At 39.7% G+C, this 57671-nt stretch carries 49 protein-coding genes; 7 read left to right on the forward strand and 42 right to left on the reverse strand.

From position 1 onward, the window contains the following. The 12 genes from BM097_RS04815 to BM097_RS17030 form a co-directional block, all read right to left on the reverse strand. On the reverse strand, positions 1-671 hold a 671-nt coding region (locus BM097_RS04815; RefSeq protein ID WP_143084956.1), incomplete at its 3' end, for a dTDP-glucose 4,6-dehydratase. 246 nt (positions 672-917) lie between these two features. After that, a complete protein-coding gene (gene rfbD / locus BM097_RS04820) occupies positions 918-1778 on the reverse strand; it encodes a dTDP-4-dehydrorhamnose reductase (protein WP_090546459.1) in 861 nt (286 codons plus the stop codon). A gap of 15 nt (positions 1779-1793) precedes the next feature. Next, a complete protein-coding gene (gene leuA / locus BM097_RS04825) occupies positions 1794-3482 on the reverse strand; it encodes a 2-isopropylmalate synthase (RefSeq protein ID WP_090546461.1) in 1689 nt (562 codons plus the stop codon). A gap of 234 nt (positions 3483-3716) precedes the next feature. Continuing rightward, positions 3717-3983: an HPr family phosphocarrier protein gene (locus tag BM097_RS04830; RefSeq protein WP_090546463.1), complete on the reverse strand. Its 267-nt coding sequence runs from the start codon at positions 3981-3983 to the stop codon at positions 3717-3719. 109 nt (positions 3984-4092) lie between these two features. Next, positions 4093-5442 carry a phosphoglucosamine mutase gene (glmM, locus tag BM097_RS04835; RefSeq protein ID WP_090546466.1) on the reverse strand — a complete coding sequence of 450 codons (1350 nt, stop codon included), beginning with the start codon at positions 5440-5442 and terminating at the stop codon, positions 4093-4095. A gap of 1 nt (position 5443) precedes the next feature. Beyond that, on the reverse strand, positions 5444-6709 hold the full coding sequence (locus BM097_RS04840; protein ID WP_090546468.1) for a CdaR family protein: 1266 nt from the start codon (positions 6707-6709) through the stop codon (positions 5444-5446). Position 6710: 1 nt separating this feature from the next. Next, positions 6711-7577, reverse strand: a complete 867-nt coding sequence (gene cdaA, locus BM097_RS04845) for a diadenylate cyclase CdaA (RefSeq protein ID WP_242944659.1) — start codon at positions 7575-7577, stop codon at positions 6711-6713. Positions 7578-7608: 31 nt separating this feature from the next. Beyond that, positions 7609-8520, reverse strand: a complete 912-nt coding sequence (locus BM097_RS04850) for a hypothetical protein (protein WP_090546469.1) — start codon at positions 8518-8520, stop codon at positions 7609-7611. Positions 8521-8523: 3 nt separating this feature from the next. Continuing rightward, positions 8524-8967, reverse strand: a complete 444-nt coding sequence (locus tag BM097_RS04855) for a hypothetical protein (RefSeq protein WP_090546471.1) — start codon at positions 8965-8967, stop codon at positions 8524-8526. Between the two features lie 147 nt (positions 8968-9114). Then, complete coding sequence (locus BM097_RS04860; RefSeq protein ID WP_090546473.1) at positions 9115-9528, reverse strand: flagellar protein; 414 nt, start codon at positions 9526-9528, stop codon at positions 9115-9117. A 23-nt stretch (positions 9529-9551) separates the two neighbouring features. After that, positions 9552-10103, reverse strand: coding sequence for a ComF family protein (locus tag BM097_RS04865; RefSeq protein WP_090546475.1), 552 nt, complete (start codon positions 10101-10103; stop codon positions 9552-9554). 9 nt (positions 10104-10112) lie between these two features. Further along, on the reverse strand, positions 10113-10280 hold the full coding sequence (locus tag BM097_RS17030) for a double zinc ribbon domain-containing protein (RefSeq protein WP_443197882.1): 168 nt from the start codon (positions 10278-10280) through the stop codon (positions 10113-10115). Between the two features lie 73 nt (positions 10281-10353). Between BM097_RS17030 and BM097_RS04870 the strand changes: the two genes are divergently transcribed. The 3 genes from BM097_RS04870 to BM097_RS04880 all read left to right on the forward strand — a co-directional run bounded on the left by BM097_RS04870 (position 10354) and on the right by BM097_RS04880 (position 13714). Next, positions 10354-11709 (forward strand): ABC transporter substrate-binding protein, encoded by a 1356-nt coding sequence (locus BM097_RS04870; RefSeq protein ID WP_090546477.1) that lies wholly within the window; start codon positions 10354-10356, stop codon positions 11707-11709. 2 nt (positions 11710-11711) lie between these two features. Further along, the gene (locus BM097_RS16840; protein WP_090546479.1) at positions 11712-12242 is read left to right on the forward strand and encodes a serine O-acetyltransferase; all 531 of its coding nucleotides are present in this window, start codon (positions 11712-11714) and stop codon (positions 12240-12242) included. A 194-nt stretch (positions 12243-12436) separates the two neighbouring features. Further along, positions 12437-13714, forward strand: coding sequence for a hypothetical protein (locus BM097_RS04880; protein WP_090546481.1), 1278 nt, complete (start codon positions 12437-12439; stop codon positions 13712-13714). A gap of 151 nt (positions 13715-13865) precedes the next feature. On the opposite strand, the gene BM097_RS04885 is transcribed toward BM097_RS04880, so the two are convergent. The 15 genes from BM097_RS04885 to flgM all read right to left on the reverse strand — a co-directional run bounded on the left by BM097_RS04885 (position 13866) and on the right by flgM (position 30805). Further along, entirely contained in the window at positions 13866-15026 is a 1161-nt protein-coding gene (locus BM097_RS04885) for a glycosyltransferase family protein (protein ID WP_090546483.1), read from the reverse strand. A 22-nt stretch (positions 15027-15048) separates the two neighbouring features. Then, positions 15049-16914 (reverse strand): glycosyltransferase, encoded by a 1866-nt coding sequence (locus BM097_RS04890; RefSeq protein ID WP_090546485.1) that lies wholly within the window; start codon positions 16912-16914, stop codon positions 15049-15051. A gap of 64 nt (positions 16915-16978) precedes the next feature. Then, the gene (locus BM097_RS04895) at positions 16979-17476 is read right to left on the reverse strand and encodes a hypothetical protein (protein ID WP_090546487.1); all 498 of its coding nucleotides are present in this window, start codon (positions 17474-17476) and stop codon (positions 16979-16981) included. A gap of 194 nt (positions 17477-17670) precedes the next feature. Beyond that, a complete protein-coding gene (locus tag BM097_RS04900) occupies positions 17671-19263 on the reverse strand; it encodes a flagellin N-terminal helical domain-containing protein (protein ID WP_090546489.1) in 1593 nt (530 codons plus the stop codon). A 338-nt stretch (positions 19264-19601) separates the two neighbouring features. After that, positions 19602-20084 (reverse strand): hypothetical protein, encoded by a 483-nt coding sequence (locus BM097_RS04905; protein ID WP_090546491.1) that lies wholly within the window; start codon positions 20082-20084, stop codon positions 19602-19604. 288 nt (positions 20085-20372) lie between these two features. Beyond that, entirely contained in the window at positions 20373-20783 is a 411-nt protein-coding gene (fliS, locus tag BM097_RS04910; protein ID WP_090546493.1) for a flagellar export chaperone FliS, read from the reverse strand. Between the two features lie 52 nt (positions 20784-20835). Next, on the reverse strand, positions 20836-22974 hold the full coding sequence (fliD, locus tag BM097_RS04915; RefSeq protein ID WP_090546495.1) for a flagellar filament capping protein FliD: 2139 nt from the start codon (positions 22972-22974) through the stop codon (positions 20836-20838). A gap of 10 nt (positions 22975-22984) precedes the next feature. Further along, a complete protein-coding gene (locus BM097_RS04920; protein WP_090546497.1) occupies positions 22985-23404 on the reverse strand; it encodes a flagellar protein FlaG in 420 nt (139 codons plus the stop codon). A 491-nt stretch (positions 23405-23895) separates the two neighbouring features. After that, entirely contained in the window at positions 23896-24117 is a 222-nt protein-coding gene (gene csrA / locus BM097_RS04925; protein WP_028242366.1) for a carbon storage regulator CsrA, read from the reverse strand. Between the two features lie 2 nt (positions 24118-24119). After that, positions 24120-24572 carry a flagellar assembly protein FliW gene (gene fliW, locus BM097_RS04930; protein WP_090546499.1) on the reverse strand — a complete coding sequence of 151 codons (453 nt, stop codon included), beginning with the start codon at positions 24570-24572 and terminating at the stop codon, positions 24120-24122. 58 nt (positions 24573-24630) lie between these two features. Continuing rightward, positions 24631-26205 carry a flagellin N-terminal helical domain-containing protein gene (locus tag BM097_RS04935; protein WP_090546501.1) on the reverse strand — a complete coding sequence of 525 codons (1575 nt, stop codon included), beginning with the start codon at positions 26203-26205 and terminating at the stop codon, positions 24631-24633. Positions 26206-26224: 19 nt separating this feature from the next. Then, a complete protein-coding gene (flgK, locus tag BM097_RS04940; RefSeq protein WP_090546503.1) occupies positions 26225-28096 on the reverse strand; it encodes a flagellar hook-associated protein FlgK in 1872 nt (623 codons plus the stop codon). Between the two features lie 23 nt (positions 28097-28119). Further along, positions 28120-29946 (reverse strand): flagellar hook-associated protein FlgK, encoded by a 1827-nt coding sequence (locus BM097_RS04945; protein ID WP_090546505.1) that lies wholly within the window; start codon positions 29944-29946, stop codon positions 28120-28122. Positions 29947-29993: 47 nt separating this feature from the next. After that, positions 29994-30506 (reverse strand): flagellar protein FlgN, encoded by a 513-nt coding sequence (locus BM097_RS04950; RefSeq protein ID WP_090546508.1) that lies wholly within the window; start codon positions 30504-30506, stop codon positions 29994-29996. 17 nt (positions 30507-30523) lie between these two features. Further along, positions 30524-30805, reverse strand: coding sequence for a flagellar biosynthesis anti-sigma factor FlgM (gene flgM / locus BM097_RS04955; RefSeq protein WP_090546510.1), 282 nt, complete (start codon positions 30803-30805; stop codon positions 30524-30526). Between the two features lie 224 nt (positions 30806-31029). Between flgM and BM097_RS04960 the strand changes: the two genes are divergently transcribed. From BM097_RS04960 to BM097_RS04970, 3 genes are read left to right on the forward strand one after another with little or no spacing between them, the layout of a single operon-like run. Beyond that, entirely contained in the window at positions 31030-31416 is a 387-nt protein-coding gene (locus tag BM097_RS04960; RefSeq protein ID WP_090546512.1) for a GntR family transcriptional regulator, read from the forward strand. Next, entirely contained in the window at positions 31400-32299 is a 900-nt protein-coding gene (locus BM097_RS04965) for an ABC transporter ATP-binding protein (protein ID WP_090546514.1), read from the forward strand. Before BM097_RS04960 ends, BM097_RS04965 begins: the two co-directional genes overlap by 17 nt. Next, complete coding sequence (locus tag BM097_RS04970; RefSeq protein WP_090546516.1) at positions 32274-34256, forward strand: hypothetical protein; 1983 nt, start codon at positions 32274-32276, stop codon at positions 34254-34256. The genes BM097_RS04965 and BM097_RS04970 overlap by 26 nt, the downstream gene beginning before the upstream one ends. A gap of 121 nt (positions 34257-34377) precedes the next feature. Here the strand turns inward: BM097_RS04970 and BM097_RS04975 are convergent, their stop codons facing one another. The 4 genes from BM097_RS04975 to BM097_RS04990 form a co-directional block, all read right to left on the reverse strand. Next, positions 34378-35214: a PRD domain-containing protein gene (locus tag BM097_RS04975; RefSeq protein ID WP_090546517.1), complete on the reverse strand. Its 837-nt coding sequence runs from the start codon at positions 35212-35214 to the stop codon at positions 34378-34380. Positions 35215-35233: 19 nt separating this feature from the next. Beyond that, entirely contained in the window at positions 35234-37369 is a 2136-nt protein-coding gene (locus BM097_RS04980; RefSeq protein ID WP_090546519.1) for a PTS sugar transporter subunit IIABC, read from the reverse strand. 244 nt (positions 37370-37613) lie between these two features. After that, entirely contained in the window at positions 37614-38804 is a 1191-nt protein-coding gene (coaBC, locus tag BM097_RS04985; protein WP_090546521.1) for a bifunctional phosphopantothenoylcysteine decarboxylase/phosphopantothenate--cysteine ligase CoaBC, read from the reverse strand. A 71-nt stretch (positions 38805-38875) separates the two neighbouring features. Continuing rightward, a complete protein-coding gene (locus BM097_RS04990; RefSeq protein ID WP_090546523.1) occupies positions 38876-39793 on the reverse strand; it encodes an ECF transporter S component in 918 nt (305 codons plus the stop codon). A 253-nt stretch (positions 39794-40046) separates the two neighbouring features. Here BM097_RS04990 and BM097_RS04995 point away from each other — a divergent pair, with 253 nt between their 5' ends. Continuing rightward, positions 40047-40751: a zinc metallopeptidase gene (locus BM097_RS04995; RefSeq protein WP_090546525.1), complete on the forward strand. Its 705-nt coding sequence runs from the start codon at positions 40047-40049 to the stop codon at positions 40749-40751. Here BM097_RS04995 and BM097_RS05000 read toward each other — a convergent pair. From BM097_RS05000 to BM097_RS05050, 11 genes are all read right to left on the reverse strand, one after another. After that, positions 40713-41684 carry a tRNA dihydrouridine synthase gene (locus BM097_RS05000; protein ID WP_090546527.1) on the reverse strand — a complete coding sequence of 324 codons (972 nt, stop codon included), beginning with the start codon at positions 41682-41684 and terminating at the stop codon, positions 40713-40715. The genes BM097_RS04995 and BM097_RS05000 overlap by 39 nt on opposite strands. A gap of 110 nt (positions 41685-41794) precedes the next feature. After that, positions 41795-43498 carry a phosphoenolpyruvate--protein phosphotransferase gene (gene ptsP, locus BM097_RS05005; protein WP_090546528.1) on the reverse strand — a complete coding sequence of 568 codons (1704 nt, stop codon included), beginning with the start codon at positions 43496-43498 and terminating at the stop codon, positions 41795-41797. Between the two features lie 14 nt (positions 43499-43512). Further along, a complete protein-coding gene (locus BM097_RS05010; protein ID WP_090546530.1) occupies positions 43513-43776 on the reverse strand; it encodes an HPr family phosphocarrier protein in 264 nt (87 codons plus the stop codon). A gap of 206 nt (positions 43777-43982) precedes the next feature. Next, positions 43983-45890, reverse strand: coding sequence for a PTS fructose transporter subunit IIABC (locus BM097_RS05015; RefSeq protein WP_090546532.1), 1908 nt, complete (start codon positions 45888-45890; stop codon positions 43983-43985). An 11-nt stretch (positions 45891-45901) separates the two neighbouring features. Then, positions 45902-46807 carry a 1-phosphofructokinase gene (gene pfkB / locus BM097_RS05020; protein WP_090546534.1) on the reverse strand — a complete coding sequence of 302 codons (906 nt, stop codon included), beginning with the start codon at positions 46805-46807 and terminating at the stop codon, positions 45902-45904. Positions 46808-46825: 18 nt separating this feature from the next. Then, on the reverse strand, positions 46826-47578 hold the full coding sequence (locus BM097_RS05025) for a DeoR/GlpR family DNA-binding transcription regulator (protein WP_090546537.1): 753 nt from the start codon (positions 47576-47578) through the stop codon (positions 46826-46828). A gap of 156 nt (positions 47579-47734) precedes the next feature. Further along, positions 47735-50776 (reverse strand): EAL domain-containing protein, encoded by a 3042-nt coding sequence (locus tag BM097_RS05030; protein WP_090546539.1) that lies wholly within the window; start codon positions 50774-50776, stop codon positions 47735-47737. A 102-nt stretch (positions 50777-50878) separates the two neighbouring features. Next, on the reverse strand, positions 50879-52072 hold the full coding sequence (locus BM097_RS05035) for a pyridoxal phosphate-dependent aminotransferase (RefSeq protein ID WP_090546541.1): 1194 nt from the start codon (positions 52070-52072) through the stop codon (positions 50879-50881). Between the two features lie 286 nt (positions 52073-52358). Next, on the reverse strand, positions 52359-53840 hold the full coding sequence (locus tag BM097_RS05040) for a methyl-accepting chemotaxis protein (protein ID WP_090546543.1): 1482 nt from the start codon (positions 53838-53840) through the stop codon (positions 52359-52361). A gap of 50 nt (positions 53841-53890) precedes the next feature. Then, complete coding sequence (yjeM, locus tag BM097_RS05045) at positions 53891-55417, reverse strand: glutamate/gamma-aminobutyrate family transporter YjeM (protein ID WP_090546544.1); 1527 nt, start codon at positions 55415-55417, stop codon at positions 53891-53893. A gap of 151 nt (positions 55418-55568) precedes the next feature. Continuing rightward, entirely contained in the window at positions 55569-57650 is a 2082-nt protein-coding gene (locus tag BM097_RS05050; protein ID WP_242944660.1) for a flavocytochrome c, read from the reverse strand. Between the last annotated feature and the right edge of the window lie 21 nt (positions 57651-57671).

The raw sequence follows: 57671 nt of genomic DNA on the forward strand, positions 1-57671 counted from the left end.
TTACCATCACCGTAAACAGGAAGATCCTTGCCCTGAAGTGCGTTATTGATGATAAGTGGAATAAGCTTCTCAGGGAACTGGTAAGGGCCATAGTTGTTAGAGCAGTTTGTAATGTTTGCAGGGAACTTGTATGTATCCATGTAAGCCTTTACAAGCATGTCTGAACTAGCCTTTGAAGCTGAGTATGGTGAATGTGGATCGTATGGTGTTGTCTCATAGAAGAATGCGTTGTCATCGTCTGGAAGAGAACCGTAAACTTCGTCTGTAGATACATGAAGGAACTTCTTGCCTTCCTTGAATGTACCATCTGGAAGCTCCCATGCTTCCTTTGCACAGTTAAGCATTACAGCTGTACCAAGTACGTTTGTCTGAACGAAAACCTCTGGATTCTTGATTGAACGGTCTACGTGTGACTCAGCAGCGAAATGTACAACTCTATCGATATCGTTCTCAGCAAATACCTTTCGGATTGCTTCCTTATCGCAGATATCTGCCTTTACAAATGTATAGTTATCGCGGTTCTCGATATCCTTAAGGTTCTCGAGATTTCCAGCGTATGTAAGCTTATCTACGTTGATAATTCTGATTTCGTTATCGTACTTCTTAAACATGTAGTGAATATAGTTACTTCCGATGAAGCCTGCTCCACCAGTTACTAAATATGTTCTCATATTTTTCTCCTTTATGCTGGGCTTTTCCAATTTACTTTTTCTCCCGGTTGTTACGCTCTCAAGCCTAAGTATTGCTTTCGTCGACTGGATGTCTCCTTCAGCAATTCTTATGCTTGATAGCTACAACCTATCTGTAGCTAATCTAGGAAAAGCCCATGTAATTAATATAAACTATTTATTCAATAATAATTCTTAAGAATTATTAAAGTTAACGATGTAATTGTTTAAGACACGGCTTGACGTTATTTACGCGAGGTACTCGCGGAGGGCGTCGTGCCAGTCTGCCATGCGGTAATCTGTTGTGAGACGTAGCATGTAGTTATCAAGGATGCTGTAATGTGGTCTGTCAGCGCTAGCAGGATTCATCTTTTTGTATTCCTCACTAGTAACGTGATTAACCTTTACATTGATTCCCTTGATTCGGAAGATTTCCTCTGTGAAATCCGCCCAGTTTGTATCACCTTCACAGGTACCGTGGAAGATTCCATAGTTGTCTGTAGGCTCAAGATGATGAATCATTCTAGCAAGTTCTGCTGCTGATGTAGGTGAACCAAGCTGGTCACATACTACTGAAAGCTCGTCATGTGTCTCTGCAAGACTAAGCATTGTCTTAACAAAGTTCTTTCCATCGCCGTAAAGCCATGCTGTACGAACGATAAACCACTTATCAGCAAACTGCTGAACGAATTTCTCGCCTTCGTATTTTGTTTTGCCGTAAGCACTGATTGGCGCTGGCTGGTCAAATTCTGTGATAGGCTTTGTTGCATTGCCAGGGAAAACATAATCTGTGCTAACATGAACAAGCTTGGCACCAACCTTTGTAGCCGCAATAGCCAGGTTTCTAGGGCCAAGTGCATTAAGCTTATATGCAAAATCCCAGTCCTTTTCACAACCATCTACGTTTGTAGCTGCTGCGCAGTTGATGATTACATCAGGCTTTTTATCCTGAACAAAATTTAGAACCTCGTCCAAATCCATAATGTTAAGAGGAGAAATCTTCTCGCCCTCAACAACGTCTGTTAGAATAAATTCTACCTCATTGCCATATTCTTTCTGGATGGCTCGTCCAAGCTGACCGTTACAGCCTGTTACCAAAATTTTTCTCATCTTTAATACTTCCTTCTATACATAATCCTTTGCCTTAGCAATTAGGCGATTATACGCGCTAAACATACCGCGAATTGATGCACGAGTGATATTTGAGCTTACACCAACACCAAAGGTTGTGTTGCCATGACGCTCATCACGCATCTCAATATATGCAGCCGCCTTTGCTCCAGAACCCTGGCTCTGAGCAAGTGTGTGCTCACTATAATCAATAAGTGTGAAATCAAGAGTTGGAACACACTGCTTGATAGCAAGCTTAACCGCATCGATAGGTCCATTACCTTCTGCCTCTGAATGGAAGTGCTCTCCATTGTATGAGAAATCAAGGAATGCAACTGTATCATCAGTCTCCTTATCATCCTTGATAACCACATATTCAAGTGTAAGTGGCTGCTTATTCTCAAGATATGCATTTTTGAAGGCTTCCATAATGCGCTGAGGTGTAACCTCTCCACCATCTCTTTCAGAGATACGCTGAATAATATCAGCAAATTCACGCTGCATCTTCTTTGGAAGCTTGTATCCATAAACAGTATCCATAACAAATGCAACGCCACCTTTTCCAGACTGGCTGTTGATACGAACCACTGGCTCGTACTTTCTACCAATATCTGCAGGGTCGATTGGAAGATATGGAACCTCCCAATACATATTCTGGCGCTCCTTCATAGCCGCAACGCCCTTATTTATAGCATCCTGGTGTGAGCCAGAGAATGCAGTAAACACAAGCTCACCTGCATAAGGGTGTCTTGCGTCTGTTGGCATTTTAGTAACTCGCTCACAAATCTCTACGATTTCCTTGATGTCCTCAAGATTAAGCTCTGGGTTAACACCCTGTGAGAACATATTGTAAGCAATTGTAAGTATATCTACATTACCTGTACGCTCGCCGTTTCCAAGAAGTGTTCCTTCCACACGGTCTGCGCCTGCAAGAAGACCAAGCTCCGTAATAGCTACGCCTGTTCCTCTATCATTATGTGGATGAATTGAAAGGACGATGTTTTCTCTATCCTTAAAATGTGTGCTCATCCATTCTATCTGATCAGCGTAAACATTAGGTGTATTCATTTCAACAGTTGCTGGCAAATTGAAAATAATTGGCGCATCTGTTGCATGGTCCCAGGTATCCTGCACCGCTGTACAAATATCAAGGGCAAACTCCACCTCAGTACCAGTAAAAGATTCTGGGGAATACTCAAGCTGAAGATTGCCATCGTATCTATCAAGTCTATCCTTCACCATCTGTGTACCAGCTTTGGCGATTTCGATTATTTCGTCCTTGTCAGAATTAAATACTACATCACGCTGCAAGGTAGATGTTGAATTGTAAATATGGAAAATAACATTTGGAATTCCCTGAATTGCTTCAAAGGTACGGTCGATTAATTCCTCGCGGCACTGTGAAAGTACCTGTACCTTTACATCTGAAGGAATCTTATTTTCCTTAACAAGTTGTCTTAAAAAGTCATACTCAATTTGGCTCGCTGCAGGAAAGCCAATTTCAATCTCTTTAAAGCCTAGTTTTAGTAGGAGGTCAAATAGTTCCATTTTTTCGTCGACATTCATAGGTTCGACGAGGGCTTGATTACCATCACGTAGGTCTACAGAACACCACAATGGAGCTTTGGTGATTGTCTTATTAGGCCATGTACGCTCTGGAAACTGTAACACTGGGTTCGCTTTGTAACGCTTGTAGTTCAACATTATTCTTCCTCCTAGTCTTGTATCTCGCATGCTTTCTACACTTTCTCTCGCTTGTTACGCTCTCAAGCCTGATTTTTGCTTTCGTCGACGGGGATGTCTCCTACAGCAAAACTCATGCTTGATAGCTACAAGCTATTTTTACCTTTTTTAGCATGCTACTTTTTGTCTATATATGAATTTGTGGAACAATACCGTGATTGGATTGTCACAAAAACATTAACTGATTGGTAACAACTATTCTCCGAGTCCTCCCTCGATTGAAGAAACGATATCTTCCAAGGCTTCCTCTTCGTCTTCACCTTCACAGGTGATGACTATTTCTTCACCAGACTTTACACATGCGCCGAGGACGCTTAGAACTGATTTTGCGTTGGCTTCGTAGTGATTGTCTGTGTTAAAGCAAATCTTACTTTTATATTTCATGGCAGTCTCGCACAAGACCCCTGCTGGTCTTAGATGCAAGCCTGTTGCATTAGCTATTTTAACTTTCTTTGAAACCATATCTTATCCTAGTCTGAAACAAATCCTACGTTCACAATCGATTTTTTCTTTCAGTCACTAGATGTTCCTTACAGAACAAAAAAGATTGTTAACTGGATTTGAATATGCTTTATAAAATTGTCTTAGTAATCAAATCAGCGAGTGCGTGAGCGTCGGCCTCGATTTCCTCCTGGTTCTTGCCTTCAATCATTACACGTACAAGTGGTTCTGTACCTGATGGGCGAATGAGTACACGGCCTTCACCAGCAAACTTTGCCTCAAGAGCTTCGATTGCCTTTGCAATCTCTGGATATTCCATGTAGCTCTCCTTCTTATGATTTGGAACCTTGGCATTTACAAGAGCCTGTGGTAATACTTCCATGATAGATGCAAGGTCTGAAAGTGACTTGCCAGTCTCTACCATTACGCGAAGAAGGTGAAGTGCTGATAAAAGTCCATCACCTGTTGTGTTATCGTCTAAGAAGATAACGTGTCCACTCTGCTCGCCACCGATGTTGTAGCCATTTGCAAGCATATTCTCTAATACATATCTATCGCCTACTTTTGTAGCTTCAACGTTGATTCCCTGTTCCTTAGCCATTAGTGTGAAGCCAAGGTTTGTCATTACAGTAACAACGCATGTATTCTTCTTAAGTGTTCCTTTATCCTTCATGTGCTTTGAGCAGATAGCCATTACCTGGTCACCATCAACAAGGTGTCCCTTTTCATCTACTGCAAGCATTCTGTCGGCATCGCCATCAAAAGCTAAACCAACCTGAGCGTTCTCGGCAACAACTCTTGCCTTAAGCTCGTCCATGTGTGTACTTCCACAGTTTGAATTGATATTTGTTCCATCAGGATTGTTGTGGATAGTGATAAGCTCTGCGCCCATCTCTGAAAGGCATGCAACGCTAGTTCTGTAAGAAGCGCCCTCTGCACAGTCGATAACAATCTTAAGTCCTGATAAATCCATAGGTACTGTGTTCTTTAAGAAATCAACATACTCTCTACCAAGGTCAAATCTGTAATCTATCTTACCAATTTCTGCACCTGTAGGAAGGTTTACACCTGCCATGTTGTTTTCGATAAGAGCCTGAATCTCGTCCTCTAATGCATCTGAAAGCTTGAAGCCTTCGCCATTGAAGAACTTAATTCCGTTGAATTCCATAGGATTGTGGCTAGCTGAAATAACAACTCCAGCGTCAACCTTGTGCTTACGTGTAAGATAAGCGATAGCTGGTGTAGGAAGTACTCCTACATATACTGCATTTGCACCAACTGAGCAGATACCGCTCATAAGTGCTGATGCAAGCATTGTTCCTGAGATTCTAGTATCGCAACCTACGATAATTGTAGGCTGATGACTTGCTTCCTTTGTAAGTACATAAGCGCCTGCCTGTCCTAACTGCTTAGCAAGCTCGATTGTAAGTTCTGAGCCAGCTACTCCTCTGACTCCGTCTGTTCCAAATAATCTTCCCATATTACTCCTTTGTATCTTCTGCAGATGAATCATTCTCTGCAACATTTACCGTCACCGATGTGTTTTGAATGGTGACTCCTTCAATATTTTCAAACTGTAAAACAGCATTTTGCGATTCTCCAACAGTAAGTCCAGAACAATCTACATAGCCTTTGACATTCTTAGCATTCAAATCCGAAAGCACTGATTCGGTACCGAATACATTTACCTTAATATCATTACTATTAAGCTTTACAGATAATCCGTCAGGAATATTCCTTAATTCGATATTATCTGAAATAACATTTACAGTAGATGATGTCTCTCCTGCCATTAAAACTGTTATTGTAACCTTTGAGCTTGAGCTATCTGCCAAAGTTACTCCAGCAGGAAGATATGAACTGATATCTACCGTGGTGATGAAAGAACCTGTCAAATCTGAAAGGTTGATTACCGACTCTGGTATGGTGATACTTGTGACATCGTTAAGAGCACTTGCTTCACCAATAATCATTACTGATGATGGATCAGTCTTTATAGAATCAAGTGATAAACCTTCTGGAAGTGTTCCGCTGGTTTTTACCACTACATCTACGGCCTTTGTATTAGAGAAAACTACGCTTACGCTTACAGTAGATACAGATAATGAAAGCTCTCTTGCATCTACCTCGTCTCCGCGTTCTGTATAAAACTTAGGAATAACACTCTCTGTAAAATTGGTACTTACTCCTGAGATATTAGCTGTAGCAACAACAGAATTAATGGTTGAAACCACTGCCTCTGGACCAGTAACTGTAAGTACAGTTGGACTGCATGTAACTGAGTCTACCGCCAAGCCTTCTTCTATCTTACCTGTGGTCTGAGCGCTGATAACAAATCTTTCTGTTTTTTCATCCTCCAGCACTACGTATAAATAGTTCTGTTTGCTGGAAATAGTGATGTAATTAGCGTAGGATTTTGCGGCAATAGTTACAGGAATTCTTTCCTCGTTTTCCAGATTGTTCATATCTGCTACAGCAGAAAAATCTGAAGGTGAAAGCTTTTCTATGATAGAACGCTTTGCTGTAACTCTAAAGCTTACCGTGTTAATTCCATCCTTTATTTCATATAGCTTGCCCGAGCTCTTAAGAACATCCGCATTGGTAACTGTAACAACAGAAGTGAAGGTTCTAGTCTGAGTTGGGTCATCAATATTGACCACTACAAGCCATAATAAAAAAGCAAAAATAAATGCTAATATTTTTAATCCGACGTCCTTGGTGAGGGCTTTGATAATGTTCTGCTTCATGCTACCCCTCCTTTTCCGTCATACCATTGCCAGCTTCATCTTCTGTATCCGGATTTTGAATCTTCTTAAGCTCAGCGATAAGCTCATCTTCTTTTACATCTCTAACAATTCGTCCCTCTCTTGCGTAGGAAACCTTTCCTGTTTCCTCAGAAACAACGATTGTTAGTGAATCAGACACCTCACTGATACCAACAGCAGCTCTGTGTCTTGTTCCAAGATCCTTAGATAAAGCCATGTTATCTGAAAGAGGTAAATAACAGGTAGCGGAAACCACTCTGTCTCCTCTAACGATAACAGCACCATCATGCAATGGTGTATTCTTTTCAAATATATTTATAAGAAGCTGTCTGGTTACAAGAGCATCAAGGCTGATACCTGTTCTCTCGAATTCAGTCAGCTGCATATCATTTTCAACAACAATAAGTGCACCAGTTTTAACTGCACCCATTTCATAACAGGCAGTTACCATTCCGGTAATTGTAGAATCATCGAACTTCTTAGCACCAGTCTTTAGTAGGTTCCAAGAAAACATTGATGTGATTTTTCTACGACCGATTTGCTCTAGGGCTCTTCGAAGCTCTGGCTGGAACACTACGATGAGTACTGTTACCGCAACCGAGATAAATCTCTCACCCAACCACAAAATGGTGTTCATCTGGAATATGGCTGCAATCACAAAAAACAGCATGATAATAAGGACACCTCTGATAAGCATCCAAACCCTGCTGTTTTTCACCCATATTAAAAGGTGATACATAAAATATGTAATTATGACAATCTCAATAACATCTGTGATGGAAACATCTGGAATATTTACATTGAAATAATCATCGATGAAGGCATCTACAGCATTCACGAAATCAACCACAGATTCACTTCCTTACTACCCTTTTTGGGAACTATATTTTTTTAATTTCTTTTTCTTCTTCTGCAATTCTAATCTTTGGAACAGCAGTTACATAATAGTAATAATCATCATCTTCGAACTGAACCTTTTCGATTCTTGAATAATCCAAGTCCAGAATGAAATAGTTCAAAAGAACACCAACGATAATTACTATTAGATTTCCCAGCATAAGTCCTGGTACTTCTGTCTTTTGGCTGGTGAGGAGATAGCCTGTAAGCATAATAATAAATTCAACAGCAACACCAGCTAAGTTTGCCACTATCCAAGACATATTAATCTTGGACTGACGCAACATATAAACTATCAAAAACATTGATGTCATTGCTGCAAGGAAGAAATAGAACATTCTTCCCTTAAGCATCTGCTCGTTTAAGAGAGAAATAACAGATACATCTGATGTTTCATCTATAATAGCAGCTGCATTATCTTTTACAATATGAAGATAATAAGCTGTTACAGAGCCGCAAATAACACTACAAAGCTCGTTAATGCTAGAAAGCAAGCCTGCTCCCAAGGCGATAACGAATGGCGAATGGAAGGAATAGCAGATTGGAACTACTACTGTATTATAGGTATTCTTGCTTCGGAAATAAGCGCACACTAAGTAGGATGCTACTATTAAAGCAAGAGCAACTACAGCAGCTTCTGTGCTAAGCTCAAGCAAATCAAGTAGTAGCACGATTGTTAATACTACAGATACACCTTGAATCGGGAAAAATGCGCATAATAACGCAATAACTATAAGAAGCCATGTCTGGCTAACAGTTTTGTTGTAACCAAAATTAACCTTTATACATATCAGTCCAACAAAAGCAACGATTGCGCTCCATATTTTTATGAATAACATCTCCCTGGAGAGTATAAATTTACGTATGTCATCTCTTAATCTAATAAATGCATTCATTAATTAATCCTCAAGTAAATCTCCATTGTTTCTAGCAAGTAAAGGTCTTGTCTGCTGAACCTCATCCTCATACATCATGTTCAGCTTTGAATATTTAAGGCCAAGTTCTTTTATAAGTCTTTGGCCTCTTCGATAATGCTTGGCAGCTCTTCTTCTAGTGTTGTGTACATGAACAATAATGTACAGAGAATAAGCTAAAAGCCCTAGCAATATCATAAGTAGTATATACATTGTAGTGATATTTTCAAGCACATTGCCAGCTACATATAAAACAACTGCTACATATATAATTCCAAAGAATATGGTGCCTGCCAAAAATCCACCCCAGCCCTGAAGAGCTACATACTCTTTCTTGGAATAGCGAAGCATTGGCTGATAATCTGAGCCATATTCTTTTTCAAATATAGCCATTGATGTCATGTGCTTTACACGTTCTTCATTAATCATTGATTAACCTCTTATAATAGGTAATTGGGTATAATTAGAGCAATTATTTAAACTCTACCTAATCATACAGAATGAGTATAGCATAAATCATGCGTAAAAAGAAATACCTACTAGCTTTTGCTAGCAGGTATTTGAATAAGTACATTTTTATTTTTCCAAGAAATGCATTTTGTTCTTGCTATCCGGTTTCTTCTTTGGTTGTTCAAGTGCTGGCTTTGGCTTCTCGATAGCTTCGCTTAAGCTATTAGCCATACTGTTTTTACAGTTATCGCAGAATCTACCTGTTTTAATGGAAGCACCACAATTCTCACATTCGATTCCAATGTCGGAATCATCTGTAAACTGCAATCGTTCTTCACGAATCCACTGACGAAGTTGATTTGTAGAAACCTCGTTATCATCCGCAATTTGCTGAATTGAAGCCTTAGGATTCTCTCTAATATACTCCTTTACCTTTTGGAACTTCTTTTCAACTTCCTCACGGCAGGCAGGACACATATTAGCCGGCCCTCCAATATAGTTAAATAATCTGCCACAAGTTCTACAATTACGTACATCCATAGGTAATACCTCCTATTTAGCTATTATAGCTGCCCTGCACAAATGCAAAGACCATAAACTTCCTTTACTCCCCCATCCTTAAGAACTCTGGCCACTTCGTCTAAAGTTGAACCAGTTGTGTAAATATCATCAACTATAAGCACTTTTCTAAATTGTACATCATTTTTAATGATTGTAAATGCTTTTAACAGATTTTTCTTTCTTTTTAGGCGATTTAACTGTTTCATTGCCACGGTATCCGTGTTACGTCTAATAAATCCGCTTTCAACAGGTATCCCTGCTATCTTACTTAGGCTATTGGCGAATACCTCGGCCTGATTATAACCACGTCTCTTTTTCTTCTTATCATACATCGGTACAGGAATGATGACATCGATTTGCTTTTCTTTAATCCAGTTGCCATAATTTTTTATAGCGTGATTTGCAAATTTATCACCATAGCATCTTCGATTTCCATACTTGAATCTATACATGGCATTTTTCATTTCACCTGTATATCTAAAAACTGATTTAGCCTGGTCAAAGCTATGGCCAGCTGTTTTGCAGGTGATGCAGTATTGCTCATTTTCCTTCACTGCTATCCCTCAGGTTAGACAATAGTTGGGGCCAATCAGCCTGATTTTTTTAGCGCAGCTTTTACAAAATCCAGATTCTTTTTCTATTTTCAATAAAACTTTATCACAAGCAATACATCGTTTTGGGTATAATAACTCTATACAAGAGGCTATAATACCTTTGATAAATTGATTCATTATTAATACTCCTATTTGACTAATTTGGGATAACAAACTATTATTTAGTAATTGAATCTTTGAAAGGAATATTATGAGAAAGAGATTATTAAGTATAATGATGGCACTGACTATGTGCCTATCTATCACCGCATGTGGCACAAAGACTAAGTCCGAGCCTGTAAGCGATAATAAAAACGAATCCGCTGAGGATTCATATTCATATAATATATCAGCACTTTTATCTAAAGACAATAGCATGGATGAAATTCTTTTACAGGGGTTCTCAGATGCGTTAACTGATTATATTGGAGAAGACCACTTCACAATCACTACAGCTTACTCTACTGAGGAAACTCCAAGTGAAACTATCGCAGCTAATGCTGTTAAATCCTCTGCGGATATGATTTTTACCACCGGTAAATCTACCCTACAGGCTGCTGCTGATGCAACAGATACCATTCCTATTGTTGCAACAGACATTATCGATTTTAAAGGCACACTACGTATTGCCAGCCTTGGCGGTAAATCCTGGGACAAAACCACCGGCCGCAATATCACTGGCGTAAGCAGTAAGCCTAGTATTGTAGATCAGGTTTCCCTTATGATTGAATCTACAAAGGATTTACAGACTGTTGGTATTCTATTTTCACCAGAGGATACCGATGCTATTTATCAGAATGAAATTTTTGAAGCTTATCTAGATCAGGCTGGTATACCTTGGAAGGAATATTTAATCCCATCAAGCAACACAGCCGCTAAGAGTACAGGCGATGAAAAGAACTCCACTGCTCTTAGCCCTAGTAAATATGTAGCTTTTTCTGCTAAAGAGGGCATGGACAATGACGTTGTCAGCCTTGGAGATAACCCACTTTTCGGTCTTAACTCTCCATCCTCAACACGAGTTGCTTTGATTTCAGATTTCTGGACTGGTCCAAAGGTAATCGCTAAACAGTCCGAGGATGAAGTAGAAGCTTCTACCGATGAAAAATCCGATGAGGATGCTAAGAATTCTGATTCAGATATTGAAGTTACACTTGAAGACAGAATCAAAGAAGCCTGCAACGAATGTTCTGCAATATACGTTCCATTCGAAAGCATGCTTACAGATCAAATGGATGTTATTGGTGATATAGCCAAATCAGAGGACGTTGTTACCGTAGCTGGTGACACTAGCATTGGGCAGAACTCTTTGGTAACCCTTTTCATGGATCCTTATTCTTTAGGATATGCTGCTGGTAAAAAAGCCGTTCGTGTATTTAACGGCGATGATATAACTACTATTAAAATTGGTTATGGCGACACTGATGAATGTGTCAAGCTATACAATGGCGAAATTGCCGAAAAGTTTGATATGGAATTTCCTAAATCCTTTAATGAATTCAACGATTTCCTTTCAACTTATACCTATGGTAGCAACACTATCAGATATTCTTTCTCAGGAGAATAGTTATGACAAAACAAGAATATAAAGCCTTACTTAGAGCTGATTATTTAAGATATTCTACAGACACTTCCTTGATAGGAAGAATCAAAACTAAAAAAATGAAGCCTGGCTACGAATGGAGCTGCTGGTACAGAAAGCTTTGCTATCAAAACAGCCACAAGTATCTTAAGCCACTAGCCTTTTTTACCAGGCTCAAATTCCATAAGGTATCTGTTAAATATGGAATTGATATTCCAAGCCATATACCTCAGATTGGGGCAGGCTTTCTCATTGAGCATTTTTCATGTATCGTGATTCATACAGATGCAGTAATTGGAAAGAATGTTACCATTCACCAAGGTATTGTTATTGGTACAAATGATAAAGGCGTCCCTGTAATTGAGGATGACGTTAATATTGGTGCAGGCGCCGCAGTTATCGGACCTATCACCGTAGGCAAAGGTGCTATAATAGGCGCCAATGCAGTGGTTACCCATGACGTTCCACCTAATGCGATTGTTGCAGGAAATCCTGCAAAAGTTCTTCGCACACGATAATTAAATTTCGTTTTAGCATTAAACCCCCTAGATTTTGGTAAAGTTATCTGACAACGTTACCAAATCTAGGGGGTTTTCAAATTACTTGACTTATGGTATTATGATAATAACTATAAGTATAGGTTTCTCTGCCCTGGCATAGACAAAGGATTGTCGAAGGCACCATATTTCAAGGAAGAAAGGAGGGGCGTCTAATGGCACGCATAGATACTGCGTATAATTATTTCATGACCACCTATGGCGACAACATAGGCAATCGTTATGAATCCCACAAAAAAAGCGAATTACGCGATACCTACAATAAAATAGTCAAAGCCAATAAAGATTCTCCTCTGTATAAGATAAAAGACACTGAGGATATGGGCCGGTTTGCGATTGATATTAAAGAGCACGCCAATTCTATGGCTCTTTCTGTATCTAATCTTACTTCTGCCGGGGACGATATTTCTGCAATTATGGATAAGCGCATTGCATCAGCTTCTCAGCCTGATGCTATTGGCGTTATGTATGTAGGCGATGATGACGCTGATGTAGAGCCTTTCTCAATTGAGGTAGACGCTTTAGCTGTTCCTCAGATTAATACAGGGAACTTCCTTCCTATTGATGGACATGACTTTGAACAGGGACAGTATTCCTTTGATTTAGACATTAAGAATCACTCATACGAGTTCCAGTTTAATGTCAACGATGGAGAGAACAATCTTAACGTCCTCAGTAAAATTGTACGTTTACTTAATACTTCAGATGTTGGATTAAACGCTAACCTTATATCGGACGAAAAAGCTAATTCCAAGGCTATTCAAATATCTTCAAAAGCTACTGGACATGAGCCAGAGGATAATCTTCTATTTAGTATTTCTTCCTCTATTTCATGGCGTGAGCTGAACACTCTTGGAATAGATAAGGTAACACAATTGCCATCAAATTCCAGCTTTAAGCTTAATGGCAATGAGCATCAATCCCTTTCAAACACCTTTACTGTAAACAAGATGTTTGAGCTTACACTTAAGTCACTTTCTGATGGTCCTGTACAGGTAGGACTTATGCAGGATACAGAAGCACTTTCCCGTGGCATCAATCAGCTACTAGACAGCTACAATGGAATGATTGATATCGGCCTTAAATACAATGGAGCTCATCAAAACAGAACACTTTTTAATGAGATTTCTTCCATTGCAAATAATCAGGCTGATAAATTGAACCAGGTGGGAATCACTTCTGATGAACTTGGGCATCTAACCTTAGATAAAGAAGCATTAGCTGATACTGTTAACAGTGAAAACAGCAGGACTGCATTTAATACACTTAACGAACTTAAAAATTCCATCAGTAAGGCTGCACAGAAGGCCTCCATTAATCCGATGGCCTATGTGGATAAGGCAATAGTTGAGTACAAAAATCCAGGAAAGACATTGTCGGCGCCTTATGCTACCAGTGCTTATTCTGGAATGATGGTGAATTACGGCTTGTAAATAAATCTTACGCAACACGCGTAGTTTTTCATGCTCCCGCAGGCCACCTCCCATTGCAGTCAAGGGAACCTCCCCTTCGGGGTCCCTCCTTAACTACATGGGGCCCTCCTGCTCGCGCTTGCCTAGACTATGTGTGTTGCTTATTTTTTGCTTATTTTATAGCTTTTAATAATTCTTTTAATCTCTTTTCGTAGGTGCAGTAATTTTCCACGTAGATTCGGCCGTTAGTTGCAATTTCATTTCTCTCGGTGTCGTGGGTTAGGTAGTAGGTAGTTTTTTCGTATAGATCCTGGTTGGAGTAGTACCAGACCAAGTGGTTTGCGTTTTCGAATTGCATTGGAAGCTCGGCCTGGAAGTTTGTCAGGCAGAAGCCGCCTGCACCTAATATATCGTACACACGTAGTGGAACGCCGCTTTTAATATTTGGAATAGTAATATTTAGATTGATTTTGGAATTCTTAAATACCTGGGGCATTTCTCTCCAGTAATCTATGCTTCCCCTATTTTTTACTCTCAGCAAATCATCTGTTTTCGAATTGGTATATACACTTACATCATGATTCTTGGAAAGATCTATTAGTATTCGTCGTCTTTGCTTTTCCGCTATTTTAAATCCAAGGGTAGTAACCGAAAATATAAGATTCAAATCTGACAATGAATCTTCAGATTTATCAAGCTTAAAATAGTTTTCCAGCTCCATGAGAATATCAGGAGTCAACATCCTATCAACGATATTTACGCCCTGTAGATCACGTTGGGCTTCCATAAGGGCCTCGAAATAACCTCGCAAATAATCTGGCAAGGTATACTCCATCTTATCGTAGGAATTCTTCTCATACAAAGAGCCTACAAAGCTAATGTCGTTGCGATATATGTCTTCATCTTTAGAATTAGCAAAAAGGTAGTCAAGTCTCTCGCAATTTACAGCCAGCGGCAAATGGTAAACATGCTCCACACCCATCCCCTTGAATTCTTCCACATTGGTAAGATCAAAAAGAAAGATACGGTTCACATCATTAAACACCGACTTGTGATACATAGAAATCAGTGGATTATCGCAGCTCCAGCACACGTACAAAATGCCACATTCCTGACACACGTTGGAGATCAGCGGAAAATAATTTACGTTAAAAACAAATTCAAAGCTATCCCCTTTAATTATTCCACGAAGCTTCTCGGCAAACTCCTCGTCCACATCATAATTAAGAAGGTCCTGATAAACCTCCTCAACCTCATAGCCTAGCTTCTCAAAGCTAAATTTTATATCCATGTAGTTATACGCCTTCCAGCGATACATTAATATTTTTCTCATAACTATAGTATCATCGTAAAATTTATAGATGCAATGTATCTACTCCAAATGCTGTTTGTAGTAGGTTTATCAGTTGACGATATGTTGCGATTGCCTCTTTGGTGTGGCCGGTAGAATCAAGCTCTGCAATTTGGCCAAGGAGAGCTTCCTCCAGGTTGTACATTTCTTTAAATTTATCAGGTTGTGTACGTTTTGCCAGTTGAATCTTTTGGTAGACACTGTACTGCTGCAGCAATGCTAAAAGTGGCTTATCCATCAAAGGTCTTCGCTCCATGGCATCCTTGATGGCATTCATAGCTCCTGTTATGTCTGTATCTTCAAGCTCGGTGAAACGAAGAATATCCTCTGCCACAAGGACTTCACGATAGACTTTTTCTGTCTCGGCTTGTGGCTCCATCCACTCTAGGTGAGTCTTGTGCCAAAGCAATACAGTCTGGGCATATTTGATTAAATCATCCAATATATTAGAATATGTTCCAAAATCCTCAGCTTCATTTAGCCTGTGCTCCATCAGGCGCACCTCAAGGAATAAATCCATTTCCTTTTTGCCCTTGGTTTCCGCAAAAGCCGCCTTCAGATTTTCTAAATCTGTAATATCAAGCTTATCTGCATGGATATCTATTTCGTTTTCGATTGCATCTCTTGAGCCTGGGCGAATAAAGAATTTTTCCAGTACATCCCTTAGCTCCTTTTTTGGACCAAGTTCAGAAGATTTCGAAAGAATCTCTACTAAAAAGCCTCTGTTAAGGCGAAGTACGGGACTATTCCAGGATAGTCTTCTGTAATAGTGAACCAGTGGACCATAATCGTTGTTTCTCAGGCCACAGCTCATTAAATAGGCATATATAGATTCTACGTAGTTATCGTCGAATACATCGTTTATAAAAATACCGCCCTGTAAGAATACCATGCCCTCATCATCTTTATGCTTTTCGTATATCTTCAAATAATAATTAGATGCCTTCACGCATTCATCATTCATTTCCTTCATAAACATGATACGGGCCGCATATAATGTGAGCTTTGCTTTTGGTATCTCCATGATTTCATCAGAAGACATTTGCTTGTTATACAGCTCTAAAAGCTCATCCCATTTCTTTAAATCCGTCATGGCTATCGCCATTCCTACTACGAAGGTGGCGCGGTACCTGATGGAATCGCTTTCGTCTATTTCAAAGGACTTCTTGTACCCCTCCTGACAAATTGACAGTAGGTCCTCATACTCTTCGATAGCTCTATACTCCTGGGCCAGCTGGAATGGCCAACGCAGATTGTTTGGCTGTTCTACCATCATATCCTTTAATAAAGGAATATTTCGCATTGAATGTCTTCTATTATCCTCGGCATTTTTGTAGATATATCCAAAATGACCTGCTCTGGCGTCTAAAAACATTGCGTTACCAAAGGCTGGCTCGATATATTCGTGAACCTTGCCGATGAATACGGTCTCTGGGGTGACTGCGCACATTCTTACAACCCCCACATCCTGATATTCAATGGCTTCAAAATCCAGATAGTTCCTTTGGAAATAGCCGCCTATATTATAGGTCAAGCAATCATCTTCCTTGAAAAATTTGATGATATTTGTGGTATCCAAAAACCATTCATCATCATCTATAAATAAAAACATTTTTCCGTTTGCCTGATCAAGCTGGAAGTTTCTTGCCTTAGCGAAATCGTTGCACCATTCAAACTCAAAGACTTCATCTGCATACTTTTCCACGATAGCTCTGGTTTCAGGGCTGCAGCCTGTATCTACCACCTGAATTTCAGAATCGATTGCTTCTCTGATTGGCATCAAGGATTTAAGGCAGCGCTCTGTTGTTTCTGCCCTGCCGCAACACAATAGTCCAATTGTAAGAAGCTTTGTCTTTGGTTTATTATTCATACCCTCTTCCTTCCCCTTTAATTGCTAAAAGGCTCGTCCTTCGACGAGCCTTACTATAATCTTTTTAGTATGTTCCAATAATGAGTGGTCTGTACATTTCCTCTCCTTCTGTGAGGCCTTCCACCTTGCCCAGGCAACTATCAATCAATCTGTTGATTTCGTTTGCCACGATTTTCTTCTCCCCTGGGGCATCTACAAGTCCTCTAAAGTCATATACATCAATACTTCTAATTTCTATTATTCTGTTTTCTATATCCTGTATAATTTCGCTTAACACCCAAGCGATTTTATCTGAGTGCTGTACGATTAATTCTGTGTCTTTTAAGTTCTCACTTATATCGTAAATCATATTGCAGTAGTTTTCAAACTTTTCTACGATATCTGAGTAATCCATTCCCATGGATTCGAGGTATTCTCCTAAAACTAAGGCTTTCTGCTGACATCCGATTAGTACTTGTAAGTCTGCTGAATCATTGCCAGTTGCTCCATTCTCAAATCTGTGGTTGGCTGTGTAGAGCTCTAAAACCATTGTTAACATCTTGCTTCTTGTAAAATATGCCATAAGCCTTACCTCATTTCTATTATGTGAATCTTACCACCTCATCCACCACTTCGTGGTCCCCCTTCCCCTCAAGGGGAAGGCTAAGTATGTAAGAGCTGTTGTCATTGTTAATTATTTAATTATTTGTTCTTTTTAGTAATTTCCCCACCTCTTAATCGAGGTGGGGAGATTATTTTATGGTATCAATCTTAGGATTACTGGAGTAAGTTCATAACACCCTGTGTAGCCTGATTTGCCTGAGCAAGCATTGACTGACCTGCCTGCTGGAGGATGTTATTCTTAGAGTACTCAACCATCTGGTCTGCCATATCTGTATCACGGATACGAGACTCAGCTGCTTCTGTATTCTCAACTACGTTGTCGAGGTTCTTGATAGAGTGCTCTAGTCGGTTCTGGATAGCACCAAGTTCTGCACGCTGTGCTGATACTCTCTGGATTGCATCTGCGATAGCATCGATTGCGTATGTAGCTGCCTTACCAGTTGCGTCTGATACGTTGATACCGTTAATACCGATTGACTTAGAGTTCATAGCCTCGATAGAAACGTTAATCTTGTTTGACATTGCTGCGTCAGCACCAACATGAAGGTTAAGTGTAAGTGCATTCTGTACGTTTACATGGCCTTTATTGATTGAGAAGCTGATTGTTGTTGCTGGCTGATCTTCACCACCAACTCTCTGTGTAATGTTGTTTGGCTTCCAATAGTATGCGCCATCCTTTTCCCAAGGATTGTCAGGGTCTGCATCGTCTGTTGAATGCATTCCAACTGTTGACTTTGGTGGATCCTGATTCTTAAGTGCATCGATTTTTGCCTGCGTTGCCCATTTATCAACATCTGCTGCACCATCTGTAGCACCTACTGAAGATGCTGCCTTAAGCTCGATAGCTACCATATTGTAAGCTGCTGTTGCTCTGATAAGTGTTGCATTAGCTTTATCAATACCAGTATCTGGATCGTATGTATCTGAGAATCTTGATACTTCATTACCATTATATTTAAGTGTAGAGCCTGCTACGATTAGATTATGAAGATAACCATTTGTAACCTTGGCATTTGCAACATCACTTGCAGTTCCAGAAATAATTGTGTATGTTTTTCCATCGATAGAAATTGTATCACCAGCTGTAAGATTCCAACCATCCTCAGGGTCATCTGCCTTAGTTTCATCGTACATGTCTTCAGTAAACTTAAGTGCCTTTGCTACTTCTGCATTTGTTTTAGCACCGATTGTGTACTGTGTTCCACCGATTCTATACTTCTCACCAGCTTCAAGAGATTCCATTGTAAATGTAGCTCTTGTAGAGTTCTGTACGAGTGTGCCTTCAAGACCTGCATCATGAGCATCAATATACATCTTCTTAAGTCCGATATCACCCTTTAATAAGAATGTCTCGTTGAACTTTGTTGTAGATGCGATACGATCGATTTCCTGAGAAAGCTGTGTAATTTCGTTCTGGATATCATCACGGTCTGACTCTGAGTTTGTACCGTTGGCTGCCTGTACTGCCAATTCGTTCATTCTCTGAAGCATGTCGTGAACTTCTGTGAGGGCACCTTCAGCTGTCTGTACTGAAGATACACCGTCAGATGCGTTTGTAGAAGCCTGGCTAAGACCTCGGATCTGCTTTCTCATCTTCTCAGAAATTGAAAGTCCTGCTGCATCATCTGCTGCACGATTGATTTTAAATCCAGATGAAAGTTTCTCTGTAGACTTCGACTGAGATGCTGTCGTAATGTTCAATGTTCTTGAAGCATTTGCTGCCTGCATATTGTGTTGTACTACCATAGTTAATTCCTCCATGAGATTCTGCTAATTCCTTTTAGCATCTAAATCCGTTTTTTTGATAGCCCAACATCCGTGTCTGGCCTGGTTATTAAATTTAAATTAAGATTCGAATTCGATTTTGTAAGGTAAAATATATGTGTGAATTGTTCCTTACACCTTATTTATCGAGACTCTTTCTCAAAACTTTACCCTTTTTGCCAAAAATTTTTATTTTTATTCCACTTTTGTAATTTTTGGGGCATAATAAAAAAGTCGCTAAACCCTTGATTTTACTGGGTTTTTGCGACTTTTATTTTTGTTAAATTTTATAACAATTTTTTTGTATATTTTGCTATTTTTTACTTCTTTTTATCCACAAATGCAGGGTCTGCAGTGGTCTGAGGGCTCATCATGTGCCTATAATATGATGAAACTACATCAGATGATTTTTTGATTTCACGTGCCTCTTTTTTTATGTTTGCAAATCTGGTTTTGGCATACTCTTTATTTCTATATTCCGACGCTTCCACATCAGCAGTAAGTGCCGTAACCTTTTTTATTAAATCCTGCATCAAGCGAATCTCATCTGCATAAGTTTCCCTATCTGCCTCGATAATATCCTTCACCCTATTAAATAATTGTTCAAAGCCATCATCAAGCATTACGATTCGCTCGATTAGCTCTGCCTTCATATTCATATTCTTCTCCAAATCATCTGGAGTAGAATTAGGATTCTTAAGAATTGCCTCCTGCTCCTTATTCCTAATAGTAAGCACCCTAAGCACATCAGCTTTCTTCTCTAGCGATTCCCTAAGCATCACAACATAATCCATATTTTCCATCTACTCGTACCCCCTAATCTTTATCATAGTCCTAGTTCTAGTCCTAGTCCGTATTCATTACGCAGACAATCATTATATTACTACGGTCAGCTTAGAATGCTTCCCTTTAGTAAAATAATAGATTGTTTACTACGAGGACTCATCTAAAAATGTAACGAACACTGGTAGGTAACAATTATTTATATACACAAGGAGCCACTCTCGCGACGGTGTATATAAATGATTGTTACCGTAACCAGTGCACACAGCCTACATAACTATAGCCCCTCAACTGAGGGGCTACGTAAATTAACCTGCTATGTTTGTTTGCCCATCCACCTTTTTGCCGTTGGCGGTGAGCTTCATTACATCCTTCCAAGTGTCGCGCATTGTACGCAGGTGCTTTAGCACCTCTTCCAATTCGTCTGGCTCCTTGGTTATCATGGCATGTCTCAAGCAGCTCCTAAGATAACTATACACTGCATGGAAATCTTTTGCCACTGGATATTTTTCATCGAGAGTAATTTCAAACTCTTCTATTATTCTATCTGTCTTGCGAATATTAATGTGAGCCTTTTCAATATCGTGATTTTCACAAGCTACAATTGCTATGTTACAAAATTTGATGGCTCCTTCGTACAGCATCAATGTCAACTCTGCTGGACTAGCTGTAAGTATTCTGTTTTTTGCATAAGCATCGTATCCGTTCATTGGTGTCATATTAATGCCCCCTTGTAAATCCTTTTATCGTTTCGCCTATTACTTACAATTATCAACCACCGCCAAGTAGAGATGAAATTGATGAAGAATTGCCCTGCAAGGTAGCCAATGCTTTTTCCATTGCGGCAAACTTCTTATAGTAAGAATCTTCCATATCCTTAACTCTATCTGTCCAGGTCTTGATCAAATCTGAATAATTAGAGTATTCTGAAGCCATTTCCTTGTCATTGTATACCGTGTATACGGAACGAACAGTTGTAGACTTCATCTTCTTATCCAGCTCGCCATACAAATCCGTCGTCAGCTGTTTCATAAATTCGATAACTGAATCTGGATCCTTTGCTATGGCTGCTCTTAGCTTATCCTCACGGCCTGATGTTGCAGAATCCTCTGAATCACCATTGATGTGATAAGCGTAGTTCTCATTTTTTTCTGCATAGATTGTTCCAAGGGTACCAACACCAAATTTGGCCCAATTATATCTTTCTCCATTTATCTCATAGGTCTTCATCATTCCCATGGTAAATGTGGAGATAAGTGAGCTAAGGTTAGTATCACGTCTTAACAAGGAATCCTTAATCTTCTGCTCCCACTTTTCAATTTCTGTTTCAGACATTTCAGCCTTTTCATCATCTGTAAGTGGCTCGTAATCCTTTGCCGAATCTGCATTATATAATTTTTGCATTTCGTTAATCAAAGAATTATAAGATGTTAGGAAATCCTTTATCTTATCATACAAACCATCAGTATCATTTGATACAGTGATATTTATAGCTTCTGTAGTTTCTGCAAATGCTTCTATTGTAAGGCCATTTACTGTAAGTGAATTTGAGTTGGAGGTGTAGGTTTCATTATTTAAAATCATAATGGCATCCTGACCTTCCACCTTCTTTGCATTGGGCGTCAACTCAAGATTTTCATAAGTTATGGCACCAACCATGCTTATATGGTAGCCAACACTTTCCATCAGTTCCTTATTATCGCTCTGAGTCCAGAACTGAACGTAACTATCACTATCTTCAGAATCCTTTGAGCCAAACGTTGCCTCAATATATTCCTTATATGCCTTATTATTTTCTAGTGCCATCTGGGCATTTGCTCGCTCTTCATCTGTTGAGTTTTCTGAATTTAAGGTAATATACGCATCTCTGATTTGGTTGACTGCCCTAATTATATCGGTGGCATTCTCGTCCTTGGCATAAACATCATAGCTGGCTGATTCATACATTTTTGCTGCAATTGTATCCATCTGCTCTTCTGTAATGTTTGCCCAGTCTACCGCATATTCTTCATTTTCTTCAAGATATTTGGCTATCTTATAATATGTTCCACCCTCGCCTACAGTCTGCTCTGCCGATGTGCGAGTTTCTTCGTCCTCACTTGTAAGATCAGCCTTTGATGCCTTAATTAACTGTAACAAATTCTTAAAGCCATCCTCGGTTCTGGACAAATGCTGCTCTGTCTCACCTTCACCGTCCAGTGTGAATTTAAAGGTCTTATTTAAAAACTTCTGAGCCGCCTCATCAGTTAATCTTGTTACCTCTGAATCAGAAAGCAATCCCAGTTTTGTCAGAGCTTCAAAGCCCTTATCATTATTTGCAGTAACATCGAAATTGCCATCTAAACCTGGCTTTTTTCCACTTAAGAATATACGATGATTCTCCTGGTCAAAACTAGCCTGTATGCCTGCTCCGTTTAGCTTATTTACAAATTCATCTACTGTTGTACTCTTATCAACAATAATATTGGTTGTGGATGTTCCTGTTCTAATCTGTATACTTGCATCACCTGTCGATGCATTAGTGTTAAATCCCAACTCGGAAAGCTTTGTCTCACCTTTAACCGAATTGTCCAACTTTCCACCTGTAACGAAGGCTGTCTTTGCAAGCTGCTTAATCTCTAAGGTCTGTGTTCCAATAATTGCTTTTCCGCTTGCAGTAATCTTTGCCTTAGTATTATCACTTGCAGATGTCTTTTTGATGGCATAATTTGAAGAGTAACGCATGTTACCCACATCAGTGTAAAGCTTATAAACCTTACTATTTAAGCTCTTCCAGGCATCCTGCTTCCAGGAAAGCTTTGTCTGAGCCTTGACATATTTGTCCTTTTTAAAACTATAGGCAGATACAAGGGCACCTACAATAGCCTCGGTGTCGAGACCAGATGCCAAGCCCGATAATCTAATAGGCATACTCTACCTCCTATCTCTTTTCATCAACCATAATTCCTGCAAGCTCCCAAGCCTTTGCAATAAGATCGAGAGTCTTATCTGCTGGAAACTCCTTAATAACCTCTTTGGTCTCCTTATCTACCATTTTGATAGTGACACGATTTGTGCCTTCATGGATTCCAAATACAGCCTCTGCATTTCCATTTGCAGAATTAATTTTTTCAACAGCCTCTTTAAGAGAAGATGTTGCCTGCCCTGCAGGATTTTTCTCGGCGTCTTCATTTTCAGGGTTCGCCGAAAGAGTTCTATCGTATTCAGCCGCTTTATTTTCCTTCGCAACTGAGAAATCAACTATTGCACTATCCTTTTGTACTTCTGTTGCTGGCGCTGTTTTTACTGAACTTCCTTGTCCCTGGTAGCTAACTGCGCTACTTACTTCGCCTATTTTCATTTCTTTCCTCCTTACGCCCACACGAATAAGGTCCCATCCCCAAATCCGTACAGGCAATATACATCCTTGTAATAATGGGAAAATTTTAGTTTTCTAATCTCTATATCGACACCACGTTATCGAAAGTTTATAGCTACAGTGAAATTTTTCTAAATATTACGATACGGCTCGTAGTTTTCCGTGCTCCCGCAGGCCATCTCCCATTGCAGCCAAGGGAACCTCCCCTTCGGGGTCCCTCCTTAACTACATGGGGCCCTCCTGCTCGCGCTTGCCAAGGTTATGAAGCCGTATCTTGATAACAAAAAAAAGAAAGCCTACAGCAATTCATACTGTAAACTTTCTATTGTAAATTCCGTTTTTATATACCAAGCGGCCACACAACCTACGCAAGCGCGAGCAGGGAGGCACCATACCGAGTGAGGAGCTACTGCACCGGAGCGAAAGTATGGAGGGTGCCCTGCGGGAGCACGAAACCCTACGAGGCCGCGCCACTATAGCAAGTTCTTAAGAGCTTCAAGGTCATCCATGCTGATTCCCTTGGCTGCTTCGTTTTCTTTCTGGATTTCAAGGTATACTTCCTTGCGGTAGATAGACACTTCTTTAGGTGCCGAAATACCTATTTTGACTTGATCGCCGCGAACTTCAAGGACTGTAATCTCGATGTTGTTGTTGATCATAATTGCGTCGCCTGTTTTTCTTGTTAATGCCAACATCGCTACTCACCATCCTTTCCATGTAATGCGTCATGAATCAGGAATCGTACTGGCTCGTCTCCATCGATAATAATCTGGTCGCCAACATTTGTATCGGTGTTGATGATGATAGGAGCCTTTAAGTTAATTGATGCTTCTTTTGGATTCTTAGGAACTCTTACAGTTACAAGCATGTAAGTGTTTTCATCTGTAAGGTCCCCCAGCTGTGATAATGAATCTACATTTAAAGCTGGTGCATAATCTGGTTTTACTACATGTGGCAACATTACGGGCATAGCAAAATCTGTCTCGTCTAATGACTGTAACCACATGATGTTACCCTTGTCTTTCTTTTCTTCGTCGAAAATGAGTGTGTATCTCTTCATGTCTGGAAAACCAATGAGCCCATGAAGTAGATTGATAATCTTTTCATCGGAAATCTCAATTTCTCCGAATAGTCTAGTTTTTACCTGCATTGTCCCTTCTCCTTTGCATGTTCTAATTCAGCATAAAAACCCAAAAACCACTGAATTGTCAAATGTAGTTAAGTAACGTTGAATCGCCCAGCTTTCCAGCTGCTGTAAGCGATGCCTGATATGCGGTGTAGGCTGCTGTGTAATCAATGATAATCTTTGATAAATCAATGTCGTCATTGAGTGACTGCAAGCTCTGTACTGTCTGCTGTTGATCCCCCACTCTGTTTTTTGTCAAATCCAAAGAGTCCTTTTTACACCCCAAATCAGTAATTGCTAAGTTTATTTTAGCATAATACTTATCAATTTTGCCTATTTCTGCATCAAAAAGTTTGCGCATATTATCGTGATAGAAATCAAATTCCTTTTCAGCTGCTTTGTACCAGATGTCCAACCATTCCTGGTCTTCGTTGGATGCATATTGAGATTCGGACTTCATATCCTTTAAGGCCTGCATCTTATCATAAGCTGAAACTGCATGCTGACAGGCATCAATCATTTCTGTCACGTCTCTGTATATTGAACTGTCAAACACATCAGCTGCCTCAGTATTGATACCGATAGTCTGACTTGCAGCGATAGTGTATTCAATATCAAAGTGCTTGCGCTCGCCGTTCTCGTTATATTTAGTGTAAGTTACTGGAACGTGAACATCAAGAGGATCTTCGGTTTTCACACAATTATAATAATATTCTGGGCGAAGCTCCCCTTCCTCAAAGCCCTTCTTGTTGTATTTGATAGTCAATTCCGCATCAGCCTTTTTCAGGTCTTCTGCCGTATCATTAGACAAAATCAAATCACCTGTTTCTCTAATAAGAACGGCTGTCTTTGCAGGTATCACCTTTCCACCTTGTGCTGCGCTCCATGCTGCCTCACTTTCGTAAGATATTACAGTGTAATCATCAGGATTAACTGCAGGACTGTTTACCTTAATATTGATATTTTCTGCCAAGCCAGCGATTTTGTCGTAAGCTAATCTGATTCGATAAAAATTGGTCTTAACTATGTCTGATATTGGTTTGTTCACTGCTGGGTCATAGCCTGGATCACCAGCCTTTAGGCTAGGTGCCAGAAGCTCGCCCTCTGTTGTAGGGATTATAACATCACCATCATAGTATCGATGGTCTTCCATATTTCCTTCGATAGCAATAGTCTGTGTGATTTCGTAGGCAGTGTTTAATTCATCCTCTGTAAATGTAAGGTTACAGTTTGTTCTATATCCGGTAAACACTGTTCTATTGGCATAATCAGCATTACCTTCTGCAAACAGCTGCTTTTGGAGCTGTTCCAACTCCTTCAGCATTGTTTTTCTATCATCCTGAGAATTAAATGTATCTGTTGCACCTTTATTAGCAATTTGCTTACAGTCATTTCCGATTTCACGCATGTTGATTAGAGCTGTCTCCGTAACACTTATCCACTGTGCAGCATCAGGAATATTCTTCTCGTGATACTGAGTCACCTGAGATAATGTTGTTGAAAGACGTAAAGAGCGAACTGCAATAACAGGATCATCAGAAGGTCTATCGATCTTCTTCTGTGAAGTCATTTGCGTGTTTCTCTGATTAACGAACTCCTTTGTGGTATTGATGTTAGAAGATGCGTTATTCATTATCATTTTGTTTGTAACTCTCATAGCTCTACCTCATTGCATTTTAAACACCCGTATTAAGTATCAATCTATCATATATTTCGGAGAAAACAGAAATACATTTAGATGCCAGATTGTAGGCGTTTTGGAACTTCATCAAATCCAATGCCTCATCATCTTCATCTACGCCAGAGACAGACATTCGCTGCTCAGTTATTGTTTTCTTTATGTTTGTAAAATTGGTTGAAAAAATCTTACATTCCTGGGCATCAATGGTGACATCTGCGTAAATACACTGAAGGAAGGCATCGCCTCCACCGCCTCTAAACAATGTTTCCTTTCGCTGAAGCTTCTGAAGCTCAACTATCAAATCTGCTGCATCCACACCTGAAGAATAATTTTCCTTTGTGGTAGTAGCAAATATTCTTGCATCCTTATCTGTCTTTTTTGCAATTGAAACTGTGTCTGCTGTCAAAAGATAGTAGGTCTTGCTATCGCTGTTTAGGGTTACACCTATCTTTGAATCTGGATCTGCTGGGTCTTCCACTGTTAATGGGTCCACCATCTGATATTCAATATGTGAATCCACCAAATTCTTTGCTATAAAGAAGGCTCCCATATCGTCACCGTTTAAATCTACGCCGCTTTCCTCAATCTTGTTAAAGCGTTCGCAGAAGTTTCTTAAGAAAAGATTCATCTGATTCTGATAATATGGAATTCCCATGTAATCCACATCATCACCAATCTGGAAGGTCTTATCCACAAGACCTTTGGCGATATCCTCACGAATTGGATCTATCAGATTAAAGGTTACAGACTCAACCTTTCCTTTGCTATTAGTTGTAAAAGAAAAGCCATCATAGGTAAACAGCTTGTTGTTTGTGCTAATCTGCCCCTTATCAGGCATATTGAATTCGTTCAAATCTGTTATGGTCAAATCCTTAATAGTGATAGTGGTTGTAGTTGCTTCCGAAACTATGCCATGCATATTCTCGTTGTTGTTACCGTCTCGCACCTCATACATGGATTTGAGCTGACCTCCGCTAGAGCTTGGCACAGGATTAAATCTGTCTCCATCCTTTGCCCAGATAATATCGTACAAGCCATCAATATCTGACTGATTGTACATCTGCTCTGTAGCTCTTGATTTTACTGCAAGTGTATTATATTCGTAGGTATCAACCAGCTGCTGGCCATTGATATAAACCATGAAATAGGTTGCACCTGTCTTTGTGTCAGGGTCATTACTATTAAGTACGTCTGTCTCTTTTGTGCTGACATCACATATCTCTGAAAGCTCATCGATAAGAAGAGCTCTTTGGTCTCTAAGCTCATTGGCATGGCCACCGCCCTGCTCAATAACGTTTATCTGCTTATTTAAAATCGCAACCTTTTCAGCTATTGCATTAATATTATCAACTGCAGTTTTAATTTCATCGTTGATAGAGTTCTGCAAATCCTTAAGCTTTGTTGATAACTGATTGAAGTACTCTGTCAGCTGTTTTGCATTTGAGATAAACTGCTTTCTAACAGTATCATCACCAGGACTTCCCTGCATTGTGCTCATTGCGTTGAACATCTTGGTATAGATAGTTGTGAAGCCTGTGTTAGAGGTGTTTTCATTGTAGTAATCCTCTATCTGATTCATGTAATATTGCTTCTTTTCGTAATATCCCAAGGCTGACTGGTTGTTCCAGTATTTCTCATCATAGTATAAATCTCTACGCTGAGTTACAGACTCTGCTTCAACACCCATTCCAGTAGTTCCATAGCTTTGGTAAACACGAAGTGCTGATGATGCCACTGTGTTGACAACCTGTCGGCTATAGCCATTGGTATTTACATTTGAGATATTATTTGCAGTTGTATTAATCTGAGCCTGTGAAGTATTCAAGCCAGATGATGCAATTGTTAATCCAAAAAATGTTGAAGACATAAGCTATTACCTCGTCATTCTGTTTACTGGTGTCCAAGTGATGTAATTAAATGCTCAATCATTTCATTTACTACATTTATATATCGGCTAGCTGCGTTATAAGCTGACTGATATTTAATCATTGTTGTAAGCTCTTCGTCGGAAGATACGCCGATAACGCCCTGGCGGCTAAATTCGATTTCCTCTCTGGTACCTTCAAGCGAACGTTCTGTAGTCTTATAAACGTTACCTGTATTGGCCATCTCACCAATCCACTTAACATAAAATCCGTTGTAACCGCATGGTGTGGTATCACTTGGATTCAGGTGGAATTCTTGCTCGTTCCAAATAGCACTAAGTCTGATTCCTAAATCGTAATCTACAGCCCCCTTGTTATCTCCATATTTTAGATGAGGGATGTATGATTCCTGCTTAATCAGTTCCTCATTTATGAAAGTGGATTTCAGTGTGTAACACTGTCCCAAATCCTCTGGGTTTTCCTCGTTGAATAAATATATGGTCTCTTCATGGCTTACATTTTCTGAATCCACATAAGTAAGCTTTGCCTCTTTATATCTGTCGCAGCCTACTCTTATGAACAATTCTCTTGGTGGAAGCTCCCCATCAGAACCCACTGAACAGTGCACCTTATCAAGGATTCTTAGGTTTTGTGGAATATCTGCTCCAGTGACTGTTACTGTGTTTCCATCCTTATCAAGATATGAGTAGCTCAAATCCGACATTCCTAAATATGCGCTATCTAAAGTTGTAAGTGGACTATAAATATCATTTATATTTGTTGCCAGCTGATGAAAAAGTGTGTCTAGCTCCGACTCAGAATTCATCATAATGGAATTTGCTATTCCTGTCTTATAAGCATCTGATGTAAGTGGTGCGCCCTCTTCATCGAAGAAATCAAGATATGTACTCCAGCCTTCACCTCTGGCAAGAAGCAGAGCCTTTATCTCACCTATATCAGTGTTTTTATCTGCCGCAACATTTGTTGTATCAAACATTTTATAGTAGGTATTTAGAGACTCATCCTCCTCGCTAACGATTTCCGAAAGCTGAGGCCAGTATGGAGTAACATACTTTGTTCTCTTATCCTCTAGGGTTCCTACTGGGTAGTAATTAATATCATCGATAAACTCTACGCTTTCGATTTCTACATGAACCACGCCTGTGTGATCCTCGTTGTAGGAAATTTTAACCAAGCCTGAGAGCTCGTCCAAAAGCAAATCTCTCTTATCTCTAAGGTCCATGGCCTTTTCCACTCCTGCTGCTTCAATGGCCTGAATCCTCTTATTGTAATCAACAATCTTCTTTCCTATTTCGTTGATTCTATTCAAATCTTCCTTAATTTTGGAATTGATAATGGTCTGATAATCCTCAAAACCCTGCTGCACCGCCTTGCCACGGGCCAAAAAAAGACTAGCCTTCTGCAATACAAGGTTCTGCTTCACGGTATCAGACGGTTCCTTGGCGAATTCCTCAAATGCCACTTCGAAATCCCTAATGGCCTCCTTGAACGCCACGCCATCTACCTCCTGAAGATGTGTGTAAACCTCTTGTACTGCTTCAGAGCTAGCACTATAAAAAGAATATCGCCCATTCTCCTGACGATATGCCTTATCTAAAAAGATATCGCGGTTATGGACGATTGTTCCTACCTGCACGCCAAGACCAGCATACTGTGTGCTGATCGCTGCGTTGCCTATTTTTCTATATGTTCTATCTTCGTAAACAACCTGCTCACGTACGTAACCTTCGGTATTAACGTTAGTGAGGTTGTTTGCTGTTGTATTTAAACCATGTGATGCTGACTGTAGGCCCGATGCCCCAACATATAAGCTTCCAAAACTATTAGCCATAAGTCTGCCCTCCAAGTTTACACTAAAACTCTAAGGACATCCTTTTCCTACTGTTTAGCATCAAATCCTCTATTACCCAAAATGTTTCCTGTAGTTTCAGCATTCTTTCCATAATTGGAGGTCTGTGGGGCTTGCTTTGAACTTTTGATAAGTGTTATATCAAACTCCACCATCTCTATAGCCATCTTTAGAAGATTCTGGGTTTGAAAATTCAATACCTGAACTTCATCAGCGGCTTTTACAAGCTTGTCCTTTGCAAGGCTAAGCTTCTTTTGCTGTACAGGTTGGTTTGCAAGATTATCAATCATCCATGACACTGTAACCTGCTCACCATCATGTCCCATAACTGCAGCAATGTTCTGCAGTATGTTCAGACGTTTCTTCTCTAGTACGCACAAGGTATCAGCAATGGCCTGCTCCTTGACGGTAATATCTTCCAGTACGTCAAGCTTCTTATAGATAATAGAATCCTTCTTCTTACCATTAAGACTGATTAACTTTTCATACTGCTCCGTTTCACCATCCATAGTTAAGAGCAACTCATCCATTAAACTAGCCACGCCATACCCTCACTAAACTAAAGAATTGATCCATACTGAGACAATAGCTTTTCAGCGAAATCGTCTGTGCTGACTTCGTAAGTACCGGCTTTAATTCTAGCCTTGATATCAGCAACTAAGTCTTCTCTGATGTCCGCAGCCTCAGATACAGCGGCCTTTGCAACATGGTAATCACGGCCAGTAGATGAAATCTGAACCTCATCACGACCCATTCCATTTGCCTTAGATGCCTGTGTTACGTTTTTAGTGTTTGATGTTTGATAGAGCTGAGCTACCTGGTTGTAAGCCTCTATACGCATATCGCCACACTCCTTTCCTCCCTTTTTCTGTCGATTTTTGTCTAAATCTCAAGGTACATTTTTCTCTTTACACTTCATTTATCGGTACCACTTAAGAAAACTTTATAGTATTTTTGAAATTTTTTCAATTTTTTATTTGTTGACACCTTTTTTACTTTGTGATATATCTGTATTAGAACACGTAATACAGTATAGGTCACACTGCCTAACACAGGAGGTATTAGATGATCCAATTGAACTACAGAGATGCTAAGCCTATCTATGAGCAGATAAAGGATGGTCTTAGGAAGCTGGTAGTAACCGGAGCTGTGAAAACAGACGAAAAGCTACCTAGCGTGCGAGAGCTGGCCACCAGCCTCTCAATCAATCCTAACACTATTCAAAAAGCTTATAGAGAACTAGAGCAGGAAGGTTATATTTACACGATTGCAGGCAAGGGAAGTTATGCGGCTAAGAAAGCTGATGTTGCCTCTGGGAGGAACGAAGAATTGATGAAAGAATTCGATGAAATTGTAAAAGAACTTCTATATCTGTGTGAAGATAAGGATATCCTTATTAAACGAATTGAAGAGCTTGCGAAAGGAGGACCAAAGGATGATAGAAGTAAATAATGTAACAAAGCGATTTGGCGATTTTGCTGCCCTTGATGGCTTAAACATGCACGTTGAACGCGGAGCTATCTATGGACTTGTTGGTCCTAATGGCGCAGGTAAATCTACTATTATTAGACACTTGAGCGGAGTCTACAAACAGGATTCGGGAGAAATCACTATAGATGGTCAGCCTGTTTATGAAAATGAAAAGCTTAAGCAGCGCTTCACAGTCATTCCTGATGAAATTTTCTTTTTCACTCAGGCCAATACCATGGATATGATGAAGTTTTACAAAACTCTTTATCCTACCTTTGATGAAGGATTGTTTAAAAAGATATTAAGCTGCTTTCCTGAAATCAATCCTAAGAAAATGGTTAGAACACTTTCAAAGGGTATGCAAAAGCAGGTGGCTTTCATGCTTTCTATTGCTGCACGTCCTGAGCTTATGATTTTGGATGAGCCAGTAGATGGACTGGATCCAGTTATGCGCCGTCAGATTTGGAGTCTTATCATGTCTGATGTGGCAGAGCACGGCCTAACTGTTCTTGTAAGCTCACATAACCTTAGAGAGCTTGAGGATGTTTGTGACCATGTAGGAATCATGAATCACGGCAAGATTCTCATTGAACGCTCATTGGACGAGCTGCAAACATCAATCACTAAAATACAGCTTGCTTTTGAGGATGAATTGCCTACTCTTCCACCTGAAATTCAGGTGCTTAAAAGAGTATCAACAGGTAGAGTTCATACACTTATCGTAAAGGGAGAGCCAAGAGCTGCCGAACAGCGTATAGCCGCTTTAAACCCACTTCTTATGGATGTGCTCCCTCTTACACTTGAAGAAATATTTATTTATGAACTAGGAGGTGAGAATTATGCAGTCAAAGAAATCATTTTTTAATCTGGCTCTGTTTAAGAAAAACATAAGCAGGACATGGATAGTCGGACTGTTATATTTCATCATTCTTCTTATTGTTATGCCAATACAATTTATTATTAATTTGGCTAATTTCGATGAGATAAATTATGAAGAGGGCTACACAAAAACTCTCAACTTAATAGACGACATTTCATATGTTCCTATAGGCGTATGGGGCATATTTATCGCGATTGCGGTAACAGGAATCACATTTTGGTATTTATTCTTCAAAAGAGATAATTACATGATGCATTCCTTCCCTGTCAGCAGACGTAGCCTTTATTTTACTGGCTTAATTTCAAGTATTGTTGTATCTATCTTACCTGTCATACTTACAGCACTTGTTACAACAATAGTTGCAGCCGCTGAAAAGATTTACGCCTTCGACGTTATTTGGTTTTGGGCACTTGGCGTCAGCGCAACCACACTGCTATTTATTGGTATTGCAATAATCTCCCTTATGGCTTCTGGGCAGATTGTAACCAGTATTATATTTTATGGTATCTTCAATTTCCTATATTTAATGATGGAAGTTGCGTTTAGAATTACAGCAAGCATATTGATGTTTGGTATGTCAAATGCTATGAATAATATCAGCTATACACCACTCACACCGGTATTTTTCGTGGATGATGCCTGCAAGATTAAAGTATTTAAAATGTATGATAATCTTGGAAATATAAAAACCTATACTTATACTTTACCAGGCTTAAAATATTTACTTATCTATATAGCTGTTGCGATAGCCTTGATTGTTGTTTCCTACATACTTTATGAATTCAAAAAGCTTGAAACCGTACAGGATTTCATTGCAATCCCATTCTTAAAGCCTGTATTTACAATTGGAATGTCTTTCTTTATTTCAATGGTTGCAGGTGCTTTAGTGGCTGGAATGATTGAAGCGCTAAAGCCTATGTACTATAACACAAGATTTATTGTTGCAATTATATCTGCACTAGTTATAGGCTGTATTGTTTTCTATGCGACACAAATGTTAATCGAAAAGACATTTAGAGTCTTTTCAACAAAGAAGTTCTTCTTCTTGGCCGGTTATTCACTTGCATCACTAACAATGTTGATATGTCTACGAATGGACGTATTCAATGTTGAAAACAAAGTTCCTGATGCAGCCGATATTCAGTGGGTAGGAATCGATTCTAACTATGTAATGGTATTCTCTAGACCTGAGGACATTTCTGCTGTAAGAGATTTGCATAAGAATTTCTTAAGTGACAAAAAGGAACTTAGAGATGTAAATAAAATTTATAATGATGTGGACAGCGGCTACTTTACAATCAAGTATAAGCTAAAAAGCGGAGGTTTCATTGAACGTACATACTCAGTAGTAAATACTGAATCTGATAAAGTTTCTGCTAACTACTTAGCTGCAACACAGCCAATCCTTGATTACCTGAACAACCCAACACGAATCAAGGAACACGTAATTGGTAACATTTGGGATGATTGCACTATCCCTGATTTGTCCTTTTCTCAATATGTATATAATGAAGAGGCTGACGATTATTGGCCTGAATATGCCGAATTCGAAACATTATCCGACAAAGAACTGACGGATAAAAACGAAAATATATATCAAGCCTTCCTTAAGGATATTGACGAAGGTAATGCGTTTGTGACTACATTCGGTGATAGATATAATAATACTGAACTTGCTAAAATCACACTTTATAATGATTTCAATTTCACAGTAGCCAATAATAAAAAAGAATATATCTCTGATGAGATGACTTTCTGGGATTGGTATGGTGATGACACTTATTATCGAACTCCAGAATATGAAAGAAGCATCTTTGCTCAGCTAACCACAAACTGCACTAACACCCTAAAAGCCCTAAAGGATGAGGGATTCTACACAGACGACTCTCAAATAATAACAACCTACGAGTACAACAAGGCGATGGGTTACTTGGAAGAATAAGTAAAAATAAAAAGCCCCCCTAGTTACGGTCACAAGCCAAATTATTTCTACGCTCAGCATAGAAAGCTTCGCTTAAGAAATATTTGAGCTTGTTACCTACTAGGGGGGCTCATTTTTACGATTACGATTCCAATACGTCAGCTTTTACACGTTCAATGTGCATCGCCAAATATCCAATCTCCATCTCGTCTGTAGGGGAGCCCAGACTTTTGCTTAGATCATGGCATATTTCCGCTGCAATCGCGAAGGATTCAGGGAACGTTGTAGAAACATAATCATTCATATTTATTTTTAAATCTTCGTGCTTTTGGATACGTGCGACCATGTACCTAATATGATTCATCATTCGATTATATGAAAATGAATCTGTAGGAATAGTGCGTCCGGTAATCTCTTCTATTTTTGTTATGCAATTACGAACCGCATGAGCAGTCTCAAGGGTTTGAGAAAGCTTATCCTGGGAAGTGGCGGAATGAATATGCATTGCAACATATCCGATTTCATCGTCCATAATATCAAGACCAAGACTGTTTTTTAGCAAATCCCTAACAATTTCTGCTGCCTTATACTCTTGATAAAAGAGCAGCTTAATATCATTTAGAAGAGGGTTTATGATTTGGTCATTGTTCTGAATTCGCTTAGCTGCGTACTCCAAGTGATCAGCCATCGGAAATACGATATTATGATCAACACTATCAAAGTACTCTTCAGCATGCTGCAAAACTGCTTCAGCAATTTCTAAGTAAACAGGATCTACATGCTTGACGATATCCTTAGCATCGCCTCTCTCTGATGATTCCGCCAAAGAAAAAACCTTGCAGTCAGAGCTTACTGTGAGCTCCTGAGTAGGCTTCATACCGAAGCCCACTCCCTTGCCCATAATCAAGTACTCCACTAATTCATTTGTTTCTACGGCAATAACCGAATTATGATTTAATACTTTTTTTACTTTATACATAGTCAAATATTATAACTTCTTATTCAAAGAAATCAACTTCAAACAATGGTTCGCCAGCCTTAATATCGCCAGCCTTTACAAGACGCACGTCAATCTTGTCTTCATCAACATCTGTGCAAAGTACAGGTGTTGCAATTGATGGTGCATTTGCCTTTAAGTAATCAAGGTCGATTTTAAGAAGTGGATCACCCTTCTTAACCTTCTGTCCCATAGTTACAAGAGTCTCAAAGCCCTGACCACCAAGCTTAACAGTGTCGATACCAACATGAACAAGAAGGTTAAGTCCGTCGTCGCCCATGAAACCAATTGCATGCTTTGTATCGAATATAAATCCTATTGTACCATCAAATGGTGCATATATTGTGTCGCCTACTGGAGTAACAACTGCACCGCTACCCATCATTCCGCTTGCGAAAGCTTCATCAGGAGTAGTTGATAAATCATCAGCCTTACCATCTGCTGGACTGTAGATTGTAACTGTCTTTACAACCTTCTTTGGAGCTGCCTGTACTGGCTTTTCCTCTGCTACTGGAGCAGCTTCTGTAGCATCTGCTACGTAAAGCTCGTTTGGAGCCTTCTCAAGGTAATCCTCAAGATGTGCCTTAACAACTGTAACGTTTGGTCCATAGATAACCTGAACACTGTTACCACGAAGTACAACACCTGAAGCACCTGTTGCTGTAAGCATTGCCTTGTTTACAAGACTTCCATCGGTTACTGTAACACGAAGTCTTGTTGCACAGCAATCTACATCAGAAATATTCTTCTTACCACCAAGACCATTTGTAATCTGCTCGCTAACAGCATCCTTGTCTGATGCGCCAGCCTGCTTTGCCTTGTAATCTGCCTTTGTGTAAAGCTTTGTCTCTTCATCATCATCTTCACGACCAGGGGTTTTAAGGTCGAGCTTCTTAATTAAGAATGTGAAGATAAAGTAGTATAAGAAGAAATAAATAATACCTACTGGGATAACTCTAAGCCAGCTTGTCTTTTCATTGCCCTGTAAAATACCGAATAAGAAGAAATCGATTAAACCGCCTGAGAATGTAAGTCCAACGGCGATATTAAGCATGTGGGCAATCATGTATGCACTACCTGCTAAAATAACCTGAACACCAAAGAGGATTGGAGCTACGAATAAGAATGAGAATTCGATTGGCTCTGTAATACCTGTGAACATTGATGCAAGTGCTGCAGAAAGAAGGAGACCTCCTACCTGCTTCTTCTTCTCAGGACGTGCTGTACGATACATAGCAAGAGCTGCACCTGGAAGACCGAAAATCATGAAGATAAACTCACCTGAGAAATATCTTGTAGCATCAGCGCTGAAGTGAGAAATCTCACCTGAATGAGCAAGCTGTGCAAAGAAGATGTTCTGTCCACCTTCAACCATCTGACCAGCTACATCTGCAGTACCACCTACTGCTGTCTGCCAGAATGGCATATAGAATACGTGGTGAAGACCAAATGGGATAAGAGCACGCTTAATCAAACCAAAGATAAGTGTTCCTGCATAGCCTGAACCAGTAACTAAATCACCAAGTGCATAGATACCGTTCTGTACAACTGGCCATACGTAGAAAAGAAGGATACCAACAAATAAGTAAACTACTGTTGATATGATTGGTACGAAACGTGTACCAGCAAAGAATGAAATAGCGCTTGGAAGCTCAATGTTGTAGAACTTGTTGTGAAGAGCTGCAACACCAAGACCTACGATGATACCACCGAAAACACCCATCTGAAGTGTTGTGATACCACAAGCCTGTGTGATTGTACCACTTAAAGCTCTTGCTTCGTAGTTAGTGATTTCAATCATTGCACCGATTGCTGAGTTCATTACGAAGAATGAAATCATCGCTGCTAAAGCTGCAACGGCCTTTTCTTTCTTTGCCATACCGATGGCAACACCTACTGCAAACATGATATGAAGGTTAGCAAAAATTACGTTTGCAACTGCGTTCATAACTGTAAGCAAAATGTTAAGAATAGTTCCCTGTCCAAGAACTGATTCAAGATGATAAGTAGCGATTGTTGTCTCGTTAGTGAAGGATGCACCTAAACCAAGGAGAAGACCTGCTACTGGAAGAATTGCGATTGGAAGCATGAAGCTTCGACCAACTCGCTGTAAAACATTAAAAATTTTGTCTTTCACGATAAAGACCTCCTATAAATATTCTTTGAGGCGGTTTTTATGCATAAAAAAATAGGCATAAAAACAGAAAACGCCTCTAGCGTCTTGTGTCGTTTATGCCTACTTAAAGTTACATACTTCACAAAATTTAAAATTTTACTTCGATAAGATACCATGTTTACGCGGTACTGTCAACACTTAATCGTTTAAGCAATATAACCAAAAAACAGCTGCCACTTTTGTGACAACTGCTTTTTAAGCTACATTATTTACCCAATATTGTATCAAAAATGGCATTAGCCACTTCTTCCTTAGACATGATTGGAAGCTGCCAGGTTTCGTCAGCCATAATGATTGTAACTACATTTGTGTCTGTACCAAAGCCTGCACCTTCAGTGCGCAAATTGTTTGCCACAATCATATCTACGTTTTTCTTCTTGAGCTTATTCTTGGAGTTTTCCAGCATATTTTCCGTTTCCATGGAGAACCCACAAATAAACTGGCCTTCCTTCTTGTGAGCCCCAAGGTAAGATAATATATCTTCTGTGCGCTCAAGCTGAATGCTAGAACTCTCTCCATCCTTTTTCTTTATCTTTTCTGCAGCAACGGTTACCGGTCTATAATCTGCCACTGCTGCACTCTTTATAATAATATCATTCTCCTCTGCTCGCTGTTTCACAGCATCAGCCATTTCGGCTGCGCTTCGAACCTTTACCACATCAACAAACATAGGTGGCTCAATTGCTACAGGCCCTGAAACAAGAGTAACCTTTGCTCCTCTTTCCATGGCAACCTTTGCAATGGCATAGCCCATCTTACCTGTGCTGTGATTTGTGATATAACGGACAGGATCAATAGCCTCCTCAGTAGGTCCTGCCGTAATCATTACTCTTTTGCCTGAAAGGTCGTGCTCGTGTGCAAGCTCTCTTAAGATGTACTGAAGAAGTACATCTGGCTCAGGCATCTTCCCCGCTCCTGTATCCCCACAAGCAAGATACCCACTAGCAGGATCTATTATCTCATATCCGTATTTACGAAGCGTTTTAAGATTGTCCTGCAGGATAGGATTTTCAAACATATTTGTGTTCATAGCAGGGCTAATGATTTTCTTGCATTTTGCAGCCATGATTGTGGTTGTAAGCATATCATCTGCAATGCCATGTGCTATCTTCCCAATAACATTTGCACTGGCAGGTGCCACCATAAAAATATCTGCACGCTTTGCAAGGGCCACATGCTCTACGTTAAACTGAAAATTTCTATCAAATGTATCTACAAGACATTTATTTGAAGTAAGTGTCTCGAAGGTTATTGGGTTAATAAAATTTGTTGCATTCTTAGTCATGATGACATTAACATCTGCGCCTAACTTTACCAACGCTGATGCAAGATTTGCAATTTTGTATGCTGCAATGGAGCCTGTTACTCCAAGAACTACGCATTTACCTTTTAACATAAATACCTCCGAGTTATATATCCTAAACTAATATTGCTGTTTGTACGCTTACCATTTTATAACTTTATTCTCTACTGTGCCATCTGCTTTTTAGATGTTTCTGATGTTACAGCCTTGATTTTCATTTCTTTGCCTGCATATACACCTGCTGGCTTAATCTTATCAAGAACGATACCAACTAAGTAAACAATAACTGCTCCGACGATAGCTTCGATAACACCATTGAAGCTGATAATTCCGCCGATTACTCCCATAAGAGCGCTTGGATCAATCTGAAGAACTTCTGAATATGGGATTCTGTAGAATGCGTAAATGCTACCCATAACAAGAAGTGTATTTGTCATGGCACCAGAAATACCTGCTGTGATAAATCCAAGTGCCTTCGCATCTTTATTCATAAATAAATACTCGATAGCTGCAAAAACTATGATTCCGATAACTGCTCCGATAACCTGAGCAACTGTAACTGAAAATCCTATCTTACCTTCAGACACCATCTTGTTGAAGAAAGCGAATACACCAAAGCCCATGATAAATGAAATGATTACGTTGATGATTGATCCGTAAACGAGCTTCTTTTCTGAGCTGATTGCCTTCTTGATTCCTACATAAACAAAATAAGGTATTACACCAATAAGAATTCTAGGAACAATAGCGATGAATGTACTCTTGAATACAAGCCCAATAGCCTGTCCAATTGTATCATGTGGAAGCATAGTAAGCGCTGCCACTGGTGAGAAAGCAAATGCTGATGGAGTTGGTGTAAGTGAACTCTTTACAAAACTTGTTACGCCAAATACTCCGCCAAGGAATCCGCCCTTCTTTGGTCCTAAAAATAATGAACCAATGATAACTGGAATATGAAGTGTGGTTGCATTAATAACTACAAGTGGAATATATCCGAGTGGTGTTGATGCCATTACTACAATAATGGCTACGAATAACGCTGTGAGCACAAGCTCATAGGTCTTAGAATTGTTGCTTTGCATAAATTTCCTCCTTTTGGTAGAAGCCTATTAATGGTCTCCTCCTAGTACACTATGCGTAAGCGCGGCAATTTCAAGCTAAAGCTCGAAATTACCTACATATAACAGCATCAAGTATTTTATCATCTATTTTATCGGATGGCAATAAAAACCACATTATAGCCTTTGTTAAGAAAGATTTTATAATTTTTTATTAGTAATAATGGGATACAAATACTATACTTATAAAAAAAGGAAAATGTAGGAGGATAAAGACATGTATTATGGTTACGGGTACTATTATGACCCAACAATAATTCTGGTTATTATCGGCGCAATCATTAGTGGTATTGCCTCAATGAATGTGCAAAGAACTTATAAAAAATATAGTAGGGTAAGAAATTACAGAGGACTTACATCTAACCAGGTGGCAGAGCATATTCTTCATGCTGCCGGCATATACGATGTAAGAATCGAAAGAATCAGAGGTAATCTGACAGACCATTATTCACCAAAGGAAAAGGTGCTTCGTTTATCAGATGCAGTTTACGGACAGACCAGCGTTGCAGCTTTAGGTGTTGCAGCTCACGAATGTGGACACGCTATCCAGCATCAGCAGGGTTATGCACCACTTAAGCTTCGCTCAGCTTCTGTGCCACTTGCAAATATTGGTTCATGGATTTCATGGCCAGTGATTCTTATTGGTCTTTTAATTGGATACACTCCCCTTGCAGAGGCTGGTGTGTTCCTGTTTACATTTGTTGTTGCCTTCCAGCTTATTACTCTTCCTGTAGAGTTTGATGCTAGTGCAAGAGCCCTTAGAATCCTTGACCAAGACCATATACTTGAGGGCGATGAGCATGCAGGTGCTACAAAGGTATTAAAGGCCGCAGCCCTTACCTATGTAGCAGCATTGTTTGCAACAATCTTACAGTTACTTCGTTTAGTTATGATTGTCAGCGGTAGTCGCAGAAGAGATTAACTGATTCATGTAATCGCGATATTCAATAATACGATTTGCTTTTCTTAGCTTTTTGATAAGCTTTTCCTCATTAGGGAAATTGCCCTGCCAGAAGCTTAAGAACTCCTTCATGCGATGGAGCACAGGTTTTTCACCTGAAAGGATTTCAGTGTATTGATTAAGCAAATCGTCGTGGAACTTTTTAAATAATACAAGGTCTAGCTTGATGTCAGCATCGGCTAGGCCCTTTTTGTATCCTATCGCCAAGCCTGGATTTGCTATCAGGCCGCGGCCTATCATCACGGCGTTTAGTTTATTGTATTTACCATATGTATCATTGATGCCTTCAATACTAGTAACATCTCCATTAAATACCAGTGGCGCCTTACTATGTTCTACAGCGTACTCAAAAAATTCTGGCCTGATTGGTTCTTTATAAAAATCCGTCTGAATTCTAGGATGAATAGTTAGCTCGCTAATTGGATATTTATTATAGATGTCTAAAATCTCGTAAAACTCTTCAGGCTCGCTTTTACCAAGTCTTGTTTTTATAGAGATTTCTACACCTGAAGGCAGACCTTCAAACACTTCATAAAGCAATTTATCTAATTCCTCAGGATAGAATAGCAATCCAGAGCCCTTTTTCTTAGCTACAACAGTGCCACTAGGACAGCCTAAGTTATAGTTTATTTCTTTATATCCTAGAGCTGCCATTTCATTTACTGCCCACAGGAAGTGTTCACTATTGTTTGTAAGAATCTGTGGCACTGTTTTGTTTATATCATTCTTTTCAGGATCGATATCCTTAAACTCCCTAGTTGTAAATTTGAAAGTAGAGTTAGGCGAAATAAAAGGCGTGAAGTATTTATCCACGCCCCCATAATATCTTTCAAATGTGTTTCTATATATACTATCTGTCACGCCTTCAAGTGGCGCCAAATAAATTCTATTCATTAACGTTTTACTCCTTGGTGTAACATCCCTCCACAATATGGATATTATAACATTAAAAATAGGGACTGCAACAAATTGCAGTCCCATAAAAATGACAAATCACTATATTTTTATTTAGCCTCAGCCTTTAAAAGCTCAACGATTTCCTTTTCTGTTGTAAGGCTAAGAACCTTTGCTGCAAGAGCATCAGCCTCTTCCTTAGACCACTTAGAAATGATTGAACGAGCTGTAAGCACAAGCACAGGGTTAACACTGTACTCGTTAAGACCAAATGATATCAAAAGTGGAATCATAAGTGGATCTGCTGCTGCCTCACCACACATACCAACTGTGATACCTGCCTTGTTACCAGCTTCGATGATGTTCTTGATTGAACGAAGAACTGCTGGCTGGAATGCTGAATAAAGGTAAGCAACATTAGCGTTTCCTCTATCAACACTCATTGTATACTGTGTTAAATCGTTAGTACCGATTGAGAAGAAATCAGCTTCCTTTGCAAGGATATCTGCAATAAGAGATGCTGCCGCAGTCTCAACCATGCAACCAACTTCTATATTTTCGTCAAATGCAATGCCTTCTGCCTTAAGCTCATTCTTGCACTCTTCCACTAAAGCCTTTACGCTACGTACCTCTTCTACGCATGTAACAAGTGGAATCATAATCTTAACCTTACCAAATGCACTGGCTCTGAGGATTCCTCTAAGCTGCATCTTGTAAGTCTCAGAATTGCTTAAGCAATATCTAACTGCACGGTAGCCCAAGAATGGATTTTCTTCCTTCTCAAGACCAAGATAAGGAATATCCTTATCACCACCAATATCAAGTGTACGGATGATAACTGTTCTACCCTTCATAGTCTCAACAGCTTCCTTGTAAGCCTCAAACTGCTCATCCTCTGTAGGAAGATGTGGTCTATCCATGAATAAGAACTCTGAACGGAATAATCCGATTCCTTCACCATCACACTCAACTGCCTTCTTGGCATCCTTAGGAGTACCAATGTTGCAGAAAAGTTCTACCTCAGTGCCATCAGCTGTAACTGTCTTCTTACCAAAGAAGTTCTTAAGCTCAGCCTGTGCTTTAATGAATTCCTCACGCTTAATAACGTACTGAGATATTACATCTCCATCTGGATTAATGTAAACATCGCCCTCTGTACCATCAACAATTGCTGTATCCTTGTCTTTGACAAGCTCAGTAATGTTTGGAACTGAAAGAACTGCTGGAATCTCAAGTGCACGTGCAAGGATTGCAGAGTGAGATGTCTTACCACCTACCTCTGTGATGATACCTACAACATTATCCTTTACAATCTGTGAAGTCATAGATGGTGTAAGATCATGTGCAACCAATACTGTTCCTGGTGCAACTTTGCTAATATCAACATCCTCAACGCCAAGTAAAAGCTTGAGTAAGCTGATTTTGATATCAGAGATATCAGATGCACGCTGGCGCATCATATCATCTTCCATCTTTGAGAACATACCAATGAACATATCGCAAACTGCTGTAACTGCAGCTTCAGCGCACTGGCCTGCCTCAATCATCTTTGTCATTTCTCCTGCCATGGTAGGGTCAGCTATCATAGCAAGATGTCCTTCCATTATTTCAGCTTCCTTAGGACCGATGTTATTTCTGATGTTTTCAGCCATAGCAGCTGTCTCGGTTTTAAACTTATCAATTGCTGAATTAAATCTAGCCTTCTCAGACTCTGTGTCATCAATGTGCTTTGACTCGAATGAAAGGTCGTGCTCTACTATTAAACAGATACTACCTATTCCTATTCCCCTAGATGCTTCTATGCCCTTATACATATCCCTACTCCTTCTTAGTCGCCAAGACCACTCTCTACAAGCTCAACAGCCTTTGCAAGAGCTGCTTCTTCATCAGAACCGTTGCAAACGATTTCGATTTCAGCACCACACTTAATGCATGCTGCCATAAGCATCATAACGCTCTTACCATCATACTCGTTACCATTGAATTTGATCTTTACATCAGCATCAAATGGAGTAACTGCAGCTGAAAATACTGTAGCTGGACGCATGTGCATTCCCTGCTCATTTGTAACCTTAACTATTTTTGAAACCATAAAATAACTCCTTTCGTTTCAACAAGTTGACAAAAATATTATTTTCTTTTTTATATCTCTATACTCCATAGCTTCCCAGGGTCTACAGAGTACAAAAACATAAAAACCCACTCCGAGAGCCGAAGCTCTCGGAAAGGGTAATTATATAATAATTTCTGATTTTTTTCAAAACTTATTTATATCTTACTCAATAAATTATTAATTTATTATTCTTCCACGTTCTTCTTAAGTAATCCTAAGAGTAAGCAGCTTACTACAGAACCGATTGCAAGTGCTACAAGGTAAAGTGCCCAGTTTCCAACTACAGGGAATACGAAGATTCCACCGTGAGGAGCCATAAGTGTACACTTGAATACCATTGAAAGTGCACCAGCTACACCAGAACCTACCATAAGTGATGGGATTACGTGAAGTGGATCTGCTGCTGCATAAGGGATAGCACCCTCTGTGATGAAGCAGAAGCCCATGATAAAGTTAACTGGACCAGCCTTTCTCTCAGCAACTGTAAACTTCTTAGGGAAGATAAGTGTTGCAAGAGCGATAGCGATTGGAGGAACCATACCACCAACCATAACTGCTGCCATAATCATCCAGCCTACTTCGTTCTGCTCTGCAAGAGCTGCTGTACCGAATACATAAGCTGCCTTGTTAAGTGGGCCACCCATATCTGTTGCCATCATTGCACCAAGGATAATTCCAAGAGGTACAAGTGATGTTGTTCCCATGCTAGAAAGAACACCAGAAATCCAAGCGTTAAGTGCACCAACGATTGGGTTGATTGCACACATAATGATACCGATTACTGTAATACCACAAAGTGGGTAAATAAGTACTGGCTTAATACCTTCAAGAGACTGTGGAAGCTTATCGCAAAGCTTCTCAAGCCACTTCATGAAGTAACCAGCTGCAAAACCTGCTACTAATGCGCCAAGGAAAGCTGAAGGAACAGCTCCACCTGGATTAGCAAATGTAGCACCACTTGCTGCAAGAGCACCACCTACGAAACCAACTGCAAGACCTGGTCTGTCAGCGATTGACTGTGCAATGAAACCAGCAAGAATTGGAAGCATGAAGCCAAATGCTGCGCCACCAATTGTCTTGAACCAAGCAGCTACAGGTGTGTTAGAACCGAAGTTGCTAGGATCAATTGAGTAATCATCAAGCAAGAATGCGATAGCGATAAGGATACCACCACCAATAACGAATGGAAGCATGTGTGATACACCATTCATCAAATGCTTATAAAGCTGTCTACCAAGTGACTCGTTAGAATCATCAGACTTCTTTGATACAGCTCCTGTATGATGATATACAGATGCTGTCTTTGCCTTTTCAAATAACTTCTCTGGCTCATGAATAGCTTCCTTTGTTGAAGCGAAAACTACCTTCTTGCCATCGAACTGACCCATATCAATATTCTTGTCTACAGCAACGATAACTGCGTCAGCCTCTTCAATTTCCTTTGCTGTAAGTGGATCCTTAGCTCCGCCTGAGCCATCCTTTTCTACTCTGAAGGCTACACCAAGTTCCTTAGCCTTCTGCTCTAATGACTCTGCTGCCATGAAAGTATGTGCAATACCTGTTGGGCATGCTGTAACAGCAACAATCTTTGTTGTGCCTGCTGCTGGAGCATCCTTCTTTGCAGAAGCTGCATCCTTCTCTGCTTCCTTAGCATCGATAAGCTTTAAGAACTCATCTACTGAATTTGCCTCTACAAGTGTCTTGCAGAATGCTGGGTCCATAAGAAGCTGCATAAGCTTTGCTAATACCTCAAGATGTGTATCAGCGCCACCCTCTGGTGCTGCAATCATGAATAAGAGATTAGATGGCTTACCATCCATAGCCTTGTAATCAACACCTTCTGGACATGTGATAGCAACAAGACCTGCCTTTGCAACAGATGCTGATTTGCCATGAGGAACAGCGATGCCGTTTCCTATAGCTGTGCTACCTTTTGCCTCACGAGCAAGGATAGCCTCCTTGAATCCTGCCACGTCCTTTAAGTTGCCTACTTCGTTGTGAAGAGCAATAAGTTTGTCGATTGCTTCATCCTGGTTTGCTAAAGAAACCTGAAGCTTAATCCCTCTAGGATCAATGAACTCTGAAATTTTCATTATATTCCCTCCTACAATCCTTTATATAATTCTTCTATATCAGCGGCTTTTGCTAAGCCGTCTGAGAACGCTGTTGCCGAGCCAGCTGCTGTCCCCATCTTAAGAGCTGTCTCGTAATCCTTTGATTTCATATAGCCTGCAACAAAGCCTGCTACCATGGAATCACCTGCACCAACGGAATTTCTAACAGTTCCCTTTGGTACGCCGATACGATAACGATTACCGTTTTCATCAACAAGCATCGCACCGTCACCAGCCATTGAAATAAGCACGTTTCTTGCACCCATTTCCTGGAGCTTCTTTGCTCCCTCATATATCTCATCGTCGGTAGTTAAAATCTTTCCAACGATTTCACCAAGTTCAAAATTGTTTGGCTTAATTAAGAATGGATGATATTTTAATACGTTTGTAAGAAGATCCTTTGTAGCATCAACTACAAATTCAATACCCTTACCATCTAGCATTGAAAGAATCCTTTCGTATACATCGTCTGGTAGTGTCTTTGGAATAGAACCAGCAAGTACAAGCACATCACCTGCAACAAGCTTTGAGAGCTTATCGAAAAGTGCCTTCTGAGATTCATCATCAATCTTTGGACCCTGAGCATTAATCTCTGTCTCGTCTGTTGCTTTAAGCTTTACGTTGATTCGTGAGATTCCTTCTTTTAATTCGATGAAATCTGTATCAATTCCAGCGGCCTTAACACCTTCATCGATAGCATGACCTGTAAATCCGGCGATAAAACCTAATGCGGTACTTTTTAAACCGAGTTCTGAAAGAACCATTGAAACATTGATTCCCTTTCCTCCAAAGTAGTACTCTTCACTTGCGGAACGGTTTGTCATGCCCGGAAGTAAATCACCATCCATACGCACAACATAATCAAGTGCTGGGTTAAAAGTAACTGTGTAAATCATTAGCTTTCCTCCTAAATATTACTCCTCGCATACCTTAACAACAGTATGATTCATGTATTCCTTAGCAGCGGCCTTGTCTGTAATAATGGTACATTCATTGATAGCCGCAAAAGTAACGGAATTTATTTGGTCGAATTTGCTATGGTCAGCCAATATAAATGACTTATAGGAATGCCTAATGGCCTCTGTCTTTATCATGGCTTCATCAACATCTGGTGTGGTGTAGCCTGCCAGCATGGAAATACCGTTTGTTCCCATGAAAGCCTTTGTAAAATGATATTTACGGATAAATTCCACACAATCTGGACCAACTACTGCTTCAGTAGAGCCCTTTAGACGACCTCCAATCATAATGGTCTCCAGGCCTTTATCCATAAGCTTTTTAGCATGTACAACACCGTTTGTGATGTATTTAGCATTTCGATTGTCTATGTAATCAATCAAACTAAGTGTAGTGGTGCCTGCATCGATATATACAAAATCATTATCCGCAATAAGGCTGGCTGCATATCTGCTAATCAAATCCTTTTCAGCTACATGCTTTTTAGCCTTCTGACCAACTGCATCCTCCTTGGTATTAACATCCAAGGCTGATTTGGCAGTAGCGCCTCCGAAAACCTTTACTAAAAGCTGTGCCTTATTCAATTCCGTAATATCCCTACGAATAGTAGCTGCTGATGTATCAAGTAAATCCACCAGCTCATTTACTGAAACAGCTTTCTTTTCATTTACTATTTCAACTATTCTAGTTCTGCGTTCTTCTGTAAGCATCTCATACACCCCTTGAACAATTTCGATTACTTTTGATTGTTCTAAGGTTAGAATAACATCATTTGTTCATTCATGCAATCAAACTCAATCATAAAAACTCACAGATAATCAATTTCAGTCATTTTAACCAAAACCGTGTGTCACTTTTTGTATGTTTTACTTATGGGTTTCCTTGTCCTCATACATATGTCTATCTGCAATATTGATTAATTCATGCTCATCCTTGGCTTCTGAGTAAAAGGCAGAACCAATTGATGCCCGAACCTTTATATCTAAGCCTGCAATTCTACGTATTCTATTAAACTTTACGTTCAACTCATGTATGATGCTTTTATTTTCTATTTCTGATTTGAACTGATGTAAAACTGCAAATTCATCTCCGCCAATTCTGAAGGCCACGCTATTATTTGCGGTTACATTTCTAATGATTGATGCCGCCTTCTTTAGGACTTCATCTCCAAAATCATGGCCGTACATATCGTTGATTTGCTTGAACCTATCTATATCGATTAAAAACATCACAAAATCTGTGTTGTCCTCTTCAAATTGAGCAATGTATTTTTTTATGATGTCGTCGAAGGCACGGCGGTTTAACATACCAGTTAATTCATCTGTCCTTGATAGATATTCCAGCTTGTCTCGTTCTGCAAGCTGCTCCGTCACATCACTGAAAAATCCTATCAGACCAAGAGTTTCACCATTCACCTTAAATGGCTGTTTGCTGGCTCGAATCTTTCTTACTTCACCATGAACAATGCATTCACCTTCAACATTTTTAATGATTTCTCCATTATTGATTACCGCAAGTTCATCCTTTTTGAATGGTTCGGGGTTGATATGCCAACCCATATCTTCATCGGTTTTGCCAATAATGCTATCAACACTCTTTAGTCCGTAATAGTCAAGAAACATTTGATTTGCGCCAACAAATCTACGATGCATATCCTTCCAAAATACTCCCACTGGCACCAATCTCAATATGTTCTCAAAAGCATATTTTTCAACCTTATCCTTTGGATTCTCAAAGGGATTAATCATTTCCTCTTTGCCATTTTCTATAAAAGCATTCATGAAATATGAGAATTCTTTGGTTGCCATAGATAGCGCCGCCAACATAACCTCTTTTTCTAGGAAATTTATGATCTTTATTGTAATTGACTTCCAGGTATAATTATTATCTGGCTCACGCACTCTGAAAAAGGCTATCTTTACTCCATTCTTTTCACTGGCAAGCCTCTCCCTAACTGTGGTGATATCCATGTATTGTAAAAATACTTCTTTATCATTCTTATGAATTTTTACCTCAGAAATTTTTTCTATTATTTCATTTGGCTTTTTTCCCTTTGTATCAACGTGAAGTGCACTATTGGTCAGATATATATTTTCATAATAATCATTGTCTAAACCATATAAATCTATACACTCATAGAAGGAAAAAAGATAGTTGCTGACGATAGAGTTCTTATGCTCATAGCTTTCGTTCAAATGCTTTGACAAAGACCTCAGTGAAAATAAAAATGCTTCATTCTGGTTTTCTTTATTTAGTGCAAGATACCTTACTCTGATATTAATTATGCGACCGCTGGATACATATTCCATGCTCTCTGCTTTGCCGGAAAGCTTTGAGGCGTTGCATAAATCAATAAATCCGTCACGCCTCATCCAGTTACGGCCCTGATTGTTAATCAAACGTTCAACTATATCTATACTGTCGCAACCGAATAAACTCATTTCTCTTCTAAAGGCTTCGTTGCTATAGGCAATTGTCCACTTGCCATTGTTTAATAATCCAATTGCCAGTGGTAAATCATGGCTATAATCCATAGTCTTGGCTTCGCCCTCTAGTGGATTTTGCTTCAGCAAATCTACCTTACCAACTTCGTTGTAGAATTTCCTATTTTCGTATTTCTCATATTGAAGGCCAGCTCTTTCTAAACATTCAATTCCTTCATCAAAAGGCATAGGCCTGCCGATTAAATATCCTTGAATCAGCTCGCAGCCTATAGTTTTTAAGAAATCTCTCTGCTCCTCTGTCTCCACGCCCTCTGCAAGTGTGTGGAAGCCTAGATTTTTCAGCATTGAAACCATGTGTCTGATGATAATCTTGCCATCATCAGAGGATTCAAAGCCTCGCAAAAATTCCATATCGATTTTTACAAGATCAAATTCAAAATTCTTTAATACATTAAGGGATGAATAGCCACTTCCAAAATCATCCATCCACACGCCGTAGCCCTTTTCACGAAGACGTGCTATCTGCTCCTGGATAAACCTTGGATTCTCCATCAACACACTTTCTGTAATCTCAAATTTGAACAGGCTTTTATCTATATCATATTTTTCAGAAAGTTCATCAATAAATGGAACAATGTCTAGTGACTCGAAATCTAATCTAGACAGATTGATAGATACAGGTACCGCCTCTTTTCGGCCCTGCTTACGAATTCTCGAAATATTAGAAAACACCTGCTCCATAACATAGGTGTCCAATTTATGAATCAGTCTGTGCTCTTCAAGAACAGATATAAATTCGTTTGGATACACTACGCCTTTGACAGGATCAATCCAGCGCACCAACGCTTCCCAACCACATACTTTACCCGTAAGGGTTCTAACTATAGGCTGGTAATAAACCTGAATATAGCCTTCTCTTAGGGCCTCATCCAGATTGTCTAAAATAAATTGCTTACGAATTAATGTGCCACCTAGCTCATCATCGTAAAACTTGTAATCTACATCGTATTTCTTTTTAATGCTGGTGCAGGCCATTCTTGCCCTGTCACTGCACCTTACAACATCTGTAATCTCACCATCTAAAACATAAACACCTGCCTTCAGCTCCAGATTTATGTTTTTCTGTATTTCTTTAACTCTATTTTTTATCTTAGAAATAAATGGAATGAGCTGAGTAGTTCCTACGCAGGCCACAAAATGATCCCCCGAAAATCTTGCTATCAGCTGATTTTCGAAAACATCCTTGAGGATTTCTGAAATTTTAATGAGGAGCGCATCACCTTTTTCAAAGCCATAATTTGCATTGAATAATTTAAAATTATCCATATCAAAAAAGACAAAGGCATATTTTGTTACATCCTCAGCGGTATCTATAAGCTCCTGAGCCCACACATAAAAGGCTTGTTTTTCAAGCAAGCCAGTCAGCTCATCCCTGTTATCTTTCAACAACTCTGTCTTATCCATATTTTATCCTCAGGATATCTCCACTTTAATAGAACTATATTAACATTCAATTGTGAATAATCTTTAGACAAAATATGTTGCTTATTTGACAAAAATAGTGGTCTATCTGATTTGGCACTCCTTGGCCAGATTTTCGAAGGCACTTAAGGAACGCTTAATCATTTCGTAGTCTACACAGTAGGCAATTCTTACATATCCAGGGCATCCGAAGGTGGTGGTGGAAACCATGATTATGTGTTGTTTTTTACCTAATTCTACAAATTTATTCTCATCCTCAAATGGAGATTTCACCAAAAGATAAAAGGCACCTTCTGGTTTTACCACTTCAAAGCCAAGCTCTGTAAGCTTTTCGTAAAGTAGCCTTCTATTTCTGTCGTAAAATTCCAAATCTACACCAACGTCCTGACATCTTCCGATTACAAGCTGGAATAGGGATGGAGCATTTACAAATCCCAATACTCTGTTGGCTACAACAAGTGCTCCTATAAGCTCCTTATATCCATCTGCATCCTTTGAAAGGGCGAGATAACCGATACGCTCGCCCGGCAATGAAAGTGTTTTGCTGTAGGAGTAGATGTAAATGCTGTTTTTGATGATTGAAGGAATATATGGAACAGTTGCATTATCGTAGGCAAGCTCCCTGTATGGCTCATCACAAAGCACATAGATTGGATGTCCTACTCTAGCTTCTGCCTTTTCTACTATATCCCTTAATTTTTCGATAGTTTCCTTTGGGTAAATTCTTCCTGATGGATTATTAGGATTATTTACGATGATACACTTTGTTTTCTCAGTGATTTTTTCATCAAGCTCGGCCAAATTCAAATCAAAATCTGGCAAGCAAGGAGGTACTACAACAAGCTTTCCACCATAATTTGAAGCATAATTTTTGTATTCTCCAAAGAAAGGTGCAAAGGCTATAACCTCATCCTCAGGATTAAGCATCGCTCTAAAGATGCAGTTCATAGCACCTGCAGCGCCTACCGTCATGATTATATCCTCCATAGAATAATCCATTCCAAATGCTTTATTCAGATGCTTTGCAACAGCCTCTCTAGTCTCATCAAAGCCTGCGTTTTTCATATAGCCATGGACATAAGCATCAGTGTTCTCCTTTAGCACATCACCAATAGCCTTTGTTACCTGTTCAGGCACTGGCGATGCAGGATTTCCCAAGCTGAAATCATACACATTTTCCTTGCCCACTACCTGAGCCATCTGCAGGCCTTCCTCAAACAGCTTTCTTATTACAGAACTTCCAGCCACCAGGCTTTCCATATTTTTTGAAATAACCATATCCTCACCTCTTCGTCACTTTAAATCATTAAACTGATAGTTATTATAACAAAAAATAGCCAAATAGCAAAAAAAGAGCTGCCCTCCAATTCATAGAATTAGAAAGCAGCCCCTATCCAATAACTGTTAACTCCATATTTAGTTTCCTTTCACGAATCATCCTTTAACTCAGCCCTTCGCATCAACCGGTAAGACCACTGCCAAATCGGATAATGGAGAATTGGTCCGAATGCTTGGACAATTCTTTTATTTCTTACCTTAATTATCGGATGATTCCATGGAAACTTTATACTTCACTCATACCTTTTCTTGAAATCTGCAAAATCTCATGAAGGATATCCTTTGTTACCTCCATATCACTTTCGCAATCCTTGCTGATTGTTATGCTTGATTCAGATGATGCTGCAACCTCTTCAGATGTAGCTGACAGGTTACTGATGGCATCCATAACCTTACCATTTGCATCAACACATCCGTCTACATTATCTGAAATAGCAGCCACACGCTTGCTCAAATCTGTAATCTTTTCTAGTATGATTCCAAATTTTTCGCCTGTCTCAACAATCATAGCGCTCTGCTCGTTTGCCGAATCTACGCTCCGCTTCATATTCGTAGATGCTGTATCTACTCGATTAAGCAAATCGTCTATAGTAGATTCTATTTCTTCAGCAGATTCCTTTGTATGCTCGGATAATGCTCTAATTTCATCTGCAACTACAGCAAACCCCTTTCCTGCCTCACCAGCACGAGCTGCCTCGATTGAAGCATTAAGTGCAAGCAGGTTGGTCTGACCGGAGATATCAAGAATTGTTCCTACAATATCCTTAACTGTTGAAGCTGATTCCTGAAGCTCCTCTGTCATTGTAGCTGTCTCTGCATTTATAGTAGAAGCCTCATCTGACTTTGCTCGTAGCCTTTCAATCAGATCATTACCTTCGCTAATATTGCCTGTAACTTCATCAGAATTCCTTCTCATCGCCCTAGCCTGGTGTGCAATCTGCTCCAGGGATTCTGTAATATTGGAATTCATTTCAGTTTGAGTCTGAATAGCCTCAGCCGTCAATGTGATAGATTGGCTAATCTGTTCTGCGGCATCTGCGCTAGAGCTTACCTTTTCTGCTAAAGCTTCCATAGCATCATTAGCATCCTCAAGCTTTGCTGCAATCTGACTGCCCGTAGCACTCATAACATCCGCATTTTCCTGTTGCTTTTTAGCAGCCTCTTCCATTTCGTCTATTGTTTCTTTGTTCTGTTTTTCATTAAGTCTTACATAAACAATGCACATTAGAGAAATAAGAAACATAAATATGGTATCAGTTGTAACTGCATTATGCCTATCTGCAACCTCTACTGAATATTTATAAAACAGCGGAATATACAATATGTTAATTACTACTGCTGCAATAGATGCAATTATTGTTACCGTTGTGTCTGTGAATAAAAGGGTTAGCATAAGTATTGCTGGTCCGAAGGCCCACATGTATGTAATGTGAACACAGCCTGACATCAATACGAAATAACTGGCGGTAAGACAAGCCATAAGCAAATATCTACCTCTTGTTCTGTGAGCATATTTAACAAAAACAATAATGCTCGCAATAAGTATAATCGTTTGGCTTACAGCCATCGAAGTAGTATTTATAAATGCTGGTCCCACTCGCTGAGCCTGATAAAGCACGGTGGCTAATAGTTCAAACACCTGGACAATAATCGCATATCTAAAAGCCAACTTATTACTTTCAAATAAATGTTTCTCTTTAAGACTCATATTCTGCCTCCTATTATCCCTTTGATTACAGAATAGAATCTTTTTAGATTTTACGCAACTGATTTCACAGAATCTTTAGACTTTGCAGCCTTTTTCTTTTCATATCGTGTGTAAATTACCCATGCAATTAAACCGAAGATGACTGGACCACTTAATGACCAAAATGTAGTTTTAATATCTCCATCTAATGCTGGCTGGATAATAGCAAATACATTTGCAAATAATAATGTGAGTGTTACAACATATCCCCAGAAATTTGCGGACTTCTGAGACTTGTAAACCTCGAAGCTACGGTCAACACCTTTCATTCTCTTGAATTTAGGGAATGCGAAGGAAATAAACATGTAAGGTACTGTCATACCAACATTAACCATTGCAGTAAGAATTACAAAGAACTGCTGCATTGTATCTCCACCAAATGATACTAAAAGAATCATTACACATACGATTGCGCACTGAATCCACATAGCGTTCTTTGGCATACCATCAGCCTCAATAACACCCATCTTACCTGGCCAAAGCTCTTTATCTGTACCATCGATAAGCTGCTTAAGAGGTGAGTAAACAAGTGTAAACATAGCTCCCATAAGCGCTAGAAGCATAATAAGAGCATAAACTCTAGCGAAGCCATGTGCTAATACAATCTGTGTTGCCTCTGTAGCACCAAATGCCTTACCAAATGCTGCTGCAAAGTTTGACATAATTACGTATGAAACATTTCCGAGAGTGATGTTATCTGCTCCAAGAACCTCGCTGTAATTTGTAAACGAACCTACAAGCATAATAAGCAATGCATAACCAACTACAATGACCATAGCTGCAATGATAATTCCCTTAGGGAAGTTCTTCTTAGGATTCTCTGTCTTATCAACAAGACCACCAACTGCTTCGATTCCGCCGTAAGCAAATAATGCGTATACGATAAATGAGAGAATCATGATTGGGCTACCCTGGTATGCCACATTAAGTGGAACCTTAAGTGATTCCATACCTGCAAATGGCTGCTCAAGCTGACCATGTCTTGCAATAATCATTACGATAGAACCAACAACAACCATGATGTTGATAGCAAGTACGGCTGTACCACCGATTGATGTTACCTTGCTGATTTTATCAATACCCTTTGAATCAAAGTATGTGATAAAGATGAAGAATACTACAGCCATGATACCAAGTAATCTAGAACCTGATAAAAACTGTGATCCGAAGAATGACCAGTTTGCTGTACAATCCTCTCCGAAAATGAGGTTAGATACAGGAACCCAAATACCTGATGAAACATTTACCATCCAAAGTACGTAAGATGTGTACCACATAAATGTTCCGATGAATGCGTACTTAGGGCCAACTGATTTTTCCATCCATGAGTACATACCACCTGTTTCCTCACGGAAAGCTGAACCAAATTCGGCTACCATAAATGCAAATGGAATAAAGAATAATATTCCTGCAATTACGAACCAAGGGATTGCTGCATATCCCATTAAGTAATAAGAACGTGGGATATTATTGAATCCATAAACTGATGTGAAAATCATCAGTATGAGGGACATGAGTCCTAATTTCTTTTCTTTCATTACTAAATACTTCCTTAATAATATAAAATAACGCTGCCACATTCACGCGGCAGCGTTACGTATTATATCATGATTTAAGAAAGACTTCTACACCATTATCTCTTATGTTATTGTATAAATCTCTTTTATGTAAAAATAGTAGTGTAAAAATTTATTTATCGCAATATTTTACAGCGCTATCACTAGCAACCTGGCCAAATACAACGATATCAGCTACAGCATTTCCACCGATTCGGTTACCACCATGAACACCACCTGTAACCTCACCTGCAGCATATAATCCAGGAATTACCTGTCCATCAGTATTAATTACCTGACACTTAGTATCAATCTTGACACCACCCATTGTATGGTGGATACCAGGGGCAATCTTGATTGCGTAGAATGGACCAACACTTAAGTCATTTTCCATACCTGTGTCACGACCAAACTCTGCATCGTTCTGATTTGCGACCGCCTCATTCCATGTCTTCATTGTCTCAGCTAATACCGAAGGATCAACATCAATCTGTTCAGCAAGATCTTCTATCGAATCACCTTGAACAGTAATACCTGTTGAAACATATTTTTCGATAGCTTTAAGTCCATCTCTTAATCTCTGATCAAAAATGATATATGCATATCCGCCTGTCTGCTCAAGCTCCGCTGCAGATACAACATCTCTTGTAAGAAGCTCGTTTGTGAAACGCTTGCCTTCCTGGTTTACAAGGATAGCACCATCGCCACGGACGCTCTCTGTAATAAGCATAGAAGTTCCCTGCTCTACAGTAGGGTGAAGCTGAATCTGGTCAATATCAACTAAATCAGCGCCAACCTCTTCTGCCATTACAATACCATCACCCATTGCACCAGGAGCACTTGTTGAAACTGTACCCTTCAAATCTGAACGATACTTAACAATCATATCCTGATTGTTTCCAAAGCCACCTGTTGCAAGAATAACTGCCTTAGCATTGATTGTATAATTGAACTCATCGCTTTCAGCCTTTACACCAACGATTGTTCCATTATCACTAATAAGCTCTGTGGCCTTAGTCTCATACATTACCTCGATACCAAGATCATCCATCTTGTTAAGGAATCTTGTTACAAGATAAGCACCTACACCTGAACCATCCTCTGGCGCATGGATACGTGCATTTGTAGCACCACCTGAGAAACCTACCTTTGGAAGTGGAGCTCCGATTGAATCAAGCCAATCGATTGCTGATGCTGAGTTCTCAGCCATAACAGTAACTAGGTCGCGGTTGTTCATCTGGTGACCGCCTTCCATCGTATCCTCAATGAAAGTCTCAACACTATCATCAATGCCCTGTTCCTTCTGGTAATGTGTCTCAGCAGCATTCATTCCACCAGTAGCCTTTGTTGTATTACCACCAGCATAAGGCATCATTTCAAGGACGACAACCTTCTTGCCCTGCTCTGTTGCATTGATAGCTGCAGTCATACCTGCACCACCTGCACCTACAATAACAATGTCACAATCAACCGTCTTGTCTGTCTTTGCTACATTATCCTTAGCAGGCTTTGAAGGAAGTGTGCTCAAATCACATCCTGCCTGTGTAAGGGCATCCTGTAATGCAAGTAAGATTGCCTTACTTGTAACAGTAGCTCCAGCAACAGCATCAACATCAGTTGTCTGTGCCTCAAGAATACGATCTGGCATCATTGATACTGCAAAAGTACCAATATTCTCTGTCTCATGATCGCCTACTACCTGAATATCATCAATAGTGCTTTCACTAACTGTAACAGTAACTTCAACATCACCGCCGAAGCCCTTTGCTGTACCAGTATATGTTCCTGGTGTAAATGAAGGGCCCTCTGCTGATGCAGAACCACCGGCCTGTGCTAAAGCCTTAGATGCAGCTGACTTTACAGCAGTACTTGTGATTGTAGCTCCTGAAACTCCATCAATATCTGCTGACTGTTTCTCAAGAATGCTATCCTTTAAAATTGGGATGGCTGCACCACCAACTTCAGGAGTCTCATTTGCTCCTGTTATTTCAACACTTGAGATGCCGCCATTATCTCCAATTGTTAAGGTGACTTCTACATCTCCACCAAATCCGTTTGCTACTCCAGTATATGTTCCTGGTGTATAGCTACCTGATGCGCTTCCATTAGCCGATGGGTCAAACTTAGGTTTAATAACTAAAGTTGTCAACAAAGCAATAGTTAATACGCACACCAAAGCTCTAAGTATACGAACTCTCATAATATCGCTATTCATATATCATACCTCCTCTGGCGT

Source organism: Pseudobutyrivibrio sp. OR37, from assembly GCF_900113655.1.
Taxonomy (GTDB): domain Bacteria; phylum Bacillota; class Clostridia; order Lachnospirales; family Lachnospiraceae; genus Pseudobutyrivibrio.

Coding starts and splice junctions, on each gene's coding strand:
- rfbD (WP_090546459.1), bottom strand. CDS start 1,778: ATGAGAAAAATTTTGGTAACAGGCTGTAACGGTCAGCTTGGACGAGCC.
- leuA (WP_090546461.1), bottom strand. CDS start 3,482: ATGTTGAACTACAAGCGTTACAAAGCGAACCCAGTGTTACAGTTTCCA.
- BM097_RS04830 (WP_090546463.1), bottom strand. CDS start 3,983: ATGGTTTCAAAGAAAGTTAAAATAGCTAATGCAACAGGCTTGCATCTA.
- glmM (WP_090546466.1), bottom strand. CDS start 5,442: ATGGGAAGATTATTTGGAACAGACGGAGTCAGAGGAGTAGCTGGCTCA.
- BM097_RS04840 (WP_090546468.1), bottom strand. CDS start 6,709: ATGAAGCAGAACATTATCAAAGCCCTCACCAAGGACGTCGGATTAAAA.
- BM097_RS04850 (WP_090546469.1), bottom strand. CDS start 8,520: ATGAATGCATTTATTAGATTAAGAGATGACATACGTAAATTTATACTC.
- BM097_RS04855 (WP_090546471.1), bottom strand. CDS start 8,967: ATGATTAATGAAGAACGTGTAAAGCACATGACATCAATGGCTATATTT.
- BM097_RS04860 (WP_090546473.1), bottom strand. CDS start 9,528: ATGGATGTACGTAATTGTAGAACTTGTGGCAGATTATTTAACTATATT.
- BM097_RS17030 (WP_443197882.1), bottom strand. CDS start 10,280: ATGAATCAATTTATCAAAGGTATTATAGCCTCTTGTATAGAGTTATTA.
- BM097_RS04870 (WP_090546477.1), top strand. CDS start 10,354: ATGAGAAAGAGATTATTAAGTATAATGATGGCACTGACTATGTGCCTA.
- BM097_RS16840 (WP_090546479.1), top strand. CDS start 11,712: ATGACAAAACAAGAATATAAAGCCTTACTTAGAGCTGATTATTTAAGA.
- BM097_RS04880 (WP_090546481.1), top strand. CDS start 12,437: ATGGCACGCATAGATACTGCGTATAATTATTTCATGACCACCTATGGC.
- BM097_RS04885 (WP_090546483.1), bottom strand. CDS start 15,026: ATGAGAAAAATATTAATGTATCGCTGGAAGGCGTATAACTACATGGAT.
- BM097_RS04890 (WP_090546485.1), bottom strand. CDS start 16,914: ATGAATAATAAACCAAAGACAAAGCTTCTTACAATTGGACTATTGTGT.
- BM097_RS04895 (WP_090546487.1), bottom strand. CDS start 17,476: ATGGCATATTTTACAAGAAGCAAGATGTTAACAATGGTTTTAGAGCTC.
- BM097_RS04900 (WP_090546489.1), bottom strand. CDS start 19,263: ATGGTAGTACAACACAATATGCAGGCAGCAAATGCTTCAAGAACATTG.
- BM097_RS04905 (WP_090546491.1), bottom strand. CDS start 20,084: ATGGAAAATATGGATTATGTTGTGATGCTTAGGGAATCGCTAGAGAAG.
- fliS (WP_090546493.1), bottom strand. CDS start 20,783: ATGACACCAATGAACGGATACGATGCTTATGCAAAAAACAGAATACTT.
- fliD (WP_090546495.1), bottom strand. CDS start 22,974: ATGCCTATTAGATTATCGGGCTTGGCATCTGGTCTCGACACCGAGGCT.
- BM097_RS04920 (WP_090546497.1), bottom strand. CDS start 23,404: ATGAAAATAGGCGAAGTAAGTAGCGCAGTTAGCTACCAGGGACAAGGA.
- csrA (WP_028242366.1), bottom strand. CDS start 24,117: ATGTTGGCATTAACAAGAAAAACAGGCGACGCAATTATGATCAACAAC.
- fliW (WP_090546499.1), bottom strand. CDS start 24,572: ATGCAGGTAAAAACTAGACTATTCGGAGAAATTGAGATTTCCGATGAA.
- BM097_RS04935 (WP_090546501.1), bottom strand. CDS start 26,205: ATGAGAGTTACAAACAAAATGATAATGAATAACGCATCTTCTAACATC.
- flgK (WP_090546503.1), bottom strand. CDS start 28,096: ATGTCTTCAACATTTTTTGGATTAACAATTGCATCATCTGGCTTGAAT.
- BM097_RS04945 (WP_090546505.1), bottom strand. CDS start 29,946: ATGGCTAATAGTTTTGGAAGCTTATATGTTGGGGCATCGGGCCTACAG.
- flgM (WP_090546510.1), bottom strand. CDS start 30,805: ATGCGTATAGAGGCTTACAACCAGGTAGCTCAGCTCTATCAAACATCA.
- BM097_RS04960 (WP_090546512.1), top strand. CDS start 31,030: ATGATCCAATTGAACTACAGAGATGCTAAGCCTATCTATGAGCAGATA.
- BM097_RS04965 (WP_090546514.1), top strand. CDS start 31,400: ATGATAGAAGTAAATAATGTAACAAAGCGATTTGGCGATTTTGCTGCC.
- BM097_RS04970 (WP_090546516.1), top strand. CDS start 32,274: ATGCAGTCAAAGAAATCATTTTTTAATCTGGCTCTGTTTAAGAAAAAC.
- BM097_RS04975 (WP_090546517.1), bottom strand. CDS start 35,214: ATGTATAAAGTAAAAAAAGTATTAAATCATAATTCGGTTATTGCCGTA.
- coaBC (WP_090546521.1), bottom strand. CDS start 38,804: ATGTTAAAAGGTAAATGCGTAGTTCTTGGAGTAACAGGCTCCATTGCA.
- BM097_RS04990 (WP_090546523.1), bottom strand. CDS start 39,793: ATGCAAAGCAACAATTCTAAGACCTATGAGCTTGTGCTCACAGCGTTA.
- BM097_RS04995 (WP_090546525.1), top strand. CDS start 40,047: ATGTATTATGGTTACGGGTACTATTATGACCCAACAATAATTCTGGTT.
- BM097_RS05000 (WP_090546527.1), bottom strand. CDS start 41,684: ATGAATAGAATTTATTTGGCGCCACTTGAAGGCGTGACAGATAGTATA.
- ptsP (WP_090546528.1), bottom strand. CDS start 43,498: ATGTATAAGGGCATAGAAGCATCTAGGGGAATAGGAATAGGTAGTATC.
- BM097_RS05010 (WP_090546530.1), bottom strand. CDS start 43,776: ATGGTTTCAAAAATAGTTAAGGTTACAAATGAGCAGGGAATGCACATG.
- BM097_RS05015 (WP_090546532.1), bottom strand. CDS start 45,890: ATGAAAATTTCAGAGTTCATTGATCCTAGAGGGATTAAGCTTCAGGTT.
- pfkB (WP_090546534.1), bottom strand. CDS start 46,807: ATGATTTACACAGTTACTTTTAACCCAGCACTTGATTATGTTGTGCGT.
- BM097_RS05025 (WP_090546537.1), bottom strand. CDS start 47,578: ATGCTTACAGAAGAACGCAGAACTAGAATAGTTGAAATAGTAAATGAA.
- BM097_RS05030 (WP_090546539.1), bottom strand. CDS start 50,776: ATGGATAAGACAGAGTTGTTGAAAGATAACAGGGATGAGCTGACTGGC.
- BM097_RS05035 (WP_090546541.1), bottom strand. CDS start 52,072: ATGGTTATTTCAAAAAATATGGAAAGCCTGGTGGCTGGAAGTTCTGTA.
- BM097_RS05040 (WP_090546543.1), bottom strand. CDS start 53,840: ATGAGTCTTAAAGAGAAACATTTATTTGAAAGTAATAAGTTGGCTTTT.
- yjeM (WP_090546544.1), bottom strand. CDS start 55,417: ATGAAAGAAAAGAAATTAGGACTCATGTCCCTCATACTGATGATTTTC.
- BM097_RS05050 (WP_242944660.1), bottom strand. CDS start 57,650: ATGAATAGCGATATTATGAGAGTTCGTATACTTAGAGCTTTGGTGTGC.